Annotated in this window: 55 protein-coding genes (2 of these 55 cut by a window edge); 31 read left to right on the plus strand and 24 right to left on the minus strand. The window is 66.9% G+C overall.

Annotated elements, in window-relative coordinates:
• The 3 genes in view from NV2_RS04175 to NV2_RS04185 are tightly spaced (at most 41 nt apart) and all read left to right on the plus strand, a layout consistent with a single transcriptional unit that may run on beyond the window.
• A protein-coding gene (locus tag NV2_RS04175) for an amidase (protein WP_157102736.1) crosses the window boundary here: on the plus strand, window positions 1–183 show its end. It extends 1,227 nt beyond the left edge of the window; 183 of the gene's 1,410 nt are visible here — the last part of the coding sequence; the start codon falls outside the window, past its left edge; it ends in the stop codon at window positions 181–183.
• A gap of 41 nt (window positions 184–224) precedes the next feature.
• Window positions 225–626 (plus strand): DUF4267 domain-containing protein, encoded by a 402-nt coding sequence (locus NV2_RS04180; RefSeq protein ID WP_084473855.1) that lies wholly within the window; start codon window positions 225–227, stop codon window positions 624–626.
• On the plus strand, window positions 626–1,105 hold the full coding sequence (locus NV2_RS04185; RefSeq protein ID WP_067869619.1) for a DUF2871 domain-containing protein: 480 nt from the start codon (window positions 626–628) through the stop codon (window positions 1,103–1,105). The genes NV2_RS04180 and NV2_RS04185 overlap by 1 nt, the downstream gene beginning before the upstream one ends.
• Window positions 1,106–1,254: 149 nt before the next feature.
• Here NV2_RS04185 and NV2_RS04190 read toward each other — a convergent pair whose 3' ends face one another.
• The 3 genes from NV2_RS04190 to NV2_RS04200 form a co-directional block, all read right to left on the minus strand.
• Complete coding sequence (locus NV2_RS04190) at window positions 1,255–1,575, minus strand: HigA family addiction module antitoxin (protein ID WP_067869622.1); 321 nt, start codon at window positions 1,573–1,575, stop codon at window positions 1,255–1,257.
• Window positions 1,550–1,831: a type II toxin-antitoxin system RelE/ParE family toxin gene (locus NV2_RS04195; RefSeq protein ID WP_067869625.1), complete on the minus strand. Its 282-nt coding sequence runs from the start codon at window positions 1,829–1,831 to the stop codon at window positions 1,550–1,552. The genes NV2_RS04190 and NV2_RS04195 overlap by 26 nt, the downstream gene beginning before the upstream one ends.
• A gap of 151 nt (window positions 1,832–1,982) precedes the next feature.
• A complete protein-coding gene (locus tag NV2_RS04200; protein ID WP_067869628.1) occupies window positions 1,983–2,627 on the minus strand; it encodes a dihydrofolate reductase family protein in 645 nt (214 codons plus the stop codon).
• A gap of 87 nt (window positions 2,628–2,714) precedes the next feature.
• Between NV2_RS04200 and NV2_RS04205 the strand changes: the two genes are divergently transcribed.
• The 4 genes from NV2_RS04205 to NV2_RS04220 all read left to right on the plus strand — a co-directional run bounded on the left by NV2_RS04205 (window position 2,715) and on the right by NV2_RS04220 (window position 4,981).
• Window positions 2,715–3,212 carry a winged helix-turn-helix transcriptional regulator gene (locus NV2_RS04205; protein WP_067869631.1) on the plus strand — a complete coding sequence of 166 codons (498 nt, stop codon included), beginning with the start codon at window positions 2,715–2,717 and terminating at the stop codon, window positions 3,210–3,212.
• 92 nt (window positions 3,213–3,304) lie between these two features.
• The gene (locus NV2_RS04210) at window positions 3,305–3,592 is read left to right on the plus strand and encodes a helix-turn-helix domain-containing protein (RefSeq protein ID WP_067869634.1); all 288 of its coding nucleotides are present in this window, start codon (window positions 3,305–3,307) and stop codon (window positions 3,590–3,592) included.
• Window positions 3,589–4,140, plus strand: a complete 552-nt coding sequence (locus NV2_RS04215) for a HipA domain-containing protein (RefSeq protein ID WP_084473857.1) — start codon at window positions 3,589–3,591, stop codon at window positions 4,138–4,140. Before NV2_RS04210 ends, NV2_RS04215 begins: the two co-directional genes overlap by 4 nt.
• A 145-nt stretch (window positions 4,141–4,285) precedes the next feature.
• The gene (locus NV2_RS04220; protein WP_067869637.1) at window positions 4,286–4,981 is read left to right on the plus strand and encodes a haloacid dehalogenase type II; all 696 of its coding nucleotides are present in this window, start codon (window positions 4,286–4,288) and stop codon (window positions 4,979–4,981) included.
• Window positions 4,982–5,008: 27 nt separating this feature from the next.
• Here the strand turns inward: NV2_RS04220 and ychF are convergent, their stop codons facing one another.
• Window positions 5,009–6,088: a redox-regulated ATPase YchF gene (ychF, locus tag NV2_RS04225; RefSeq protein ID WP_067869640.1), complete on the minus strand. Its 1,080-nt coding sequence runs from the start codon at window positions 6,086–6,088 to the stop codon at window positions 5,009–5,011.
• Window positions 6,089–6,261: 173 nt separating this feature from the next.
• On the opposite strand from ychF, the gene NV2_RS04230 reads away from it, so the two are divergent.
• The 4 genes from NV2_RS04230 to NV2_RS04245 all read left to right on the plus strand — a co-directional run bounded on the left by NV2_RS04230 (window position 6,262) and on the right by NV2_RS04245 (window position 11,033).
• Window positions 6,262–7,098, plus strand: a complete 837-nt coding sequence (locus NV2_RS04230) for an alpha/beta fold hydrolase (RefSeq protein WP_067869643.1) — start codon at window positions 6,262–6,264, stop codon at window positions 7,096–7,098.
• 76 nt (window positions 7,099–7,174) lie between these two features.
• A complete protein-coding gene (locus tag NV2_RS04235; protein WP_067870299.1) occupies window positions 7,175–7,762 on the plus strand; it encodes a TetR/AcrR family transcriptional regulator in 588 nt (195 codons plus the stop codon).
• 86 nt (window positions 7,763–7,848) lie between these two features.
• Entirely contained in the window at window positions 7,849–8,547 is a 699-nt protein-coding gene (locus tag NV2_RS04240) for a type 1 glutamine amidotransferase domain-containing protein (protein ID WP_067869647.1), read from the plus strand.
• A 269-nt stretch (window positions 8,548–8,816) separates the two neighbouring features.
• Window positions 8,817–11,033 (plus strand): ABC transporter permease, encoded by a 2,217-nt coding sequence (locus NV2_RS04245; RefSeq protein WP_245662434.1) that lies wholly within the window; start codon window positions 8,817–8,819, stop codon window positions 11,031–11,033.
• Window positions 11,034–11,067: 34 nt separating this feature from the next.
• Here NV2_RS04245 and NV2_RS04250 read toward each other — a convergent pair whose 3' ends face one another.
• Window positions 11,068–11,934 carry an alpha/beta fold hydrolase gene (locus NV2_RS04250; protein WP_067870301.1) on the minus strand — a complete coding sequence of 289 codons (867 nt, stop codon included), beginning with the start codon at window positions 11,932–11,934 and terminating at the stop codon, window positions 11,068–11,070.
• Between the two features lie 103 nt (window positions 11,935–12,037).
• Between NV2_RS04250 and NV2_RS04255 the strand changes: the two genes are divergently transcribed.
• Window positions 12,038–12,517, plus strand: a complete 480-nt coding sequence (locus NV2_RS04255) for a CGNR zinc finger domain-containing protein (protein WP_067869649.1) — start codon at window positions 12,038–12,040, stop codon at window positions 12,515–12,517.
• Between the two features lie 26 nt (window positions 12,518–12,543).
• Here NV2_RS04255 and NV2_RS04260 read toward each other — a convergent pair whose 3' ends face one another.
• The 3 genes from NV2_RS04260 to NV2_RS04270 form a co-directional block, all read right to left on the minus strand.
• A complete protein-coding gene (locus NV2_RS04260; protein ID WP_067870303.1) occupies window positions 12,544–13,383 on the minus strand; it encodes a carbohydrate ABC transporter permease in 840 nt (279 codons plus the stop codon).
• Between the two features lie 62 nt (window positions 13,384–13,445).
• Entirely contained in the window at window positions 13,446–14,309 is an 864-nt protein-coding gene (locus NV2_RS04265) for a carbohydrate ABC transporter permease (RefSeq protein WP_067870305.1), read from the minus strand.
• Window positions 14,310–14,554: 245 nt separating this feature from the next.
• Window positions 14,555–15,853, minus strand: coding sequence for an ABC transporter substrate-binding protein (locus tag NV2_RS04270; protein WP_067869652.1), 1,299 nt, complete (start codon window positions 15,851–15,853; stop codon window positions 14,555–14,557).
• A gap of 399 nt (window positions 15,854–16,252) precedes the next feature.
• On the opposite strand from NV2_RS04270, the gene NV2_RS04275 reads away from it, so the two are divergent.
• The 4 genes from NV2_RS04275 (at window position 16,253) to NV2_RS04285 (ending at window position 21,136) form a co-directional block, all read left to right on the plus strand.
• On the plus strand, window positions 16,253–18,547 hold the full coding sequence (locus NV2_RS04275; protein WP_067869655.1) for a carbon starvation CstA family protein: 2,295 nt from the start codon (window positions 16,253–16,255) through the stop codon (window positions 18,545–18,547).
• Window positions 18,469–18,756, plus strand: a complete 288-nt coding sequence (locus NV2_RS32115; RefSeq protein ID WP_084473959.1) for a YbdD/YjiX family protein — start codon at window positions 18,469–18,471, stop codon at window positions 18,754–18,756. The genes NV2_RS04275 and NV2_RS32115 overlap by 79 nt, the downstream gene beginning before the upstream one ends.
• Window positions 18,757–19,064: 308 nt before the next feature.
• A complete protein-coding gene (locus NV2_RS04280) occupies window positions 19,065–20,609 on the plus strand; it encodes an AlkA N-terminal domain-containing protein (RefSeq protein WP_373863533.1) in 1,545 nt (514 codons plus the stop codon).
• Window positions 20,606–21,136, plus strand: a complete 531-nt coding sequence (locus tag NV2_RS04285) for a methylated-DNA--[protein]-cysteine S-methyltransferase (protein WP_067869659.1) — start codon at window positions 20,606–20,608, stop codon at window positions 21,134–21,136. Before NV2_RS04280 ends, NV2_RS04285 begins: the two co-directional genes overlap by 4 nt.
• A 71-nt stretch (window positions 21,137–21,207) precedes the next feature.
• On the opposite strand, the gene NV2_RS04290 is transcribed toward NV2_RS04285, so the two are convergent.
• Both NV2_RS04290 and NV2_RS04295 read right to left on the minus strand, forming a co-directional pair.
• A complete protein-coding gene (locus NV2_RS04290) occupies window positions 21,208–25,011 on the minus strand; it encodes an AAA family ATPase (protein ID WP_067869662.1) in 3,804 nt (1,267 codons plus the stop codon).
• Window positions 25,012–25,027: 16 nt separating this feature from the next.
• A complete protein-coding gene (locus NV2_RS04295) occupies window positions 25,028–26,209 on the minus strand; it encodes an exonuclease SbcCD subunit D (protein WP_067869664.1) in 1,182 nt (393 codons plus the stop codon).
• A 348-nt stretch (window positions 26,210–26,557) separates the two neighbouring features.
• Between NV2_RS04295 and NV2_RS04300 the strand changes: the two genes are divergently transcribed.
• Entirely contained in the window at window positions 26,558–27,694 is a 1,137-nt protein-coding gene (locus tag NV2_RS04300; protein ID WP_067869668.1) for a DNA recombination protein RmuC, read from the plus strand.
• 57 nt (window positions 27,695–27,751) lie between these two features.
• Entirely contained in the window at window positions 27,752–28,708 is a 957-nt protein-coding gene (locus NV2_RS04305; protein ID WP_084473861.1) for a DUF6542 domain-containing protein, read from the plus strand.
• A gap of 153 nt (window positions 28,709–28,861) precedes the next feature.
• On the opposite strand, the gene NV2_RS04310 is transcribed toward NV2_RS04305, so the two are convergent.
• Window positions 28,862–29,866: a 4-hydroxy-3-methylbut-2-enyl diphosphate reductase gene (locus NV2_RS04310; protein WP_067870307.1), complete on the minus strand. Its 1,005-nt coding sequence runs from the start codon at window positions 29,864–29,866 to the stop codon at window positions 28,862–28,864.
• Between the two features lie 112 nt (window positions 29,867–29,978).
• Between NV2_RS04310 and NV2_RS04315 the strand changes: the two genes are divergently transcribed.
• The 4 genes from NV2_RS04315 to NV2_RS04330 all read left to right on the plus strand — a co-directional run bounded on the left by NV2_RS04315 (window position 29,979) and on the right by NV2_RS04330 (window position 32,635).
• Complete coding sequence (locus tag NV2_RS04315) at window positions 29,979–30,731, plus strand: lipid droplet-associated protein (RefSeq protein ID WP_067869674.1); 753 nt, start codon at window positions 29,979–29,981, stop codon at window positions 30,729–30,731.
• Window positions 30,732–30,829: 98 nt separating this feature from the next.
• Complete coding sequence (gene xseA, locus NV2_RS04320) at window positions 30,830–32,071, plus strand: exodeoxyribonuclease VII large subunit (protein WP_245662462.1); 1,242 nt, start codon at window positions 30,830–30,832, stop codon at window positions 32,069–32,071.
• Entirely contained in the window at window positions 32,058–32,288 is a 231-nt protein-coding gene (locus tag NV2_RS04325; RefSeq protein ID WP_067869680.1) for an exodeoxyribonuclease VII small subunit, read from the plus strand. Before xseA ends, NV2_RS04325 begins: the two co-directional genes overlap by 14 nt.
• 2 nt (window positions 32,289–32,290) lie before the next feature.
• Window positions 32,291–32,635: a VOC family protein gene (locus NV2_RS04330; protein WP_067869683.1), complete on the plus strand. Its 345-nt coding sequence runs from the start codon at window positions 32,291–32,293 to the stop codon at window positions 32,633–32,635.
• Between the two features lie 13 nt (window positions 32,636–32,648).
• Here NV2_RS04330 and NV2_RS04335 read toward each other — a convergent pair whose 3' ends face one another.
• Window positions 32,649–33,272: a DUF4245 domain-containing protein gene (locus NV2_RS04335; RefSeq protein WP_245662436.1), complete on the minus strand. Its 624-nt coding sequence runs from the start codon at window positions 33,270–33,272 to the stop codon at window positions 32,649–32,651.
• Between the two features lie 108 nt (window positions 33,273–33,380).
• Between NV2_RS04335 and glpX the strand changes: the two genes are divergently transcribed.
• Complete coding sequence (gene glpX, locus NV2_RS04340; RefSeq protein ID WP_067869686.1) at window positions 33,381–34,427, plus strand: class II fructose-bisphosphatase; 1,047 nt, start codon at window positions 33,381–33,383, stop codon at window positions 34,425–34,427.
• An 85-nt stretch (window positions 34,428–34,512) separates the two neighbouring features.
• Here the strand turns inward: glpX and NV2_RS04345 are convergent, their stop codons facing one another.
• Both NV2_RS04345 and NV2_RS04350 read right to left on the minus strand, forming a co-directional pair.
• A complete protein-coding gene (locus tag NV2_RS04345) occupies window positions 34,513–35,640 on the minus strand; it encodes an enolase C-terminal domain-like protein (RefSeq protein WP_067869689.1) in 1,128 nt (375 codons plus the stop codon).
• A gap of 169 nt (window positions 35,641–35,809) precedes the next feature.
• Window positions 35,810–36,421, minus strand: coding sequence for an MspA family porin (locus NV2_RS04350; protein ID WP_168436055.1), 612 nt, complete (start codon window positions 36,419–36,421; stop codon window positions 35,810–35,812).
• Window positions 36,422–36,600: 179 nt separating this feature from the next.
• On the opposite strand from NV2_RS04350, the gene NV2_RS04355 reads away from it, so the two are divergent.
• Window positions 36,601–38,007, plus strand: a complete 1,407-nt coding sequence (locus NV2_RS04355; protein WP_067869694.1) for a class II fumarate hydratase — start codon at window positions 36,601–36,603, stop codon at window positions 38,005–38,007.
• A 313-nt stretch (window positions 38,008–38,320) separates the two neighbouring features.
• Here the strand turns inward: NV2_RS04355 and NV2_RS04360 are convergent, their stop codons facing one another.
• A complete protein-coding gene (locus NV2_RS04360; protein ID WP_067870311.1) occupies window positions 38,321–39,505 on the minus strand; it encodes an FAD-dependent monooxygenase in 1,185 nt (394 codons plus the stop codon).
• 130 nt (window positions 39,506–39,635) lie between these two features.
• On the opposite strand from NV2_RS04360, the gene NV2_RS04365 reads away from it, so the two are divergent.
• A complete protein-coding gene (locus tag NV2_RS04365) occupies window positions 39,636–40,370 on the plus strand; it encodes a TetR/AcrR family transcriptional regulator (RefSeq protein WP_067869697.1) in 735 nt (244 codons plus the stop codon).
• Window positions 40,371–40,410: 40 nt separating this feature from the next.
• Window positions 40,411–40,854 carry a limonene-1,2-epoxide hydrolase family protein gene (locus NV2_RS04370; protein WP_067869700.1) on the plus strand — a complete coding sequence of 148 codons (444 nt, stop codon included), beginning with the start codon at window positions 40,411–40,413 and terminating at the stop codon, window positions 40,852–40,854.
• A gap of 220 nt (window positions 40,855–41,074) precedes the next feature.
• Here NV2_RS04370 and NV2_RS04375 read toward each other — a convergent pair whose 3' ends face one another.
• Together NV2_RS04375 and phoH2 are read right to left on the minus strand one after the other, a co-directional pair.
• On the minus strand, window positions 41,075–41,671 hold the full coding sequence (locus NV2_RS04375) for an LGFP repeat-containing protein (RefSeq protein ID WP_245662437.1): 597 nt from the start codon (window positions 41,669–41,671) through the stop codon (window positions 41,075–41,077).
• A gap of 200 nt (window positions 41,672–41,871) precedes the next feature.
• Complete coding sequence (gene phoH2, locus NV2_RS04380) at window positions 41,872–43,251, minus strand: RNA 5'-3' helicase PhoH2 (RefSeq protein ID WP_174550548.1); 1,380 nt, start codon at window positions 43,249–43,251, stop codon at window positions 41,872–41,874.
• A 297-nt stretch (window positions 43,252–43,548) separates the two neighbouring features.
• Here phoH2 and NV2_RS04385 point away from each other — a divergent pair, with 297 nt between their 5' ends.
• The gene (locus NV2_RS04385) at window positions 43,549–43,821 is read left to right on the plus strand and encodes a hypothetical protein (RefSeq protein ID WP_067869703.1); all 273 of its coding nucleotides are present in this window, start codon (window positions 43,549–43,551) and stop codon (window positions 43,819–43,821) included.
• Window positions 43,822–44,037: 216 nt separating this feature from the next.
• Here the strand turns inward: NV2_RS04385 and glyA are convergent, their stop codons facing one another.
• Together glyA and NV2_RS04395 are read right to left on the minus strand one after the other, a co-directional pair.
• Window positions 44,038–45,336, minus strand: coding sequence for a serine hydroxymethyltransferase (glyA, locus tag NV2_RS04390; RefSeq protein WP_067869706.1), 1,299 nt, complete (start codon window positions 45,334–45,336; stop codon window positions 44,038–44,040).
• 715 nt (window positions 45,337–46,051) lie between these two features.
• Entirely contained in the window at window positions 46,052–47,248 is a 1,197-nt protein-coding gene (locus tag NV2_RS04395) for a hypothetical protein (RefSeq protein WP_067869709.1), read from the minus strand.
• Between the two features lie 209 nt (window positions 47,249–47,457).
• Between NV2_RS04395 and coaA the strand changes: the two genes are divergently transcribed.
• The gene (gene coaA / locus NV2_RS04400) at window positions 47,458–48,390 is read left to right on the plus strand and encodes a type I pantothenate kinase (protein ID WP_067869712.1); all 933 of its coding nucleotides are present in this window, start codon (window positions 47,458–47,460) and stop codon (window positions 48,388–48,390) included.
• A 24-nt stretch (window positions 48,391–48,414) separates the two neighbouring features.
• On the opposite strand, the gene NV2_RS04405 is transcribed toward coaA, so the two are convergent.
• Window positions 48,415–49,212: an isoprenyl transferase gene (locus NV2_RS04405; RefSeq protein WP_067869715.1), complete on the minus strand. Its 798-nt coding sequence runs from the start codon at window positions 49,210–49,212 to the stop codon at window positions 48,415–48,417.
• A 312-nt stretch (window positions 49,213–49,524) separates the two neighbouring features.
• Between NV2_RS04405 and trhA the strand changes: the two genes are divergently transcribed.
• On the plus strand, window positions 49,525–50,148 hold the full coding sequence (gene trhA, locus NV2_RS04410) for a PAQR family membrane homeostasis protein TrhA (RefSeq protein WP_067870317.1): 624 nt from the start codon (window positions 49,525–49,527) through the stop codon (window positions 50,146–50,148).
• Between the two features lie 103 nt (window positions 50,149–50,251).
• Complete coding sequence (locus tag NV2_RS04415) at window positions 50,252–51,775, plus strand: adenylate/guanylate cyclase domain-containing protein (protein WP_067869718.1); 1,524 nt, start codon at window positions 50,252–50,254, stop codon at window positions 51,773–51,775.
• A gap of 19 nt (window positions 51,776–51,794) precedes the next feature.
• Here NV2_RS04415 and NV2_RS04420 read toward each other — a convergent pair whose 3' ends face one another.
• Window positions 51,795–53,870, minus strand: coding sequence for a thioredoxin domain-containing protein (locus tag NV2_RS04420; RefSeq protein ID WP_067869721.1), 2,076 nt, complete (start codon window positions 53,868–53,870; stop codon window positions 51,795–51,797).
• Window positions 53,871–53,958: 88 nt separating this feature from the next.
• On the opposite strand from NV2_RS04420, the gene NV2_RS31305 reads away from it, so the two are divergent.
• Window positions 53,959–54,123: a hypothetical protein gene (locus NV2_RS31305; protein ID WP_157102737.1), complete on the plus strand. Its 165-nt coding sequence runs from the start codon at window positions 53,959–53,961 to the stop codon at window positions 54,121–54,123.
• A 7-nt stretch (window positions 54,124–54,130) separates the two neighbouring features.
• Here the strand turns inward: NV2_RS31305 and NV2_RS04425 are convergent, their stop codons facing one another.
• The 3 genes from NV2_RS04425 to mca form a co-directional block, all read right to left on the minus strand.
• Window positions 54,131–55,078: an alpha/beta hydrolase gene (locus tag NV2_RS04425; protein WP_067869724.1), complete on the minus strand. Its 948-nt coding sequence runs from the start codon at window positions 55,076–55,078 to the stop codon at window positions 54,131–54,133.
• Window positions 55,079–55,179: 101 nt separating this feature from the next.
• Window positions 55,180–55,560, minus strand: coding sequence for a hypothetical protein (locus NV2_RS04430; RefSeq protein ID WP_245662464.1), 381 nt, complete (start codon window positions 55,558–55,560; stop codon window positions 55,180–55,182).
• Window positions 55,560–55,972, minus strand: the 3' end of a protein-coding gene (gene mca, locus NV2_RS04435) for a mycothiol conjugate amidase Mca (RefSeq protein ID WP_067870319.1). Its footprint extends 472 nt past the window's final position; the window shows 413 of its 885 coding nt (coding positions 473–885); the start codon falls outside the window, past its right edge; the stop codon is at window positions 55,560–55,562. Before mca ends, NV2_RS04430 begins: the two co-directional genes overlap by 1 nt.

The following is a 55,972-nucleotide window of genomic DNA, read 5'->3' on the forward strand; positions in this document are numbered from 1 at the left end:
ACCATCGCCGCCAACTACCTCGCCCTGCCCGCGGTGACGGTACCCGCGGGACTGTCCCGGGAAGGCCTTCCGATCGGCGTGCAGCTGGTCACCGCCCCGTTCGCCGAACGCCGCGCACTGGCCGCCGCCGGCGAGATAGAAGACATCCTGCGACCACGGATCCCGATCGACCCACGGCCGTGACCGCCCCTGTTCAGGAGAACTCGATGTTCCGTAGTAAATCAATGAAACCCGCTGCCACCACGCCTCATTCGCGCACCGCCACGGCAATGTCACTGTTCGGCGGTGCCTTCATCATCGGGGTCGGCGGCGGCTACCTGATCGCCCCGGAAAAGATGGGGCCGCAATTCGGGCTGCCGGACTGGCCGCGCGGGGACTCCGCCGGATTCGGCAACGTCAAAGGCGTGCGCGACATCGTCACCGGCCTGATCGTCCTGTCTCTGCTCGCCACCCGGCAACGCCGTGCCCTCGGCGTCGCCACCCTGACGATCGCCCTTGTCCCGACCGGCGACATGCTGACCATCCTGCTCCGCCGCGGCTCCACCTCGACGGCCCTCGGCGTCCACGGCCTCACCGCCGCCACGGTCGCGACGACCGGTGCACTGCTGCTGCGAGAGGGACGCTGATGCGACTGATCCTCAACACCGCGCACGTCTACATGATCGTCGGCGTGATCAGCGGCCTGTACTACCGCGAGCTGACCAAAACGCACGACTTCACCGGCGACACCCAGCTCGGCGTGCTGCACACCCACCTACTCACCCTGGGCATGCTGTTCTTCCTGCTGGTCCTGGCCCTGGAGAAGTCGTTCACCCTCACCGCCCACCCGCTGTTTCGCTGGTTCTACTGCGTCTACAACATCGGCCTGGTGCTGACCACATCCATGATGGGTCTGCACGGCAGCCTCACCGTGCTCGGGCGGGACAGCACGACAGCCATCTCACTACTGGCCGGCCTGGGCCATATCGTGCTCACCGCGGGACTGGTGCTGTTGTTCATCACCATCGGCAAACGCATTGCGCCGGAGCGTGCCTCGGGGTCTGCCACAGTGGCCCGCCATCCCGTTACAGCCACTGTCGTCCCCGCTACGAACAACGTGAGGTAAACCCAACTGTGCACCGCGTCCGCGATCGCGGCAACGGCCATCGCCGGTGCCGCGATCGCGGTGGATCACCCGAAGTCCACAGCGCGCGCGATGTCGTTACGCGAGGACGTCCACTGAGCAGTCCTCCCACGAGGAGGCCCGAAGACAGCTCACGCGACCCGCAACGGTGTGATGGCCGCAACCGTGTCCCGCAGCACGCGACGCTCGAGCCGGAGTTCGTAGTTCGACTGCAGGTTCATCCAGAACTCCTCCGACATCCCGAAATAGCGTGCCAACCGAATCGCCGTATCAGCCGTGATCCCGCGCTTGCCGTGCACAATCTCATTGATCCTGCGCGGCGGCACGCCGATCGCGACCGCAAGCTTGTTCTGCGTGATCCCGAACCCCTCGATGAAGTCCTCCATCAGGATCTCCCCCGGGTGAATCGGCTCGATCAGGTTGTCGTCAGTGGTAGTCGACGAGTTCGACATCGTCTGCGCCTCCTTCTCTCCAAACGAAGCAGATGCGCCACTGGGAGTTCACCCGAATACTGTGCTGCCCACGACGGTCGCCGACCAATCGCTCCAGCCGATTCCCGGGAGGAATCCGAAGATCCTCCACGCCGTTGGCGGCGTGGATCAGTTCAAGCTTCCTCAAGGTCGCGCGCTGCACGATTCGGTCGATACCCTTGGCGTACTGCTCATGCCAGATCCGCTCAGTGTCCTTGTTCCCAAACGACCTGATCACACCTTCACAGTATAACGCGATGCGTCAATAACGCTAGTCGTTAAAGAAGGTTTGTCGTTGCCCCTCCGCGACACAGTCCCCGCTCAGGTCCATCTGATCCACGCTCTTCACCTATGGGTACATCACGGCGGCAATCACGTGCGAGCACCCTTCACCCACGCGGCTTCCTGTTCCACAGTTGGTGCGTCAGACCGCTGGACGTGCCGATGGTTTCGACGGTGAACCGATCTTCCATGCCCACCAAGTGATCCCAGATCCGCACACCGGCACCGAGTACGACCGGAACGATCGCGATGTGCAGGAAATCGACGAGATCCGCTTGGAGGAACTGGTTCACGGTCGAGGGCCCGCCACCGAGCCGGACATCCAGGCCGCCGGCCGCATCTTGCGCCAAGCGCAGCACTTCCTCCGGTGCGGCGTCCACGAAGTGGAAGCTGGTCCCGTTGGCGAACTCGATGGTTTCGCGAGGGTAGTGCGTCAGGATGAAGACCGGGGTAAGGAACGGCGGGGCATCCTCCCACCAGCCCTGCCACCCGTCGTCCGGCCATTCGCCGGTCTGCGGGCCGAATTTGCGGCGGCCCATGATCTCCGCCCCGATACCTTGCCCCCACATGCTGAACAGGGCTCGGTCCACGGTGACAGGTTCGTCGACGCCGTGCACGCCATGGATGACGCGACCATCGAACTTACCGAAGAGCGCCTGAGCACCACCGATCGGCTCGTCGAAGGTGACGTAATCGCCTGCGGCATAACCATCCGACGAAACGAACAGGTTGTGGACTCGGGTGCGAGACATGGCGGCTCCGATTCAAGTGATTGCATAATGAAATCACTCACACCGTAACGTAGAGTGATTTCTGTCTGCAAGCACTATGGAGGTCGGATGGCGAGAACACAGCCGCGATCGGGGTGCGCGATCAACGCAGCAGTAGAAGTACTGGGCGATGGGTGGAGCCTCATCGTGCTCCGAGACATCGTTTTCGGCGGTCGCAGACACTTCCGCGAACTCCTGACCCGCAACGACGAAGGCATCGCGTCCAACATCCTCGCCGGCCGCCTCCGAAACCTGGTCCAGGAGGGCCTGCTCACTCGCGACGAAGTGCTGCGCGGGCAGCGGGCGACGTACTCGCTCACCGAAGCAGGGATTCAGACCGTCCCGGTGATGGTGGCGCTCGGCGCCTGGGGCATGCACCACCGCGACACATCACCGGAACTGACGGTCCGAGCCCAGATCCTGGCAGAGTCCCCGCAGCTCGTCGCTGACCTCATCGACGAACTCCGAGAGATTCACCTCGGCATTGCGCGACCCGACCCCGCACGGCCGCTCGCGTCCGAACAACTCCGGCAAGCATTCGAGTCGATCTCGAAGCGCGGCATATGAGCCACACCGTCAGATACAGTTTGTATGACTACAGCAGTCGCCACAACTGCTCAATATGACTGCTATACTCGTCACAAGCGAGAGGGGCGGCGATGGCTGGGTACCGGATCGACCGACAGATCACGGCCTTCGGCGAGCACGTGCGCGGCTGGCGAATGGTCCTGGGACTCACGGCTGCGCAGGTCGCCGAGCGAGCCAATATCACGCGAGACACATTACGCAAGATCGAGACCGGAGACCCGAGCGTGAGCTTCCGCAACGTCACTCAGGTACTCCGTGCTCTCGGCGTGCTCGACCAAGCCGTCGATGCCATCGACCCCCTACGCAGCGACGTCGGCCGCCTCCGCGCCCACAACCTCACGAAAAAGCGCGCACGATGACTACCGTCGAAGTCTTCATCGACCAGGCAGGACGAACCCGTCTCGTCGGCCAGGCGCATTTCACCCGGACGCGCGGCCATATCTCCACGACGTTCATCTACGCCGATATCGCCGAGGCGAAACGCGACCTGTCACTATCACCGAGGCGGGACCATCACGAACTCTACGACCGCGTCATCGCGAGCGTCGCGCTCGGCAATACCGACGACCATCTGCGCAACCACGGCTTCCTCACCGACCACGGTTCGTGGACGCTGAGCCCCGCCTTCGACGTGAATCCGAACCCGGATCCGTGGCGGCCCCGGTCGACCTCGATCATGGGGGCCGACGCGCCACCCGACGAGGTGGACGGCCTACTCGCCCTGGCCGACGAGTGCAGCCTGACGATCGGACAGGCCCGCCAGAGGATGGTGCGCATCGCCTCGTCGCTGGCCGATTGGCGCGACCGGGCCCGCAAGAACCGGATCAACGAGCAGGAGATCGCTCTGATGGCCGAGTCGATCGAGCCACGGCTGGCGGCAGTACACAAAGGAGCCCGATCCGACTGATGCGCTCCTCACCGGACATGATGGGCAGGCGATGACGACCGGTATCGAACGCGGCTCTGTTTCCCGCGGCCGTCGCGCCAGCGACGACCAGAGCCCGGCGCCGCAATGAGGCCCCCTCGTCCACCTGAAAGGAAGACCGTCGCGCATGAAATCTTCTGAAGTCGATGCTCTCGTCATCGATGTACTCGGAACTCTCGTAGACGAGCCGGCGGGCATCACTGCGGGCATTCGCGCCTTCGCCCCGTCGCTGGACGAACAGACTGTCCTGGGTCTACTCGAGCTGTGGCACAGCAGTATCGATCGTGAACAACGCCGGATCGTCGCAGGAGATCGCCCCTACGCCACCAGTCGCGTTCTGGATCACGAGGCAGCAGCCCTCGTCGCGGAAAGGGTCGGCATCGACGACCCGGCGGCGATCACACGCCTCGCCGAGTCGGCCGAGCACTTGCCGCCCTGGACCGATACGGTCGCCGGTCTGGCCGCCTTGGCCGAACGATTCCCGCTGCTCGGCCTGTCCAACGCAAGTAGGTCACATCTGCTCGAGCTCAACTTTCATGCGGGTCTTCGATGGCATCAGGCACTGTCGGCCGAAGACGCTCGAACCTACAAACCGGCACCAGCCGTATACGAGCTTGCGATCGCAGCGTCCGCAGTTCCGCCACAGCGACTGCTCATGGTCGCCGCCCATGCCTGGGACCTGCGCGGAGCCCAGAACGTGGGGATGCGAACCGCCTATGTCGCGCGCCCGGTCGGCGATCCCCCCAGCGCCACGGATCGATTCGACTTCCACGCCGAGGATCTCACCGACTTGGCCGGCCAGCTCGCGGCGTCTCCGGACTGAGCACGCGTGACGTGCCGCAACCGTTGTCTACACGTTGAAGCGGAACTCGACCACGTCTCCGTCGTGCATGACGTAGTCCTTGCCTTCCATCCGCACCTTGCCCGCCGACTTGGCGGCAGCCATGGACCCCGCCTCGACCAGGTCGTCGAAACCGACGACCTCGGCCTTGATGAAGCCGCGCTCGAAATCGGTGTGGATGACACCGGCTGCCTTGGGCGCGGTGTCGCCCTGGTGGATCGTCCAGGCGCGGGCCTCTTTCGGGCCGGCGGTGAGGTAGGTCTGCAGGCCGAGGGTGTGGAAACCGGCGCGGGCCAGGCCGTGCAGGCCGGGTTCGGTCTGGCCGATGGATTCCAGGAGTTCCAGGGCGGATTCGGCGTCGAGTTCCAGGAGTTCGGCTTCGACTTTGGCGTCGAGGAAGACGGCGTCGGCGGGTGCCACGCCGGCTTGCAATTCGGCGATGCGGGCCTCGTCGGTGAGGACCGATTCGTCGGCGTTGAAGACGTAGAGGAACGGCTTGGTGGTCAGCAGTGACAGTTCCTTCAGCAGGTCGGCGTCGATCTTGTCGCGGACCGCGTACAGGGTCTTGCCCTCGTTCAGGAACTCCTGCGCCTGCTTGGCGGCGTCGGCGACCGGCTTGCGGTCCTTTTTGACCTTGGCTTCCTTGTCGAGGCGGACGACCGCCTTCTCCAGGGTCTGCAGGTCGGCGAGGATCAGCTCGGTTTCGATGACCTCGATGTCGCTGAGCGGGTCGACCTTGCCGTCGACGTGGACCACGTCGTCATCGGCGAAGACGCGGACCACCTGGCAGATGGCGTCGGCCTCGCGGATGTTGGCGAGGAATTTGTTGCCAAGACCGGCGCCTTCGGAGGCGCCCTTCACGATGCCGGCGATGTCGACGAACGACACCGTCGCGGGGACGATGCGTTCGGAACCGAAGATCCCGGCGAGCGTGTCCAGCCTCGGGTCGGGCAGCGGGACCACGCCGACGTTGGGCTCGATGGTCGCGAACGGGTAGTTGGCCGCGAGCACGTCGTTGCGGGTCAAGGCGTTGAACAGCGTCGATTTTCCGACGTTGGGCAGGCCGACGATTCCGAGGGTGAGACTCACGAGTGCAGAAGTCTACTTGCCGGGCACCCAGGGGCCACATCTGCCCAGGTAGTGAGTGCCGACCGAGTGAGGTGCCGTGCACCGAGAATTGCCGGGGTTGCACTTCTAGTAGACCAGTCGTATAGTCCTTCTCAGCACCACGGAAGACACCGAAATCCGAAAGGGTAAACACCATGGGACGCATCGCAGTCGGCACCGAGAACAGCACCGACATCGAATTGCACTACGAGGACAAGGGCACCGGACAGCCGATCGTGCTCATCCACGGCTACCCTCTGGACGGAAATTCCTGGGAAGGCCAGCTTCCCGCCCTGCTGGACGCCGGCTACCGGGTCGTCACCTACGACCGGCGCGGCTTCGGCAAGTCCAGCCAGCCCTCCACCGGTTACGACTACGACACGTTCGCGGCCGACCTGAACACCGTCGTAGAGACCCTGGACCTGCGCGATGCGATCCTGGTCGGCTTCTCGATGGGCACCGGTGAGGTCGCACGCTATTTGTCCACCTACGGCTCCGGCCGGGTCGCCAAGGCCGCATTCCTCGCATCGCTGGAGCCCTACCTGGCCGTCACCGACGACAATCCCGACGGCGCCGCCCCACTCTCCTTCTTCGAGGGAATCTCCGAGACCGTACGGAAGGACCGCTACGCCTTCTTCACCGATTTCTATGCCGACTTCTTCAACCTCGACGAGAACCTGGGCACCCGAGTGAGCGAGGAGGCCGTACGCAACGCCTGGAACGTGGCAGCAGGTGCGGGCTCGATCGCCTCGGCTGCCGCCCCGCTGACCTGGCCCACCGACTTCCGGGCGGACATACCTCGAATCGACGTGCCGACCTTGATCGTGCACGGCACAGCGGATCGCACCCTGCCCATCGACGCCACCGGACGCCGCTTCGCCGAGGCACTGCCCGCCGCGACGTACGTCGAGATCGACGGTGCGCCGCACGGACTGCTCACCACCCACACCACCGAGGTCAACAAGGTCCTGCTGGACTTCCTCGGCCGGTAATCCTGCGCCCGACGAACCGCAGGCACAGTCGAACATCAACCATACGACTGGTCTAATTGGTGATACGATGTCGCACATGAAAGCCACCGGGGGTGACACCCGCAGCAATATCATCGACGCCGCCCGGCAGATCCTCCCCCGCAAGGGGTATGCGGCAGTGGGAATCAACGAGATCCTCACCGCCGCCGGGGTTCCGAAGGGGTCCTTCTACCACTTCTTCGGATCCAAGGACGCTTTCGGCGAGGCAGTGATGCAGGCCTACTACGCCGACTACCTGGCGAGCATGGACCGCATCCTCGCCGAGTCCGGGCTGACCGCGGCCCAGCGACTGATGAACTACTGGCAGGACTGGCGCGAGATGCAAAGCGCCGACGACTGTCAGGGCAGGTGCCTGACAGTCAAGCTCAGCGCGGAGGTATCCGACCTGTCGGAGCCGATGCGGCTCACTCTGAAACAGGGCACCACCGCCATGATCGACCGACTGGAACGAGCGATCACGGCCGGCCTGCAGGACGAGTCGCTCACGATCGACGGTACCGCCCACGACACCGCACGCGCCCTGTACGACATGTGGCTGGGAGCGAGTCTCATGGTCAAAATCCACCGCAACGCCGCCCCGTTCGACACTACGATGACAGTCACGCGTCAGCTTCTCCATCTGTAAGAACAGACCACAGCCCCGAATGGCTCGAGCATCGGTTGTACCTCACTCTGCAGAATCGGAGACGACCGGTCTACTAAAGGAGTATCATGAAGATTCTCATCGTCCTCACCTCCCACGACGAACTCGGCAACACCGGACGTAAGACCGGCTTCTGGCTGGAAGAACTCGCCGCCCCCTATTACCGCTTCACCGACGCCGGTGCCGAGGTCGTGCTCGCCTCACCCAAGGGCGGCAGGCCGCCACTGGATCCCAAGAGCAATGAGCCCAACTTCCAGACCGAAGAAACCCACCGCTTCGAGGCCGACCCGGAAGCGATGGCCGCGCTCGAGCACACCGCCCGTCTCGACTCCGTCTCCGCGGACGACTTCGACACCGTCTTCTACCCCGGTGGTCACGGACCGCTGTGGGACCTGGCCGAAGACCCGGTCTCCGTGCGGCTCATCGAGACCGTCCTGCGGTCCGGCAAACCACTCGCCCTCGTCTGCCATGCCCCGGGCGCCCTACGCCACGCCACCAACCCCGATGGCACACCCCTCGTCCGGGGCCGGCAGGTCACCGGTTTCACCAACGGGGAAGAAGCCGACGCCGGTCTGACCGATGTCGTCCCCTTCCTCGTCGAGGACGAACTGAAGCGACTCGGTGCCGATTACTCCAAGGTCGGCAACTGGCAACCCTACGTCCGCACCGACGGCCTGCTGATCACCGGTCAGAGCCCGGCCTCCTCCGGCCCTGCCGCCGACGCTCTCCTCGCCCTCCTCGCCGAGGTCGGCACGGGCCGCGGATGACGATCGCACCGGGTTGACCGCCCACCCCTCGGCCTCAGCGATTCCGCTGGGGCCGAGGGGCTTTCCGTGATACCCAGAGCAGTCCGTACCAGGCACGTTCCGCGCAACTCACGGCATCCGAACTGCCCGACCACGGCTGCCGGCGAGTGGAATCGCGCACCGCTGACCGGGCGGCGCCCCACCCGAGCATCCCGCGCGGGCGCCCGGTTGTGTCATAGCCTCGGATAGTTCCACTGATCGGTTCACCGCGGCGACAGAAGGAGCGCGCAGTGCCTACGCCGGAGGACGAGGTCGACACGGTCACAGACGTCGGCGACACGGCCGCAGCGGCGGCCGAGGACGAGGCCCAGGCCGCGAAACGAGCGAAGATCGAAGGAATCGTTCGCGTCGTCATCATGTTCCTGATGCCGTTGGCGATGGTCGGCATGATGGTCTGGGGCTATATGGGGGCGATGCATTCCCCGACGCCCCGCGACATGCCGATCGTCGTGTCGGGGCAGGACGCCGGACAGTTCGCGAACGCGCTCGAAGGCGCCGACGGGGATGCCGTGGATGTTCGAGTCGACGCCGATCCGGACAGTGCTCGTCACCAGGTGATCGATCGGAAGGCCGCGGGGGCCGTCGTTGTCGACGGTACGAACGCGACGCTGTTCACCGCGAGTGGCGCCGGATCATCGCAGGCGACGGTCGTCACCACTCTGGTGACCCCGGTGGCCCTCGCGCAGGGAATGACGGTGCAGACCGAAGATCTGGTGCCCTTGCCTGCGAACGATCCGGTCGGGCTCGGCGCGATGTTCATGACGACAGCGATCGTCATGGCCGGCTATCTGCCGCTGTCGTTCATGCTCTCGAATTCACCGCAGCTGCTTCGACTCCGGAGATTCCTCCCGCTCCTGCTCGGCTGGGCCGTCTTGATTTCGGGTGTGATCGCGCTGATCACCTGCCCCATCCTGCATGTCGTTCCGGCCGGTGACCTGCTGCCGGTGATGGGTATCGCGGTGCTCGGCGTGGTGGCGATCGGCCTGGTGCAACTGTTCTTCACCCGAGTATTCGGTGCGATGGCGACACTGCTGGCCATGTTGCTGCTCATGGTGCTCGGTATGCCGAGCTCCAATTTGAGCATTTCGATCTACACGGCACCTCCGCTCTACGACGTCTTTCACGCGTTCCTACCGTTGCCCGCCATCGGTGAGGCGCTGCGCTCGGTGCTGTACTTCGACGGCGACGGTGCCGGCAAACATCTGATGGTGCTGGGGATCGGCGGCGCGGCCGGGCTGATCCTCACGCTGGTGGTCGACCGGCGCAAACGGAGGAAGTCAGCGTCGGCGACGGTGCGCATCAGCATCCCGTCACTGCGCGGAGCAACGCAGCCCGACACCCCGTTCTGGCATTACACCGCCCTGCTGTTCTTTCCGCTGGCCATGGTCACGATGATGATCACGGCGATGCTCGGCGCGATGCACTCACCGACGCCGAAGGACATGCCGGTCGCGGTCGTCGCGGCATCGCAGGAGCAGGGACGGGCCGTGGCCGACGGTCTGTCGCAGCAGATGCCGGGCATGTTCGACATTCACGTCGCCGAGTCCGCGGACGACGCGCGGGCACAGGTCACCGATCGTGACATCGTCGGCGCGCTCGTGCTGCCCGACGCCGAGAACCCGCAGGCCACCGTCATCATCAACCAGGCGGCGAGCAACAGCGCCGCGCAGGTGGTCGACACCATCTTCACGCAGGTCGCACAGGCGCAAGGGATGCCGGTAACGACGGACGACGTCGCGCCGCTCCCCGCTCGCGACAGCATGGGCACCGTCACGATGTACATCGCGATGGGCTGGTTGCTGGCCGGATTCATGGTGATCATCGTCGGAGCCAACGCCGCCCCGGCGAGCCGGCCGCTGCCGAAACTGCTGCCCATCGTCGGTGTGTATGCGGCGTTCATGTCCGGCGCAGTGCTGCTCATCGCCGGGCCGATCACCGGCAGCATCGGCGGAGGCCACGGCTGGCAGTTGTGGGCAACCGGAGCGGTGGCGATCTTCTGTGTGGCGATGTTCGCCACCGTCTTCGAAAGACTCGTCGGGATGCTGGCGATCATTCCGGTGATCGGAGTGCTGATGTTCCTCGGGGTGCCGGCGTCCAGCGGCGCCATGTCGGTGTACATGGAGGTGCCGTTCTTCCGCGCGATCCACGATGTGATCCCGATGGGCGCCGCCGTGGAGGCGGCCCGATCGATCCTGTACTTCGGCGGTGACACGCTCGGCAACAGTCTGCTGACGTTCATCGCCTGGGGAGTGGTCTCGCTGTGCATCGTCGCGGTCATCGACCGGATCAAGCCGCTACGCACGACATCCGAGATGCGCGAGGTTCCACATCCGGCGCTCGGTAGCGCGTACGTCCCGGCGCCGGCCCCGGAGGGCACCCCCGAGGCCGGCACTGCTGTCTCGGCCTCTCCGTCGCCCGGGCACCACGGCACGGGCGACGACGAGTAGGCCGATTCCGCGGATCCGCTCCGGCACCACCGGTTCAGCTCAGCACCCGCCCGAGGAAACCACGCAGATAGCCCGCGACGACGTCGAGGTGGCTCTCCAAGAGGAAATGCCCGCCGTCGATCAAGTGCACCTCCGCGTCCGCGGCGTCACGGGCGAAGGCTTGCGCACCCGCCGGGCCGAAGATTTCGTCGTTGCGCCCCCACACGGCGAGTACCGGAACCCGGTGTGCGCGAAGAAATTCGTGCAGCAGCGGATAGAGCGGGCGATTGTTGTGGTAGTCGCGGAACAGAGCCAACTGCACGTCGTCGTTGCCCTCTCGGGAGATGAGAGCGAAGTCGTGTTCCCAGGTGTCCGGGCTGACCGTGCTCGGGTCGGGCACACCGTGCAGGTACTGCCAGCGGATGGCGTCGAGGCTCAGCGCGGACCGCACAGCGGCTTCGGTGTTGCGGCCCGGATTCGCGCCGTACGCCCAGATGCCTTCCCAGAACGATTCGACGAAACCATCCTCGTAGCCGTTGCCGTTCTGGGTGACAACGGCAGAGATTCGTTCCGGCTGTTCGAGCGCGAGCCGCCACCCGATGGGCGCCCCGTAGTCATGGACGTACAGGGCATAGCGCTGCACACCGAGCTGGTCGAGCAGTCCGGCCGTCAACCGGGCGAGGGCTTCGAAGGTGTAGTCGAATTCCGTGGCGAGTGGGGCATCGGAGTGACCGAATCCGAGGTGGTCCGGCGCGATGACGTGGTAGTCCCGGGCCAGCAGCGGGATGAGTTCACGGAACATGAACGAGCTGGTCGGGTAGCCGTGCAGCAGCACGATTGCGGGGCCGTCCGCCGGACCGGCCTCGCGGTAGAAGATCTCGTGCCCCTCGACAGTGGCGGTCCGGTGATGCACTCCACTCATCATAACCTCTTAAACAAGTTGATGCGGTTAGGTATTTTCATTCAAACACCCCGTGAGCTAACCTGTCAATTGATCCAATACGGTTAGATAGGAGTGGTGCCCGATGGACGTGCTGTTGGATCTGCTCAACAGCAGGCCACTGGTCAAGGGGGTGGAACAGGACGCGCTCGGCGATTCGGACGTGGGCCGTCGGTGGGCACGGGACCACGGCGGCGACGGCAGCCTCGCAGAACTGGCGCTACTACGCGAAACACGCGATCTGTTGCGCGATGTCGTGTGCGGGCAGCGTTCGCGCGAAGCGCTGAACGCACTGTTGGAAGGAGTCGGTCAAACCCCTGAGATCACATCCGACGGTCTGCACTGGATACTCACGACACCACCGCATGCACGATTGGCGGTCGAGGCGGTACTCGCCTGGGCGCACACGGAGCAGCAACTCCCCGGCCGGCTGCGTCCGTGCGCCAATGCCGAGTGCCACCTGTTCCTGCTCGACCGCAGCCGCGCCAACCGCGCCCGCTGGTGCTCGATGGCGGCCTGCGGAAACCGGGAAAAGGCACGCCGCCACTACGAACGCACCCGCTGAACCAGCGGCGCCCGACCGGCGGCCGTTCAGCGGCCGCCCATCCCGGACTGGGCGATGCCACGTACGAAAGCCTTCTGGGCGAACAGATATACCACCAGCAATGGCAGCAGCACGATCAGCGCCGCGGCCATCAACAACGGCCAATCGGTGTGGTACTGCCCCTGCAGCCGTACCAAACCCACAGTGACAGTGGAGATGTCGTTGCGCTGAATCATCACCAGCGGCCACAGGAAGTCGTTCCACACCGTGATCCAGGTGAGGACCGCCAGCACCATGATCGCGGGGCGGGCCTGCGGTACCAGGATCCGCCAATAGGTCTGCCAGATGGTGCAGCCGTCGAGGATCGCGGCCTCCTCCAGTTCCTCGGGGAGGGTACGGAAGAACTGGCGCATGAGGTAGGTGCCGAAGGCGGAGCCGAAGAGGCCGGGAACGATCATCGCCCACGGGGTGTCGACCCAGCCGAAGGCCCGCATCAGCAGGAACTGCGGGATCACCGTGACCGTCAGCGGCACCATCAACGTGGCCAGATAGGCGACGAACAGCACATCACGTCCTGGAAACCGGAGGCGGGCGAAGGCATAACCGGCCAGCGAGCAGAACAAGACCTGACCGGCCGTGACACAGCCGGCGTAGATCGCGGTGTTGGCCAGCATGCGGCCCAGTGGGAGCAGATCGAACACCTCACCGTAGTTCGACCAGCGCGCAGTGGTCGGCAACGGATTCGGATCGCTGATCTCACCTTCGGATTTCAGTGATGCGGCCAGCGCCCACAGAATCGGACCGATCGCACACCAGGAGACGAGGACGAGGGCCAGATACCAGGCCGTCCCGCGCACGGTCCGGCGTACGATGGCGCGTTGCGCAATACCGGGCCCCGATCTGCCGGCGTCCGCGGGCACCACCGCGCCGGCGGCCTGTGTCGAGATTCTCACGACAGCTCCTCCCGGCGCGACAACCACAGCTGGACGACCGTGATCACCAGCAGCAATGCGAACATCACCCACGCCAGTGCGGCGGCATATCCCACCTCGTAGAAGCGGAAAGCATTCTGGAACAGCATGATTCCCAGTACGTAGGTGCCGGTCTCCGGTGCGCCCTCCCCTCCGGTGAGGGCATAGGCCTGGTCGAATGCCTGGACGGTATTGATGATCGTGATGACGAAGACGAACGACAGCGCGCCGCGAATCAACGGCACCGTGATCGAACGAAACCGCCGCCACGGCCCGGCGCCGTCGATCCGCGCCGCCTCGTACAGGTTCTCGGGTACGCCCTGCATGGCGGCGAGCAGGATGACGGTGGCGAACGGAACGCTCTTCCACACCGTCACGATGCTCAAGGCCACCAGCGCCCAATTCGGGTCACTCAGCCACGGCACCTCACCGATTCCGAGCACGCCCAGCGCCCGGTTGATCAGCCCGTCGTCGGCAGCGAACAGGAATCGCCACACCACCGCCATCGCCACCGTCGACGCGGCCAGCGGCAGGAATGCGAAGGTGCGGAACAGGCCGATCCCCCGCAGCTTCCGGTTCAGCGCAGCGGCCACACCCGCGCTGATCACCACCGTGGGAATCAAGGTCAGCACGGTGAACATCGCGGTGTTGCGCAATGCGATATAGAACAGCGGATCGTCGAACAGCCTGCGGAAGTTCCCCAGTCCCACGAAACGCATGGGGCTGAACAGATCCCACGAGTGGACGCTCAGGTAGAGCGAGAAGCCCAGGGGAAATAGGAGAAACAACCCCACTGCGGCGAGATTCGGTGCCACGAAACGCATCCCGGCCCGCGCGCGCATGCGGTCTACCGCCGACCGGGTGGTCCTGCGCACTCTGCGGTGCTTGCCGCGGTCGGCACGACGGAAGGGACGGCCGCCCGAATACCCGCCCGCACCGGCCGTTTCGGACTTCAGTTCCGCAGCGCTGCTACGGAACGAACCGATCCCGCAAGCCTGGTCCGTCTCGTCGTCCGCGCGCGGCCGCCCATTCGAGCGCACCGCCCCGCCCGAAGCCGCATCCGTTCGCCCGACCCCCGCGCCCGTACTCACACCGGCTCCTGGAGCAACCGGTTCACATCCGCGGCGGTATCAGCGAGCGAACCGGCCGACGCCGCTCCGCGCAGCACCCGGTCGCAGCTGCGGGAGAGCAGCGAATCGACCTTTCCCCAGACCGGAGTCACCGCCAGCTGTCGCGAGTGCGCGGGGCCGTCGGTGAAGATCTCCCGGTTGTGCACGTCGCGATGTGCGGCGGCGAAGCCGGGTGCGGCCATGGCCGAGCGCAGCACCGGCACGAACAGGCCGGATTCGGCGATCAGCGCCTGCCCCTCGGGGCCGGTGGCGAACTTGACGAATTCCCAGGCCTGATCGCGTTTGCGACTGCCGGCCGCGATCGCGAGCCCGGTACATCCGACATCGGTCACCGCGTCCGGGCCGCCGTGCGGTCCGACCGGTAGCGCGGTGACATCGAACTCGAGGTCGTCGTGCGTGATCAGCTCCGAGTACAGCCAATGCCCGCCCAGGAGCATCGCCGCCTTACCGCGGGCGAAAACATCGGATGCCGTGAGCGACTGCCGGTCGGCGTTGGTGGGTGCGACACCGTGGCGCACCGCCAGGTCGGCATAGAAACCGAAGCCCTCCGCGAAGCGCGGATCACCCATCAGGGTGTGGGTGGGGTTCTTCGGGCGATCGAACCAGCGGGCCCCGTTGTTCATCGCGAAGCAGGCCGCGGAATAGTAGGGAACCCAGCCGTCGACGAATCCCCACTGTTGCACGCGACCGCCGGAGCGCCGGGTGAGCGTGCGTGCGGCGGTGAGGAACTCGTCGAAGGTCCAGCTACCGGACCACCGTGACGGTGGTTGTATTCCGGCCTCGTCGAACAGTTTCCGGTTGTAGTAGAGGAAAACTCCGGACCACTGCTCCGGCAGTGCGTACTGGCCGCCGCGGTAGGTGAAGGTGTCGTAGAGCGGTGCGTAACCGTCGGCGCGGAGACGCTCGGCGAACGCCGGCTCGCCCGCCAGCGGAACGTGCAGGTCCTGCAATACGCCGCGTTCGGCCAGACCGGCGTACAGCATTTCCCATGCCATCAGTACGTCGGGGCATTTGCCGCCCGCACAATAGGTCAGCATCTGCTGGAGCGGATCCGGACCCGAGAGGACCGTCCGAATCTTGATGTCCGGGCGACGTTTGCCGAATTCGGCGATGATCCGCCGGCGGGCGCGGGCTTCCTCCGGGCGCGCCTGGAAGAAGAAGGTGAGTGCGTCGTCGTCGCCCGCGCATCCCCCGGACACCGCAGTCGCGGCGGCGGCCGCAGCGACCGAGCGCAGGGCTGTACGCCGCGACACCACGGCACGGTGCCGCGAAGTCCGAGTAGTGTGCCGCGAAACCACGAACCTCCTTCGCACAGCGTTGTGAGGCGGCGGCCGGTCGACCCGGGCCCGCTCGGCCCGACTCCCCAGCCCTTTCGGCACCGGGTGCGGCACCGACCGTGAATCAGCGCGGTCAGCTTACGGACGGAAACTCCGACCCGAGGCGCTCGACACGCGACCACCTGCGGGTTCGCTGCCGCACGATCCCTTATCACGGCGATATGCGCGGGTATCAGCCACGGGGTCCGCTGCCTCGTCTGCACCGAAGTGGAATGATCGGCCGGTCGGTTCGACTACGTTGTGTCCGTCCGGGCATCGGTCGAAACCGGCGAGCCGGACACGCAAGTACGTACGCGACAGCACGGGAGAGTAGCTCGCATGGCGACCATCGAATACCTCCGAACCGAGCCGGACCTACCTCCCGTCGGGGTCGTGGATCGCCGGCGCATGACCCCCGCGAAGAAGGGGATCTTCGCCGTCATAGCGATCGTCGGCGCGGTGGCGTGGGCGATCCTCGCCATTGCTCGCGGTGAGAGCGTGAACGCGGTATGGATCGTGATCGCCGCGGTGGCCACCTACATTCTCGCCTACCAGTTCTATTCGCGGCTGATCGAATGGAAGATCACCAAGCCACGGGACGACACCGCCACCCCCGCAGAAGAACTCGAAAACGGCACCGACTACATGCCGATGGACCGCCGCGTCCTGTTCGGCCACCACTTCGCCGCCATCGCGGGCGCGGGACCGTTGGTCGGGCCCATTCTCGCGGCACAGATGGGGTACCTGCCGGGCACGCTGTGGATCGTGATCGGCGTGGTCGTGGCCGGTGCGGTGCAGGACTATCTGGTGCTGTGGGCCTCGGTGAAGCGGCGCGGCCGCAGCCTCGGGCAGATGGCGCGGGACGAACTCGGCCCGGTGGGCGGTGTCGCGGCACTGGTCGCGGTCCTGGTCATCATGGTCATCCTGCTGGCCGTGCTCGGCATCGTGGTGGTCAATGCGCTGGCCGCGAAGGAGGGCGCCGACGGGCAACTGCACGGCGGCAGCCCGTGGGGCGTGTTCTCGATCGCGATGACCATCCCGATCGCACTGCTGATGGGTCTGTATCTGCGCTACCTGCGGCCGGGCAAGGTCGGCGAGATCTCGCTGGTCGGTTTCGCCTTGCTGCTGCTGGCCATCATTTCCGGGCGCTGGGTCTCCGAATCCGGCTGGGGTCGTGACCTGTTCACCCTGTCGGGCACCACCATCGCGTGGATGCTGATCATCTACGGCTTCATCGCCTCGGTGCTGCCGGTGTGGTTGCTGCTGGCCCCGCGCGACTATCTGTCGACCTTCATGAAGGTCGGTACCATCGTGCTGCTCGCGCTCGGTGTCCTGATCACCATGCCGGTACTGCAGGCACCTGCGGTCTCGCAGTTCGCGGGCAATTCCGACGGCCCCGCATTCGCCGGCAGCCTGTTCCCGTTCCTGTTCATCACCATCGCCTGCGGTGCGCTGTCGGGATTCCACGCGCTGGTCTCGTCGGGAACCACACCGAAGCTGCTGGAAAAGCAGTCGCAGGCACGCATGATCGGCTACGGCGGCATGCTGATGGAATCGTTCGTGGCAGTGATGGCGATCATCGCCGCGAGCATCCTCGACCAGCATCTGTATTTCGCGATGAACACCAGCGGGCTCGGCAGCGCGCAGGAGGCCGCGGACAAGGTCAACTCACTCGGCCTGGGTGGCACTCCGATCACCGCGAACGAGTTGGAGCAGGCCGCCTCCGATGTGGGTGAGGAGGCGGTCTACTCGCGTACCGGTGGCGCGCCGACACTCGCGGTCGGCATGGCCGAGGTGATGCACAGCTTCATCGGCGGCACCGCCATGAAGTCGTTCTGGTACCACTTCGCGATCATGTTCGAGGCGCTGTTCATCCTCACCACGATCGACGCCGGCACCCGTGTCGCCCGCTTCATGCTGTCGGACACCCTCGGCAATCTCGGTGGGCCGGCCCGCAAATTCAAGGATCCGTCCTGGCGTCCGGGCGCCTGGCTGTGCACGCTGATCGTGGTGGCGGCCTGGGGTTCGGTGCTGCTGATGGGTGTGACCGATCCACTCGGCGGTATCTACACGTTGTATCCGCTGTTCGGCATCGCCAATCAGCTACTGGCCGCGATAGCACTGACGGTGGTGCTGGTGATCGTGGTGAAGAAGGGGCTGTTGAAGTGGGCCTGGATACCGGCGGTGCCGCTGGCCTTCGACCTCGTGGTCACCATGACGGCCTCCTGGCAGAAGATCTTCTCCGGTGACGAGAACATCGGATACTGGACTCAGCACCACAACTACAGCGCGGCCCGCGACGCCGGGCAGCTGATCGCGCCCGCGAAGACCATGGCCGATATGGACAAGGTGATCCGCAATACCTTCATCCAGGGCACCCTGTCGATCGTCTTCGCGGTGCTGGTTCTGATCGTCGCGGTGGTCGGCGTGCTGGTCTGTGTGCGGGCGGCCCGCCGCGGTGGCGGCGAGACGACCGAGACCCCGGAGCTGCCGTCGAAGATCTTCGGCCCCGCCGGCTTCCTCGCAACCAAGGAGGAGAAGGAGGTACAGCGCGAATGGGCGGAACTGGAGCACGCGGGAGCGGTGAAGGTGCCCGGGGCGGCGCACACGTCGACGCCGGACCCCGCTCCCTGACGCGCGCGGCCGCGATCCTGCGCGCCCCGTGGCGGGCGGTGAGTGCGGTGGCTCGGTATATGAACGCCGTCCTCGGCGGACAGGACTACGACCGGTACGTGGCGCATCTGCGACGCGTCCATCCGGAGCGGCCGATCCCTACCGAGGGCGAGTTCTGGCGGGAGCGGCATGCCGCGGCCGACCGCAATCCCGGCACCAGGTGCTGCTGAGACGGTCACGCTGCCCTCTCGGCAGCAGCGAGCGGCGCCCGAGGTCATGCGTGGTACGCATCTCCTCGGGCGCCGCACCGGGGATCCCCCGGACATCGAACTACGCGAGATCTCGGCACCGGCCGGACACGCCACGCGAAATCCGTTACCCCACTGCATAAAACCCCGTTTTGCGGGTGTTATACCCGATAGCTCTCAGCTGTCTCGCAAGTAATAGCAATTCCACATGTCTATGAAACGTTGGCCAACCTGTGTAGTTGTCTGTTTACCGCTAGCGCGGTCGCGCTCCGGCTGACAAGGTGGACCACGTGAGTGTGAACGGTCTGGACTTCGAGCGCTGTTATCGAGCGGTAGCGACCCGGGACGCCCGGTTCGACGGGCAATTCTTCACCGCGGTGCGCACTACCGGCATCTACTGTCGGCCATCGTGTCCTGCTATCACTCCGAAGCGCACGAATGTCACGTTCCTACCGACGGCGGCCGCCGCACAGCATCACGGGTTCCGCGCCTGCCGCCGCTGCCTGCCCGACGCCGCCCCCGGCTCCCCGCTGTGGAACACCCGTGCCGACCTCGCCGCGCGGGCGATGCGGTTGATCGCCGACGGAGTGATCGAACGCAAGGGCGTGCCCGGCCTGGCCGCCGAACTCGGTTATTCCCAGCGCCAACTGACCCGTGTACTCACCGCCGAGCTGGGCGCCGGCCCGCTGGCACTGGCTCGTGCCCATCGCGCCCACACCGCACGCCTGCTCATCCAGACCACGCGAATGCCCATGTCCGACATCGCCTTCGCGGCCGGCTTCGCCAGCATCCGTCAGTTCAACGACACCGTTCGTGAAGTGTTCGTGGTCAGCCCGACGGTATTGCGTGACGAGGCCCGGCGGCTGCGCGGCGACACCCTGCCCGCGACCGGCGGCATCCTCACACTGCGTCTGCCCTACCGGGAACCGCTGGACGCGCGCTGGCTCGAATGGTTCCTGGGCGCACACGCCGTGCCCGGTCTGGAGAGCTGGGAGGACGGGGTGTACACCCGCAGCATGCGCACCCCGCACGGCCACGCCACCGTGCGCGCGAGTATCCAGCCCGGCCACGTCCGCGCGGGCCTGACCCTGCACGATATGCGCGACCTGGCACCTACCGTCGCCCGCGTGCGCCACCTCCTCGACCTCGACGCCGACCCGGTCGGTATCGACGCGGCACTGCGGGCAGGCTTCGGTCCCGGCGCGACCGCACTCAGTCCCGGCATCCGGGTGCCCGGCTGCGTCGACGCACCGGAGTTGTTGCTGCGCACCATGATCGGGCAGCAGATCTCGGTCTCGGCGGCCACCACGCACACCGCTCGGCTGGTCGACGCGCTCGGCGACAACGTCGGTGGCGCCATTCCGCGCTTGTTCCCCACCGCCGAGGCCATCGCCGAACGTGGAGCCGATGTGCTCACCGGCCCGGCTCGCCGCATCTCCTCGATCGTGGGGGCAGCCCGGGCCTTGGCCTCCGGAGACCTGCACCTGCACGCCGGACGCACCGCGGCCGATGTGCGACGGGAACTGCTCGCACTCGAGGGGGTCGGCCCGTGGACCGCCGACTACGTGACCATGCGACTACTCGCCGATCCGGACACCATGCTGCATACCGACCTCGTGGTCCGCCAGGGTGCGGCTCACCTCGGCGTCGACCTCTCCGACACCTCGCGCTGGGCGCCGTGGCGGTCGTATCTGTCCATGCACCTGTGGAAACGCGCACTGTCCGAACGTGGTCACGCGGGCGGAGTACCGGCCGCCCGGCCACTCGGGTTCGCGCGCGGGGCCGCCCCGGCTGCCAACCGGCAGCTGGCCGCGAACCTGAGCGCACGCCGATGACCGCCGCAGACTACGCGGCCGTCCCGACGCCGATCGGGCCGTTCACCGTGATCCTCGACGCGGACGGTGCGGTTCTGGCCTCCGGCTGGACCTCCGACGCGGAGAAGCTGCGTGCGGTCGTCCATCCCACGCTGCGGCCCGCCGCGCTGCGCCGCTACGACGCACTCGGTGAGGTCACCGAGATCGTGGAGCGGTATCACGAAGGTGAATGGGACGCCATCGACACCGTGGCCGTGCGGCAGCGTTCCGGGCCGTTCCTCGAACACGCCTGGTCGGTACTGCGGAAGGTTCCCGCCGGGGATCCACTCACCTACACCGAGTTCGCCCGCCGATCCGGACGGCCGGACGCCACCCGAGCCGCCGCCAACGCATGCGCACGCAATGCGACGGCGCTGTTCGTCCCGTGTCACCGCATCCTGCGCACCGACGGTTCGCTGGGCGGATTCCGCTGGGGGCTCGCCTGTAAGCGGTGGTTACTCGCGCACGAACGGAAGGCCGGACCGGCGGCAGGAGCTGGCGCCGGCTGAGCCCCGAGAGGCCGCCCGGGGTGCCGGGATGGCCCGAGACGGTGCGGCCGTTGCCGATCCAGGGACACCGATCAGACGACGATGGTCCGGAGCCGCGAACCCGTCGGCTCCCGGATCACGTGCAGCCGGCTGGGGATACGCTGGCGCATCTCGTCGACATGGCTCACCACACCGACAACCCTTCCCCTGGAACGCAGTTCGTCCAGTACACCCATGACGGCGTCGAGAGTGTCGGCGTCGAGGCTGCCGAACCCCTCGTCGATGAACAGGGTGTCGAGCATCAGACCGCCGGACTCGGCCGCAACAACATCGGCCAACCCGAGTGCGAGCGACAGCGACGCCATGAAGGTTTCGCCGCCGGACAGGGTTTTCGCGGGACGAATCGCACCGGTGTAGTCGTCGCGGATATCCAGGCCGAGACCGCCCCGGCGGCCACGCGGGCCGGCAGCATCGGAATGGACGAATTCGTAACGGCCTCCCGACATCCGGCGCAACCGTGCCGACCCGGCGACCGCCACTTCCTCCAGCCGCGCCGCGAGCACATAGGAACGCAACGACATGTGCCGGTTGTTCTCGCCACGGCCCGCCACCACCTGGGCCAGCCCCTCCAGTTCGAGATGGGCGCGCTGCATCGGGGCGATGCGGTCCGCCGCCGACCAGAGCTGGCCGGCCAACTCCTCGAGTTGATCGACGCGACGAGTGCATTCGGCGTGCGCCGCGACCGCGGCGTCCAACGCCCGGCGAGCCTGCACGACCGCATCCTCTAGCGCCGGGAGATCGACCGGAGGTGCCGCCGCAGCGGCACGGACCTCGGGTTCGTCCAGGACTGCCTCGGCATGGGCCCGCCGCCGATCCGCGGCGACCAGTTCTGTTTCGATGTCGGCCTGCCGTTGGGATGACAGGGTTGCTGCGGCAACGGCTTTCGCATAGGCGGCCAGCACAGCGGTATCGGGCGCGGTGCGCTCACGATCCCGGATCCCTGCCACCGAATCCGCCACATTCGCGGCGGAATCCCGCAGCCCGGTCGTGGCGCCGGATGCACCGACAGCCGGTTCGTCCGGACCGGAGTGCGTACCGCGCGCAGCGACCGTGCCATTCGGACCGGAAACAGCGCCGTGCGGGCTCGACGCAGCACCGCCCGGACCGGTCGGTGAGTCTCCTGCCGTCAGTCCCGCGGCACGGGCCGCGTGTTCGACCCGGCGGGCGAAATCGGCGAACTGATCCTCGGCGCCGGCCGCTTCGACGCGGGCGGCGAGCAGCTCCCCCGCATCGGCGATGAGCGCTTCCAGCCGGGTACGGCGGCGTTCGACCGTGAGATCGGCGCCCGCGGCGGCGCGCACCCGCTCGGTGAGTTCGGCGAGGCGCCGGTCGGTGGACACGATCCGCTCCTGCACCGCGGTGCCGCGGCCCTCCAGATCACGCCGGCGGGTATTCAGGTCGGTCTCCCGGGCCCGTAACCGCGTGAGCTCGGCGGCCGACTCGTCCGCCGTTTCGGCCCGGGTACGCGCTGCCCGTACCCGTTCCGCGGCCGCGGTGAGCGAGGCGGCGAGTTCGGCGCGATCACCGTCACCGCCACGTTCGACGAGTAGTTCGATCCGGCGCTCCAGATCCGTGCGGTGGGCCAGGGCCCGGTCACGCCGGGTCTCCGCCGCACGTTCCGCATGCACCGCCCGCTCTTCATCGGCTTTCGCGACCGTCACCTCGGCGGGGTGCGCCGGAGCCGGATGTTCGGCGGAGCCGCACACCCCACACGGCTGCCCCTCGACCAGCCCGCCCGCCAGTTCGGCCGCCATTCCCGCCAGGCGACGCTCCCGGATGTCGAGGGTGCGTTCACGAGCATCGGTATGTGCCGCCCGAGCCTGCTCGAATTCTGCTGTCGCGGTGGTCAATTCCTCCCGCTGACGCACCAGCTCCACCGCAGCCTCGGCGGCGGCGCTCAGATCGGCGCGTTCGCGTTCCCAGCCCGGTAGCGCCGCCTTCGCGTCGGCGGCCTCCCGCAGCGCCGCCTCCGCTGCTTCGATCGCCCCCGGCAGCTGCTCACGCTCGTCCGACAGCTGCGCCAACTCTTCGGTGATCTTCGCGGAATCCGAACGCAGACCGGCTAATTCGCTCGACAGTCGGCCGACGGCCTCAGCGTCGGCACGGACCGCCTCGAGCGAGCCGATCTGCGCGGACCAGCGCTGCACGGCCACATCCATCCCGCGCGGAGCCGACAGGTGCTCCGCACTCGTGGACCGGGACAAATCCGGCGAGTCGCTCCGGTCCGGGTCCGGGCACGAATCGGCCAGGAGCGACGCTCCAACGGTATGCGGGGATTCCGACGACTGCCGCTGCTCCCGGTTCGCCGAACGATTGGAAGCCCACCTCCCCTGCGCGCCCTGCGGAGCACCTGCGCCCGGGGCCGAATCCGGGCCGGTGTCGCGCCGCGCCCCGGCGACCAGGTCCAGCGAGAACAACTCCAGGGCAGCTGATTCGTCCGCGGACGCACCCTCTTCGACGCCTTCGGAGGCGTTCCCGGGCAGCGGCGAGCTCCCCCCGGACACAGCCGCCCGAGTACCCGCCGGAGCGTCGGTCGGAGCCGAGGCCCCGATCGTCGCCCCGTCCACAACCTCGGCATCCCCATCGGGGGTACCGGCTGCACCGGCAGGTCCCGCGCCGCCGCCGTTCCCGGCGTCACCGCCGACACCGTCCCGGCAGCCGTCGTCGCACGCCCCCACCTCGTCGACCCCTGGCAGCGCCGACAACTCTTCGGCCAAGTCGGTGTCCCGCAACTCGCCGGAAGCCAGATCCGCTGCTGCCCAACGGGTTCCGGGAAGCTCCGCACTCTCCGGTTCCAGCACCGCCGCCGCCAGCCGCTCGGCGCAGTCCCGCACCGACTCGGTGCGCCGCCGCAACGTCGCCGCAGCCGCACGCGCCTCGTCCAGCGCCGACGCCACCGGTTCGACCCGGCGCGACCGCTCCAGATCTGCCTGAACACGTTCCCGATCCGTTGCCGTGGCGGTGTACTCGTCGAGCTGCCGGCGCGCGAGGACACCACGCTCACGATGCTCCCGGATGCGCCGCTGTTCCTCGGCGGCGGCGAGCTGCCGCGTCGAATCGCGGCGGCAGCGCGCCAACTCCGCCTCCGCCTGGGACGCGGCGGCACGCGCCTGCGTCAGCAACCGTTCCGACCATTCGACCGCATCCTGCGAATCGACCGTCTCCGCCTGCCCCAGGCCTGCCGTGACCGCCACCTGCCCGATCAGCCGGTCGACACCGCCGAGGTGAGTGTCCAACCGCGCGGCACTGTCCCGGCGGCGCTGCTGCAGCCACGCCTCCGCGGCGCCGAAACGAGCCGTATCGAACAGGCGCTCGAGCAACTTCTCGCGCTCCTCGTTGTCCGAACGCAGGAAACGCGCGAAATCCCCCTGCGGCAACAACACCACCTGAAAGAACTGATCGGCGCTCATCCCCAGCAACCGACCCACCTCGTCGCCGATATCGGGAATCCGGGACAAATTCTGCCCCCGCCCGTCCAGCCACTCCAACGTCGCCGACGCCTGCTGCAACAGCGTCCCCGTGCCACGCTTCTTCGGTCGCTCGAACTCCGGCGACCGGATCAATCGCAACCGCCGACCGCCCAGCGTCGCCTCCAGCACCACCCGTGGTGGCGTCTGCGGGTCGGCGTGATCGGAGTGCAACCGCTTGCTCTCCCCGCGCGCCCCCGGCACCCGGCCGTACAAGGCGAAAGCGATCGCGTCCAGCACCGTCGTCTTGCCCGCACCGGTATGTCCGTGCAGCAGAAACAAGCCGTCACCACCGAGTTCGTCGAAATTCACCCGGGTAGTCGCGGCGAACGGGCCGAACGCCGTCAACTCCAGCCGATGCAACTTCATGCCGCCACCGCACCACTCATGCCGAAACCTCCCCGGCACGGGCCGATCCGGCTGTGGCTTCCGCCTCCGGCTCGCGCCGCGCCACCGACAACGCCTGCTCCATCAAAGCCATCTCACTCGGTGTGGGCTCACCACGCACATCCGAGAGAAAACTACGCGCGATCTCGCCATCACCGCGCCCACGCACCCGCTCCCGATACCGCAGCGGCGTATCCGCATCCGGGCGGGACCATTCCACATGCACCGCATGCGGAAACCGCTCCCGCAACTTACGGAGCGCATCCACCGGACGCGCGTGATCGGTCAGTACCGCGGACACGTAATCGTCGCATGCCTCGGCATACTCGGCGCCCGACAACAATTCCGCCAGCTCACCGTGCAACTGCGTCAAACCACGCACCTGCGGCAATTCGTGGCGCTGCACCGATACCAGACCGTCCGCGTCCAGATCCACCATCCACACCGCCTTGCGATGCGAGCGCTCCCCGAACGAATACGGCAACGGCGAACCCGAATACCGCACCGACTCCGACAAGGTCTGCGGTGAATGCAAATGCCCCAGCGCAACATAATCCACACCGTCGAACACGCTCAACGACACCGTCTCCACCCCGCCCACCGCGATCGAACGCTCCGACCCCGTCGTCTCCCCACCGACCACGAACGCATGCGCCAACACCACCGACCGAGCCCCCGCACGCATGTCCTGATCAGCACGAATACGCGCCAACGCCGCATCCAGAATCTCCGCATGCGAACGCGCCTGCGGCACATCCAGATCCACTCGGGTGATCTCCGGCTCCAGATACGGGATCCCGTAGAACGCCACCGGACCGTACTCGTCCGACAACACCACCGGACGATCCAGATCCGCCACCGACGTACGCAGATGCAACCCCCCAGCGGCGGCGAAACTGCCCAGCGCCCCCAACCGCGTCGGCGAATCATGATTGCCCGAAGTGGCGACGATCACCGCACCCGCCGCACGAATCGCCTCGAACCCGCTGTTGCACACCGCTATCGCATCCGCACTCGGAATCGAGCGGTCGTACACGTCACCGGGAACGACAACCACGTCCACCTGGTGTTCCGCCACCAGATCCGCAATGGACTGCAGGACACGCGCCTGGTCGGAGAGCAGGTCCACGCCATGGAAGGTACGACCGATGTGCCAATCCGAGGTGTGCAGCATCCGCATGGGGTAGAACGCTAAGCGATCCCACCGACAGTGTTTGATTTGCCTCCGCTTCGCTGCTGTATTTTTGGCCTCCGCTTCGCTGCGGCGGGGTTTCGGCCCCCTGGGCCTCGATTTTTCACTCCTCCGGTCGGTCGCTTCGCTCCCTCCCTCCGTCGCTCCAAAATCGAGGCGGGCCGAAACCCTTGGATAGGAGCATTCTCGGGGAGCTGTGCCTCGAATGGTTCGGGCGTGGCAGGTGTGTTTCTGGCTGTAGGGGCGGTGGCTTGTGGGGAGCTCGCTGTGCACCGCACGCTGGGGAGTTGCCGGGGTCGGTGAACTTGTCGGTGGTGTAGGGCACTATCTGGGGCTATGACCGCTTCGATGCTGTTTGCGTTGTTGTTGGCGTTCTGCGCGGGAGGGGCGCTCGGGTGGCTGGCGCATGCCTCCCGGGCGGGGCAGCGTACTGCTGCTGCCGAGGCCGAGCTCGCGGCGTTACGGGGGAACGAGGAGCTGGTCCGGCAGTCGCTGGGGGCGGTGAGCGCGGATGCGGCGCGGCACAATTCGCAGGCCATCGGGACTCTGGTCGCGCCACTGCACGACGCGCTGGGCACCCTGAACCAGCACATTCAGCAGGTCGAGCACAATCGCATCAACGCGTACTCGGGTCTTCGTGAGCAGGTCGCGGGCATGCAGCAGCTCTCCCAGCAGTTGTCCGCGCAGACCGGTCAGCTCGTCTCCGCACTGCGCGCACCGCAGGTGCGCGGGCGGTGGGGTGAAATCCAGCTGGAACGAGTCGTCGAGCTGGCCGGCATGACCCGGCACTGCGACTTCGACACCCAGGTCACCGCGAACGGCCGCAACGGCACCATTCGCCCGGACCTGGTGGTGCGGCTGGCCGGTGGTCGGCAACTGGTGGTCGACGCCAAGGTTCCGTTGACCGCATATCTCGACGCCACCTCCGAGACCGATCCGCGCCGGCGCACCGAACAGCTGGCCCGGCATGCCAAACACCTGCGCGGCCATATCGATCAGCTCTCCGGCAAGGCCTATTGGGAAGCGTTCGATCCCGGTCCCGAGTTCGTGGTGCTGTTCATCCCCGGCGATCCGTTCCTGGACGCCGCACTGACAGCCGATTCCGGGCTTCTCGAATACGCTTTCGGCCGCAATGTGATCCTCGCAACTCCCACCACACTCATCGCATTACTGCGAACCGTCGCGTTCGGCTGGCGACAGGAAGCACTGTCACATGACATGGCAACGATTCAGCAATTGGGGCGGGAGCTGTACAACCGGTTGTCGACGGCGGGTAACCATCTCGACAAGCTCGGCACTCAACTCGGCAAGGCCGTCGACTCTTTCAACCACTCGGTGGCGTCGATCGAGTCCCGGGTGATGGTCACCGCGCGGCGTCTGCACGATCTGGATATCGGCGACCGCGCGGTCCCGGCAATTGCTCCCGTGCAATCGTGGCCACGGGCAGTAGGCTTCTCGGACACCAACGAGTAAACCTTCCCGCGCCCGGCCTCGACGCATGTTCCGGCCGCGGCAGATAGTGTGCTTTACGTGGCAGCTACCCAACGCGAGCGATCCGATGTACCCGCATCGCACCTCTCGATCATCCCTACGGTGCCCGGCGTGCCCGCCGGCGCCGCGGTATTGATCGCGGTCGCGTGCACTTTCATCGGATTCTTCTTCGACTCCGGGAACAGCGGCAAGGAGCTGACCCATGTGTTCGCCGCGTTCTACATCATCGGATGTCTGATCGCAGCGTGCGTGGTGCGCTACCGCGGCCTGTTCACGACCATGGTGGCACCGCCCATCCTGCTGTTCGTCGGCGTCCCGATGGCCTACTGGCAGCTCACCGGACACAGCTCGACCTCGGTGAAGGACATCCTGCTGAACCTGGCCATCCCGCTGGTCAACCGCTTCCCGACCATGGCGCTGGCCACCGTGCTGGTCCTACTCGTCGGCGCGCTGCGGGTATGGCTGTACCGCAACGGGGATTCCGCGCCGCGCCCGGCGCGCGAACGCCGCAGAGCGAGCGACAGCTGGAATCCGCGCGCCGCGATGGCCGCCCGCACCCGCCGCGGCGCCGGCGACACCGCAGCCGCCGACACGCTGCGCCGTAATTCCCGCGACCGCAAGCGGCGCCCGGAAACCGCCGCCCGCGCCGAGACGGCGAAACGGGCCGCCACCACCAAACGGGCCGAGGGTGCCAAACGAGCCCAGGCCGCCAAACGCGGCGGCGCCCGCAAGCCCCAGCGGGCCGCACCTCCCGAAGCCGAACCCGGCCGCCCGGCACGGCGGAGCGGAAAGCCTGCCGCCGAACGGCCGCAGAAGGTTCCTGCCGGGGCCCCCCATCCACGAACCACGGACCGCGCCACGCCCGAACGCAGGCGCGCGGCCGCCGCGGAGCCGAAGCCGCGCCGGGGCCGTCCCCAGCCCCAGGGCGACGTTCCACCGCACCCGCGGCCGAATGTGCGCTACCGGGACCGCGATTCCGGACGCGTCGAACGCTGATCCCGGCGCCGGCTCGCGCACTGCTCGCAGCGCGTGAGCCGACCCGGGCAGTGCACGCAGCGGCCCGCTCCCGAAAATCCCCACGCCAACAAGATCGTTTCGGCGCGCGGTGATGTTACGTTGCGGCGTAATACTTTTCGCGCGACCCGGAGGTCAGCGGCGCGCAGACGCGGTGCGCAGCTCGCGGGGCAGCGCGAACACCAGGGTCTCGTTGGCGGTGGTCACCGGCTGCACCTCGCCGTAACCGTGCTCGGCGAGCAGATCCAGCACACCACGCACCAGGATCTCCGGCACCGATGCGCCCGAGGTGATGCCGACCGTGGTGACACCGGACAGCCAGTCCGGGTCCACCTCGCGGGCGTAATCGACCAGATGCGCCGCGCGGGCGCCCGCGTTCAGCGCGACTTCCACCAGGCGTACCGAGTTGGACGAGTTCCGCGAGCCCACCACGATCACCAGATCGCATTCCGGGGCCATCGCCTTCACCGCGACCTGACGGTTCTGGGTGGCGTAGCAGATGTCGTCACTGGGCGGATCCTGCAGTTTCGGGAAGCGCTCCCGCAGCCGCTGCACCGTCTCCATCGTCTCGTCCACCGACAGGGTGGTCTGCGACAACCAGATGACCTTGTTCTCGTCGCGTACGTGCACATCGTCGACGGCGGCGGGGCCGTCCACCAGCTGCACATGTTCGGGTGCCTCACCGGAGGTTCCCTCGACCTCCTCGTGGCCCTCGTGGCCGATGAGCAGGATGTCGAAGTCGTCGCGGGCGAAGCGCTTGGCTTCCTGATGCACCTTCGTCACGAGCGGACAGGTGGCGTCGATGGTGTGCAGGCTGCGCGCGGCAGCGGCTTCGTGCACCGCCGGCGAGACACCGTGCGCGGAGAACACGAGTACGGCGCCCTCGGGCACCTCGTCGGTTTCGTCGACGAAGACCACGCCGCGGTCGCGCAGCGTCTCCACCACGTGCCGGTTGTGCACGATCTCCTTGCGCACGTAGATCGGCGCACCGTGCTTCTCCAGCGTGCGTTCCACTGTCTCCACCGCGCGGTCCACGCCCGCGCAGTAGCCACGGGGTTCGGCGAGCAGCACCCGCTTGCCCGCACCGGCCGAATCGGCGGACCGGGCGATTCCGACATTCAGGGGGATAGCCGAAGACATGTCCACAGCTTACGTGCGCGAGCCGCGAACGACAGCCGCGCCCGCGCGCGGAAGAATGACAGATGTGAACTCTGTTCTTTGCATCACCGGCCGTTTCGGGCAGGCTAGGGACATGTTTCGACCTCCCTACCTGGCCCGGGTCGCCGCTGGGGCCGCCGTTTACGCGCTCGAGGAAACCCGCCGGTTACCCGGTGCGGCACTCCATCTGCCGATCACCGCGATCAGCCAGCTGTTGCAGACCTCCATGCATCTGCAGCAGTTCGTGACCAGCCTCGCTCTCAAGGGTGACGAGGTCTTCGAGCGGCTGGGCAGCCGTCCCGAGGAGCAACCGGCCTGGGCGACCTTCGACGAGGATCTCGACGACGAGCAACCGTTCGGCAGTTCCGGTTTCGGTGCCGGCTTCACCGCCCGGGGCGCGGAGTTCGACGGTCGGCTCAGCCCGTTCGATCTGTACGGCGCCACCACCGAAGCCCCGGTCGCACCGGATTCGGTCGCGCCCGGCACCGACAACGGGTATGTCACATCTCACGGCGCGACCTCGGTCACCGGGGAGTCCGGTACGGCCGGTTTCCCGACGCCGAAAGCGCCCGATATGCCCGCGCCGGCTACGTCCACGGCCGACATCCCCGCGCCCGTGGACGCAGCCGATCCGGAGGCCGGCCGGCCCGAGCAGGGAGTTGTCGAACCCGAGGTTGCCGGTCGCTACGACTACGCGAACATGACGCTGGCCCAGTTGCGCGCACGGCTGCGGATGCTGAGCGTCGAAGAGCTGGCCGCGCTGCTGGACTACGAGCAGCGGACCTTGGACCGCGCACCGTTCGTGACGATGCTGACGAACCGGATCGCCACCGTGCAGGCCAAGTGAGCGAATCACGCGCCGATGCGCCGGTAGCCGGGGGCCGAGCCGCCGGGGATTCGGCGCGGTCCGCCAACTCCGCGGAACAGCCGTGGCCGGTACGCAGTATCGCGATGAAGGTCGCGCAGTGGATCGACCGGCTCGGCAGCGTGTGGGTGGAAGGGCAGATCACCCAGATCAATGCCCGCCCCGGCACCCGGACCGCATTTCTGGTGCTGCGTGATACCGCGGCCGACATGTCGCTGACGGTCACCTGCGATCCGCAACTGCTGCGCGCGGCCGCGGTACCGCTGCAGGAGGGCAGCCGTGTCGTCGTCTACGGCAAGCTGACCTACTTCACCGGCCGCGGCACACTGTCGCTGCGCGTCACCGAGATTCGCCCGGTCGGTATCGGCGAGCTGCTGGCCCGAATCGAACGCCTGAAGGCGCTGCTCTCGGCGGAGGGCCTGTTCGATCCGCGACTCAAGCGCCCGATTCCCTTTCTCCCCAAGGTGATCGGCCTGATCACCGGCCGGGCGAGCGCCGCCGAACACGATGTCGTGACGGTCGCTCAACAGCGTTGGCCTGCCGTGCGTTTCGAGATCCGCAATACCGCGGTCCAGGGCGCGAATGCGGTGCCGCAGATGCTGGACGCCCTCGCCGAGCTCGACGAGCACCCCGAGGTCGAGGTGATCGTGCTGGCGCGCGGCGGTGGCAGTGTCGAGGATCTGCTGCCGTTCTCCGACGAAACCCTGTGCCGGGCCATCGTTTCCGCCACTACTCCGATCGTGAGCGCGGTCGGTCACGAGCCGGACAATCCGCTCTCGGACTATGTCGCGGATCTGCGCGCGGCAACACCTACCGACGCCGCCAAGCGTCTGGTGCCCGATGCCGCCGCCGAATTGGCGGGAGTGCGCGAGCTGCGCGCCCGGTCGGCCGCGGCCCTGCGTGGCTGGGTCGATCGCGAGGCCCACGCGCTGCGGCAGTTGCGTTCACGGCCGGTGCTGGCCGAACCACTGCGGCTGCTCGAGCAACGGCACGACGAGATCGAACGGCAACGTAACTCCGCGCGCCGCGCCATCGAGCACACCCTGACGGCCGAGGCCACCACGACGCGCCACCTGCGCGAGAAATTGACCGCCGTCGGCCCGGCCGCCACCCTGGCCCGCGGTTACGCCGTCGTACAGCGGGTGACGGGCACCGAGCGCCATGTGGTGCGCACGGTCGCCGATTCACCACCGGGCACCCAGTTGCGCATCCGGGTCGCCGACGGCGCGGTGACGGCCGCGGCCCTGGGCAGCCAGGCATTGGCCAACCCGATTCCCGATACCGACGACCAGGAGAACAGGAGCAGCCATGACGGAGAGTGAAGTCGCCGAAATCGCGACCTTCGGCTACGAACGCGCCCGCGACGAACTGGTCAACGTCGTCAAGATGCTGGAACAGGGCGGGATGGATCTCGACGATTCGCTGGCGCTGTGGGAACGCGGCGAGGCGCTGGCCGCGCGCTGCGAGGACCACCTCGCGGGTGCCCGCCGACGTGTCGAGGACGCGCTGGCCCGGCACGGGGACGGTGACCGGGAGTGACCATGGAGATCAATCGCATCGTCCCCGATCTGCGTGTCGCCGATATGGAACGCGCTCGCGCCTTCTACCGGGCTCTGGGGCTGGAGGAGGTGATGGATCTGGGCTGGGCGGTGACCCTCGCCTCGCCGAGCAACCCGAGCGCGCAGGTCATGCTGTTCGGTGCGAATGCCGAGGATCCACAGCCCGATATGAGCGTCGAGGTCGCCGATGTGGATGCCGCGCACGAGACGATGGTCGCCGCCGGGGCGGAGATCGTCTACGCCCTGCGCGACGAGCCCTGGGGTGTCCGGCGCTTCTTCGTCCGCGACCCGGACGGCACGGTGGTCAACGTGGTGATGCACCGCTGACCACGGCGGTGACTCAGGGCTGCAGCGGCTGGGCGGCATCGACCGCCGCGGCGAGCGTTTGGTACGAGCCGTCGCCGGCTGCGCCCTTGAGCAGCACGCGGCTGCTGCCGAAGTCCGCGATCCAGGCCGGCTCACTGTCGGCGACGTGGTAGACGGTCCATTTCTGGGTACCGACCATGCGTTCCCCGGAGGGACTGCGGGTGTCGACTACATGCTTGGCCAGTGCGCTCTCGCTGGCGTCGGTCTGGCTGAGCTGCAGGTAGGTGCCGTTGGAGGTGATGTAGCCGACCGTGCTGATCTTGCCGCCGCTCTGGCCCACGATGGTGTCGCGGCTCCCGGAGTTGGGCTGCCAGTCGGCCGGTACGGCGGGATCGCGGATCGGGAACCGCATCACATCGGCGTCGTCGTGCAGTGCGGACTGCACATCGAAGGTGGGGACCTTGCCCGGTGTGGGGCCGTCCGCGGAGAAGGTGCATTGGCTGGCCACCGCGGCCAGCACCACACAGATCAGCAACAGCGGGATCAACGACCAGATCAGATCCCGGTAGTCGTTCATGATGCGTGGTTTCTGCGACACGTCCCAAGTATCCATGCGGCCCCCGCGCCGCCGGTCCCCGGGCTGCGAGGCGGTCGTCACACCCGCTCCTACCGGCGCGGACAGGTGTGGAACAGCAGTACCTGATCTACCGATCCGGGCGTTCTGCGACAATTCACGCAGCAAAGTACAACTCGAGGAGGCACCGTCATGACGGCATCCACACCCGCTACCAGCCGCCGCCGCGAGGCCCCGGACCGCAACCTCGCATTGGAGTTGGTCCGGGTGACCGAGGCCGGCGCGATGGCCGCGGGCCGCTGGGTCGGCCGTGGTGACAAGGAAGGCGGTGACGGCGCGGCCGTCGACGCGATGCGTCAACTGGTGGCGACGGTCTCGATGTCGGGCATCGTCGTGATCGGCGAGGGCGAGAAGGACGAAGCCCCGATGCTCTACAACGGCGAGGCCGTGGGCGACGGGACCGGCCCCGAGGTCGATTTCGCGGTCGATCCGATCGACGGCACCACCCTGATGTCGAAGGGTTCCTCCGGCGCTATCTCGGTGCTGGCGGTGGCCGAGCGCGGCGCCATGTTCGACCCGTCCGCGGTGTTCTACATGGAGAAGATCGCGGTCGGCCCGGACGCTGCCGATGTGATCGACCTGTCGGCGCCGATCGCCGAGAATCTGCGCCGGGTGGCCAAGGTCAAGAACTCGCTGGTCTCGGACCTGACGGTATGTGTGCTCGACCGTTCCCGCCACGCCCGCCACATCCAGGAGGTGCGTGACGCCGGCGCCCGCATCCGCCTGATCTCCGACGGCGATGTGGCCGGTGCGATCGCCTGCGCCCGCCCCGATTCGGGTACCGACATGCTGGTCGGTATCGGTGGCACCCCCGAGGGCATCATCGCGGCGGCCGCGCTGCGTTGTATGGGCGGTGCGCTGCAGGGCAAGCTGGCGCCGAAGGACGACGAGGAGAAGCAGAAGGCGATCGACGCCGGCCACGACCTCGATCGCATCCTCGGCACCGAGGATCTGGTCTCCGGTGAGAACGTCTTCTTCTCCGCGACCGGCGTCACCGACGGCGACCTGCTCAAGGGCGTGCGCTACTACAGCGGTGGCGCGTCCACCCAGTCGATCGTGATGCGGTCCAAGTCCGGCACCGTGCGGATCGTCGACGCCTACCATCGGCTCACCAAGCTGCACGAGTACGCCTCGGTCGACTTCGTCGGCGACGAGGACGCGGTGCCGCCGCTGCCCTGAGCGGACACCTCATCGAACACGCGGCCGTCGCGCCCGCACCACTCGCGGGGGCGACGGCCGGCTCTCGTCTTGCGGCCGCCGCCGCTCAGGAAGGATGCGAGCTCGCCGCCACCCGGTACCGGTCGAGGGCGCGCGGATCGAATTCCAGCCCGTGACCCGGCCGGTCCCGATCCGGCCGCAGAGCCCCGGCGTGCGGGCGCAGCACTCCGTCGAAGGCCATGTTCTCGATCCGGACGTGGTCGTGGAAGTACTCGAGATGGCGCAGATGCCAGATCGCGGTGCCGACGTGTGCGCTGACCTGCGGCGCGCAGTGCAGGGACAGATCGAGCCCGCGCGCATCGCACAGCGCGGCCACCCGCAGCACTCCGCTGATACCGAGGCAGCGGGTCACATCGGCCTGCAGGCAGTCGACCGCCTCCGCATCGAGCATGGCTTGGAAGTAGGGCAGGTGGTAGCCGTATTCACCGGCGGCGATGTCGAGTCCACCTGGTCCGTGCTCACGCAGGTGCCGTAGACCGGCGAGATCGTCGGAGCTGACCGGTTCCTCGAGCCAGCGCACCCCCTGGTCGCCGAAGTACTGCGCCCACCACAGCGCCTGTTTGCGGGTGTAGGCGCCGTTGGCGTCGACGAACAGTTCCACCTGGTCGCCGATGGCGGAGCGGGCGGCGGCGAGGCGGCCGATATCGGCGTCGGGATCGCGGCCCACCTTCATCTTGACCCGCGGAACCCCGGCCGCGGCCCAGCCGCTCAGTTGGTCGGCGAGTTGCGTGTTGTCGTAGGAGGTGAATCCGCCGCTGCCGTAGATCGGGGTGGCGTCGTGAATCGCGCCGACGGTCCGGCTGAGGGGTTCGTCGAGCAGGCGGGCGCGCAGATCCCACAGGGCGATGTCGACCGCCGAGATCGCCTCGGCAACCAAGCCCGGTTTGCCGAGATTCCGGACGGCGTGCTGCATCGCGGACCAGGACGCCGCGGGGGTCGAGGCTTCGCGACCGATCACCGCGTCCGCGAGTTTTCCTCCGACGATCGTCACCGCGGCGGGGCCCGCGTAGGTATAGCCGATTCCGGTGCGACCACCCGCCGCGGCCGTGACGATGACGAGGGTGGTCGACTCCCATGCCAAAGTGCCGTCGGATTCGGGCGCGTCGGTGGGGATCGTGTACGCCACCGACTGCAGTGAGTCGATCGGGATGCTGGTCCCACTGGAGAGGGTCACGGGGTCGTGCTACCCGGCTCTGCTGTGCTCATGCGGACCTTTTCCCGCTCCGGTGCGACGGGCAGCCGCCCGGCACACTGACATTCACCCGCACGAGAGAGCGGCGCCGCAGCAAATTCTTCGCATTCGGCGCCGCCCTGAAATTCGGACGATTGTCAGATCTCGGTCGTCAAATCCACAACGGATCGCCGTAGACGACTCCGATGTCGTCGAGGCTGTCGGTGTGCAACTGCATGAGCGTGTACTGACGCACCACCGCCGGGCCGATGCACCCGTTGACGACCAGATGAATGTCACGCATCATGATCCGCGCCGGCACTCCCGACACGACTTCCTTCGTCAAGAGCGGCACGTCGCTCACACTGCCCGGCCCGACGTTGATCGATACCACCGGGCCGATATCTTCCTGGTCCAGCAGTCCCGGGTTGAGATACGCGTTGGGCCCCACCCCGACGTTGCCTCCCTGCAGTTCAACCGCACAGCCGACGTGATAGCCGACCGCCAGCGTGCCGCCGCTCGGCGCGTCCGAACGGGTATAGGAGCTACCCGAGATGAACACTTCACGCACGGTGCCCGAGGCGTTCAACGGCGGCACCTTGTTGATCGACTCACCCTCGCTCCCGACGACGAATGTCGGACCGTCCGGTGAAGCGAAAGTCTTTTCGTGCGGAGGCATCGGAACGACCTCGGCGGCCGCGGACTGCGCGGACATCACCGGTATCGCGAGGGCCGCGGCTGACAACGCGCACGACAGAACACATCTGGCGAGGCTGGATGGCATGGAGGGATCGTAGCCCGATATTCCTGACATTCAGCAATTTCGGGGCTATTTGTGCCGTCACGGCGGCGCCGGAACGAATCGACCGGCGCGGCGAGCGCCGATATTCCCGTCCACTCCTGTGCGAAAAGCCTCAGGCATGGTCGCGCACCCGACCCGCACACAGGCTTAGTGTCGATGGTATGAGCGACGACCAGACGCAGTACCGCATCGAACACGACACCATGGGCGAGGTCCGCGTTCCGGTGAACGCGCTGTGGCGGGCACAGACACAACGTGCCGTCGAGAACTTTCCGATCAGCGGTCGCGGGCTGGAGCGGGCCCAGATCCGGGCGCTGGGCCTGCTCAAGGCCGCCTGTGCCGCGGTGAACCGGGATCTCGGCCTGCTGGACGAAGTGAAGGCCGACGCGATCATCGCCGCCGCGAACGAGATCGCCGAAGGGCGCCACGACGACCAGTTCCCGATCGACGTCTTCCAGACCGGCTCGGGCACCAGCTCCAATATGAACGCCAACGAGGTGATCGCCAGTCTGGCCGCCGCGCGAGGCGTCACCGTGCACCCCAACGACGACGTCAATATGTCGCAGTCCTCGAACGACACCTTCCCCACCGCTACTCATCTGGCCGCCACCGAGGCCGTGGTGCGAGAACTACTGCCGGCGCTGGACCATCTGCGCCTGCGCCTGCTGGACAAGGCCGACGAGTGGCGCACCGTGGTGAAGTCGGGACGCACCCATCTCATGGATGCCGTCCCGGTGACGCTCGGCCAGGAGTTCAGCGGCTACACCCGCCAGGCGGAGGCGGCCTCCGAACGCCTGGTCGCCGCGCTGCCCCGGCTGGGCGAGCTGCCGATCGGCGGCACCGCGGTCGGCACCGGACTCAACGCACCCGCCGGATTCGGGGCGAAAGTCGTTGCGGAACTGCGTAAAACGACGGGCCTGGACGAGCTGTCCGAGGCCCGCAATCACTTCGAGGCACAGGCCGCACGCGACGGATTGGTGGAGATCTCGGGATCGCTGCGCACCATCGCGGTCAGCCTCACCAAGATCGCCAACGATATCCGCTGGATGGGCTCGGGCCCGTTGACCGGACTGGCCGAAATTCAGCTACCGGATCTGCAGCCGGGCTCCTCGATCATGCCCGGCAAGGTCAATCCGGTACTGCCCGAGGCCGTCACTCAGGTCGCAGCCCAGGTGATCGGCAACGACGCCGCCGTCGCCTGGGGTGGCGGCGGCGGGGCATTCGAATTGAATGTCTACATTCCGGTAATGGCCCGGAATGTACTGGAATCTATTCGACTGCTGGCCAATGTCTCCCGGCTTTTCGCCGACAAATGCATATCAGGACTCACTGCCGATACCGAGCATTTGCGGCTGCTCGCGGAATCCTCCCCGTCCATCGTCACGCCGTTGAATTCGGCCATCGGATACGAGGAAGCCGCCGCCGTGGCGAAACAGGCGTTGCGGGAGAAGAAGACCATTCGCGAAACCGTGGTGGATCGCGGGTTGATCGGGGACAAGTTGTCGGAGGAAGAATTGGATCGCCGGCTGGATGTGTTGTCGATGACCAAGGTCGACGATCAGGACTGACAGCTGAAGTATGCCGAATCCGGCAGCTGCCCAGGTCTAGGTACACGCCGGGCTTCAGCTGCCGGATTCCTGCAGGTACGCGCCGAGTTCACGGGGCACGACCGATTACTGTGCGATGGATCTGCAATCACCCTCAGAAGAGGAACCTGAAGATGTCGCGAACCCAGCTTATAACCATGTCAAAGCCGTCGGTGATCATTTGCTCGTCCTTTCTTCGGGGCTCCGCATCGTTGCGGGCTCTACTTGTCAATCGTACGTATGCCGTGGGATGTTTCACAGTCGATCGACCACAGCAATAACTCGTATGACCAGTTTATGAATTGACCAGCATCGGATAATCCCGCAGCTCGATATCGTTGGCCGCATTGTCGCCGTACTTCAGCATGAGCCCCCACATCCACGACCCCACGAACCAATTGCGCATGCGAATACCGCGCGCCTTCCGCGGAGCGAGGAAACGGCCGGCATTGGTATTCCCGGCGATCGTGGCGTACCGCTTCATCAACGCGTCGTAACGGGCATAGGCGGCCGCGTAGTCGCCCCCGGCCAGGGCCAGCTCGCCCGCGAGCACGTAGGCGCCCACGATCGCGAGGCCGGTCCCGAAGCCGCCCATCGTGTTTCCGTACGCGGAGTCACCGACCAGCGCGATCCGGCCCCTGGTGTACCCACCCTTCATCCGGACCTGACCGAGCGAGTCCAGATAGAACGAGTCGAGGTCGGCCAGCTCGCGCACCATCTCGGGCACCGGCCCACCCACGCCGGCGAAGGCGTCGGTGAGGATGCGCCGCTGCGCGGCTTCGTCACGCCGGTCGTAGCGGAGCTCGTCGGAGGCGAACATGTACAGGTGCGCGGCCTTGTTGCCGCCCCGGACCGCCAGCCGACCGGGCTCGTTGTAAGCCAGCGACCGCCCGCGCTGCACCGGTGCGGCCGGGTCGTGGCCCCATCCGGCCGCACCCGCGGTGCAGTAGTAGTAGCCCAGATGCTCGACGAAGTCGCCCTCGGGCCCGAAGGCCAGTCCGCGCACCCGGGAATGGATACCGTCGCAGCCGATGACCAGGTCGAAGGTTTGCGCCGGCGCGTGTTCGAATTCGACATCGACGCCGGTCGCGGTGTCGGTCAGCGCGGTGATCGAGTCGCCGAACAGGTAAGTGCAGGTCGACGCGGTGCGTTCGTACAGGATCTCGGCCAGGTCGCCACGCAGGATCTCGACATCACCACCGGTGAAATCGCCTGAGATGAAGCAGGTTTCACGACCTTCGGCATCGGTGATGACCATATCGGTCTTACCGGTCTGCCGACGCCGAACCTCGTCGAGGATCCCCATCCGCTCGAGCACCGTACGGTGCGTCTCCCCTTTGAAGTCGACCGCCTGGCCACCGGCTCGCAGTGCCGGCGCCCGCTCGACGACCGTGACATCGAAGCCGTAGTGCCGCAGCCAGTAGGCCAGCGCCGGACCGGCGACGCTCGCACCCGAGATGAGAACCGATGTGTTGCGCATGGCGCACTCCATTTCTTAACTGTGTCCATAGGACGCTATTTCTTTTAGCGTATGCTGGACGCAGTTTCAGGTCAAGCCCATGAGCAGAGTGGGCAGGCGTCGACGGGAGGTGACAGGAGAGGATGGCCATATGACCGCACCGACCGCCCTCGAACTGCTGTGGGGCACCCAGCAGCGCCCCAAACGCGGCCCCAAACCGTCGCTGTCACTGGAGCGAATCGTCACCGAGGCGATCGCACTGGCCGACACGGAAGGTTTGGGCAATGTGTCGATGCAACGCCTGGCCGAGCGGCTCGGCTGCGCGAAGATGGCGATCTACCGCTACGTTCCGGGAAAAACCGAGCTGACCGCACTGATGCTGGATACCGGAGTGGGACGGCCACCGGAGTTCACCGCCGCGGCCGGGTGGCGGCCCGCACTGCGCGAATGGGCCGAGACCATCTACGAGCGCTATCACGCCCATCCCTGGAGCATCGAACTACTGGCCGGCGCCCGCCCGTTGGGGCCCAACGAGCTGGGCTGGATGGAAGCGGCGCTCACCCCGCTGGCCGGGACCGGGCTGACCGGGGCCGAGCGGCTCGACACCGTGGTGCTGCTGAACGGGCACGTCCGCAGTCTGGTCCAGCAGACCATCGGGGTCGCCGGCTCCGATACCGAATCGGAGCTGGCCCGGCAGGTGGGCCTCGTCCTGGCCGACCGAGCCGAGCAGTTCCCACAGGTCATTGCCGCTTTTTCCGATTCCGACCCGACCGGCGGCCGCGGCGACGCGCTGCGCTACGGCATCGACCGCATCCTGGACGGTGTCGCCGCCTTGATGACCGCACGCCGCGACGGCGATACCGCCACATCGGAAACGACGGCCTGATCATCCCCCGTTGACGCCGCCACACGCCTACAGTCGGAATATGGCCGAATTACCGGAATTACAGCAGAACGCAGTGACCACGGTCCGCGAATTCTTCGCGGCGATGGAAGCAGGCGCGGTCAACGAGGCATTGGATCTGGTGGATCCGGATATCGTCTGGAAGAACACGTCGTTGCCGGATGTCCGGGGTTCACGCCGGGTCGGTGGAATCCTGCGCGGTCTGACGCGTGATTCATTCGGGTTCCGCGCCGAAATGCATCATATTGCCGCCGAAACCGATGGCGCCCCGGCGGTCGAGGGCGAGACGGTGCTCACCGAACGTACCGACTATCTGCGCATGGGTCCGCTGGAGATCGGTTTCTGGGTGTGCGGCACCTTCGAACTGGTCGACGGCCGCATCACGCTGTGGCACGACCACTTCAGCTGGGAGAACTTCCTGCGCGGCACGGCGTCGGGGCTGTGGAACATGGTCCGGCGGCGCTAGTACCGCGCCAACCGGAGTCTCGAACGCCGCGCACCGACGGCCCATATCCCACCCCACGGAGACTCCCGGAGGCCAGGTCGGCAAATCTTCGGCGATTCTCCGGTTCAGCACGAGCGCAACGGCGGCAATCGGCCACTGCTGCAGGTGTTCGCACCACATCAGCCACACAGCAGCGGCGGCGGGATCCGGATCGGATCCCGCCGCCGCGCTCGTCGTGGGTCTACTTCTTGGTCACCTCGGTCTGCCGATCGGCGGAATTCCAGGTGATCGTGCCGCCGGTGAAGTCGCTTTCCTTACCGTTCGGATTGTCCTTCTCGTCACTGGTCGGATAGCCGAGTTCACCGTTCACGCCGCCGTTCTCTTCCCAGGCCTGGCGGATATCGCCCCACACCACATGGGCCTCGGTCTGCTCACTCCAGCAGATCGCACCGCCGGTGAATTCCTGACAGGACCCGCCGTTGGGGCCCTCGACCGCAGCCGCGGTCGGCTCACCGAGCGGGCTCTGCACCCCACCCATCTCGTTGTACTTGGCGAGGATGTTGCCCGAGACGGCGATCTCCTCACCGCTCTGGGTCATGATCTTGGTTTCGGACGCCGCGGCGCTCCCCGAGGGCATCTCGCCGGAGGGCGACTCGCTGGGCTTCTCGGCGCCCGAGGTCATGGCACCGGTCATCTGGCCGGCGCTGGTGGCCATCCCGCCGGCGCCGTTGTTGTCATTGTTGTCGTCGCTGCTGCACGCGGCCGTGAACAGCAGCGCCGCACCGGCGAAAGCCATCGCGGTAGCGGCGGAGCGTCGAGCGAAGTGGTGCATGTCCATCCTCTCGAAGGTGAGACCGGTGGCGCCACAACTGCGACGCCACCGAGCCTCAGACCGGCGCACGGCTATGGTCTGGCGAACCCTAGCGCAACACCCGAAACCATGCCGAGCAGTGTTCTAGCGGAAATATACCCGCCACCCTGTGAGATGAACCATATTCCGAGAGTTTGCCAGGCCGCACGCCGCTCCACCTTCACCGATTAGGAGTTGGGTCCGTACTCCTCCAGCATCTCGGTGACCAGCGCGGCGATCGGTGAGCGCTCACTCCGGGTCAGCGTGACATGCGCGAAAAGCGGATGCCCCTTGAGCTTTTCGATCACCGCGGCGACCCCGTCGTGCCGGCCCACGCGCAGGTTGTCGCGCTGGGCGACGTCGTGGGTCAAGACCACCCGCGACCCGCTACCCAGCCGACTCAGCACGGTGAGCAACACATTGCGTTCCAGTGACTGAGCCTCGTCCACGATCACGAACGAATCGTGCAGTGACCGGCCACGAATGTGGGTGAGCGGCAATACCTCCAGCATGCCGCGCGCGTGCACCTCATCCATCACCTCGGCACTGGCCAGCCCCTCGAGCGTGTCGAACACCGCCTGCCCCCAGGGGCCCATCTTCTCGCTCTCGCTGCCCGGCAGATAGCCGAGATCCTGACCACCCACCGCGTACAACGGCCGGAACACCACGACCTTGCGATGAGACCGGCGCTCCAGCACCGCCTCCAGGCCCGCCGTGAGCGCCAGGGCGGACTTTCCGGTGCCGGCCTTACCACCGAGCGATACGATGCCGATGCTCTCGTCGAGCAGCAGATCCAGCGCGATGCGCTGCTCGGCCGAGCGGCCGTGCAAGCCGAAGGCCTCACGATCGCCGCGGACCAGCTGGACCTGCTTGTCGGCGGTGACCCGCGCCAGCGCGCTGCCGTTGGCGCTCAGCAGCCGGATACCGGTGTGGCAGGGCAGGTCCCGGGCCTCGTCGAGATCGATCACCGACTCGGCGTAGAGCCGGTCCACGCGCTCGGGAGCGACCTCGAGTTCGGCCATGCCGGTCCAGCCCGAGGTGACCACGTCCTGGGCGTGGTACTCCTCGGCCGGCAGGCCCACCGCGCCTGCCTTCACTCGTAGCGGAATATCCTTGGACACCAGCACCACTCGATGCCCCTCGGCGGCCAGATTGAGGGCACATGCCAGGATGCGGGAATCGTTGGTGTCGGTGCGGAACCCGACGGGAAGCACCTCGGGATCGGTGTGGTTCAGCTCCACCTGCAGAGTGCCACCGTCGGTGCCGATCGGAATCTGCTGATCGAGCCTGCCGTGCTGCAAGCGCAGGTCGTCGAGGTTGCGCAGGGCTTCGCGGGCAAACCAGCCGAGTTCGTGATGGTGCCGTTTGGCCTCCAGTTCGCTGATGACCACCAGCGGTAGGACCACGTGATTCGCACCGAACCGCGTCGTCGCCCAGGGGTCGGACAACAACACGGAGGTGTCGATCACGAAGGATTTGCGGGGCGAGGTGTCGGCTCCCTTTCCGGAGCCTCCGCTCTTGCCGGAGCGGGCTTTCGAGGGAGCGATGACGGAGCGTGCATCAGTCACGGTGGGCTCCTTTGTGTCCGTGCCGTATCCGCACGGACGTTCTCGCTGGGCCGGTTCGTCCCGGGGTCAAACGACCCGAGGGCCGGGAACCGGCCCCCTCGTACTGAATTTCTCAGCCACGATCAGGACCTCCCGTACGAACCACAACGACGCGGCTCGCACCTCGACGGTACTTCGATTTCGCGATTCCGGCTCCCGAGATCACCTGCGTGTCGATGAACAAGCCGTAAACGCCGACCGGTAGCTACCATTCAGCAACAGCCGACGGCAGGGGCACCGACGTCGTAGAGTCGGTGCATGAGCGATACCACGGAACTGGAGAAGTTGTCGTCGAAGGAGCTGCACGACCGCGCCGTCGGATACGCGGTGCGCCACGGCGATGTGAAATTCCTGTGGCGTCTGCTCGAGCAGATCCCCGCGGCCCAGGCCGCCGCCGGTGAGGTCGGTGAGAGCGAAGCCGAGATCAAGTACGTGGTGCCGCTACTCGACGATTATGTACACGCGGGTGAGGGCAAGATCGCCGACGTGCTGCGGCCGATGTATATCGACTACCTGCGCGGCCGGGACTGATTTCTGCCGCCGCGCGAATACGCCACGAGCGCACCCGAATTCGATACCCGGACCGAGTTCGGAAACTGTTCGACGGTGGATATCGGTCACGGCACCGAATTCGATCCAACGCGGAGAAACAACTCGGCCGATCGACGCCGGGAGGGCGTCGATCGGCCGGTGCCGAAAAACTCGAGTATCCGCGGGCGCCACTTGTCCGGGCGCCCGAAAAACCTGTCAGCCGAGGAGTTTCCAGTCTTCGAGGCCCTCGTAGAGCGGGAAGTCCTGGGCCAGCTTGGACACCCGGGCCCGCAGCGCGTCGAGGTCGGCGTTTCCGGCCAGTGCGGTGCCGATGATGTCGGCGACCTCGGTGAACTCGGTGTCACCGAACCCACGAGTGGCCAGCGCCGCGGTACCGATCCGCAGTCCCGAGGTGGTCATCGGCGGGCGAGGATCGAACGGGACCGCATTGCGGTTGACCGTGATCCCGACCTCGTGCAGCAGGTCCTCGCCCTGCTGGCCGTCCATCTGCGAATTCCGCAGGTCCACCAGCACCAGATGTACATCGGTGCCGCCGGTCAGCACGGTGACACCGTTACCGGCCACATCCGCACCGCCGAGCCGCTCGGCGAGAATCTTCGCACCGGAGATGGTGCGGGCCTGACGGTCCCGGAACTCGTCGGTCCCGGCGATCTTGAACGCGGCGGCCTTCGCGGCGATCACATGCATCAGCGGGCCACCCTGCTGACCGGGGAACACCGAGCTGTTGAGCTTCTTCGCGAACTCCTGGCGTGCCAGGATCACACCCGAGCGGGGGCCGCCCAGGGTCTTGTGCACCGTGGAGGACACCACATCGGCGTGCGGGACCGGCGACGGGTGTAGGCCCGCGGCGACCAGACCGGCGAAATGCGCCATATCGACCCACAGGTAAGCACCGACCTCGTCGGCGATCTGCCGGAACGCCGCGAAATCCAGATGCCGCGGATATGCCGACCAGCCGGCCACGATCACCTTCGGCCGCACTTCCCGTGCCTGCTCGGCGACCGCGTCCATATCGATGCGGTGGTCGTCCTTGCTGACCCCGTAGGCGTGGACCTCGTACAACTTGCCGGAGAAGTTCAGCCGCATGCCGTGGGTGAGGTGACCGCCGTGGGCCAGATCCAGGCCCAGCAGCTTCTCCCCCGGGCTCATCAGCGACATCAGGACCGCGGCGTTGGCCTGGGCGCCCGAATGCGGCTGCACGTTCGCGAACTCCGCCCCGAACAGCTCCCGCACCCGGTCCTTGGCCAGGTTCTCCACCACATCCACATGCTCACAACCGCCGTAGTAGCGGCGGCCCGGATACCCCTCGGCGTACTTGTTGGTCAGCACGCTGCCCTGGGCCTGCAGTACCGCGCGGGGCACGAAGTTCTCCGAAGCGATCATCTCGAGGGTGTCGCGCTCACGGGCGAGCTCGCCCGCCATCGCGGCAGCCAGCTCGGGATCGAGCTCCACAAGCGACTGGGTATTGACAGAAGCGGCGGTCGTCTGGGTCACGCGGACAGTCTATGTTGTGGCCCGAGACGCCCTGGAGGTGGCGGTACGCATATCCCGGCGGGGCCCCCGAAAATATCGGCCTGACACCGTCGCGGCACAGCCGTAACATACGCCCGACTATTCACGATGACGAGCACGTCATCATCTCATTACGAGAATTCAGGGGTTCATCACATGCTGTACTTCACTGCGGGCACGGGCAACTCGATCCAGGACATGCTCAGCACCATCCTGAAATCGCTGTGCACCATTTCCGGCGGCGGGGCGGGTTGCGGAGGCTGGGGAGCGTAGTACCGAACGGAAATTCCGGGCCGGATTCGCGATCAGAGCGCGAATCCGGCCCGTTTTCGATATGCCGTTCCTGCCGACCGAGCACGGGTACCGGTAACTCTGCGCCGATCGGGGCCGATTACCAGTACGAGCCGCACCTGCTGCGGCCCGATCCACCCCCGACCCCGAGGAATGCGCATGTTCGCACCACCCGGCAGCCCGATCGAAGCGTTGATGTTGTGGCTGCGCAACAGCCTGTGCACCCTGTCGGCCGACGTCCCCTGTCTCTACACCTGACGCGTCGGGTCATCCACCCACGAGGAGCGCCCCATGCAATTCACCTATCTCCCGGCCGACCCGGTCGAGGCCCTGCTGATGCGATTGCACAACATCGTGTGCAGCCTGTCCTCCGGCGGGCCCTGCATGATGCCGATGTGACCGGCGTTCACATCCGTCGCACCGCGGCCGGTGTCAGCGGTTCGTCGAGCAGCCGGCCGAAGCGGGCCACCCGTTCGCCGGCGTCCGCCGCTCGATCGAGCCAGCCGCCGAGCAACCGGTATCCCTCCACATAGGTGCTGATGTAGGCCCGCCACAGCGGCGAGGACAGAAATCGCAACGACTGCCGGGCACGCTCGGGTGTGGTCAGGCTCCAACGCTGCAGAAAGGCGGCGACCTCGTCGGCATCACGCCGACGGTCGTGCAGCAGCAGCGCCGCATCCTGGCGCACCCCCAGCAGTTTGCCGGACGCGGACGAAAGCTGTTGAGCACGTTGTCCGTCGAAGCGCAGCCCCAGATCGGCGTAGATTTCCTGCGCCCAGACTCCCCAATCGGGGCCCACGATCGACTTCAGGGCCAGATCGGCCAGGCCCTCCGCCATCAGGCATTGCGGAGTGTTCACGACGAACAGGGTCTGTTCGTCCTGGCCTGCGGCGACCAGCCCGGCCTCCTTCCGGCAGTGCTCGGTGTGGTGTCCCGGATACGCCTCGTGTGCGATCAAGGCGGGCAATTGCGCCATATGTTGTTTCAGGTCGGAGTTGATCGCCACCCGGGACCGGTAATTGCCCAGGTAGTAGTTGAAACCCGACCACGGCTTGTCACCGACGATCTCGTATTCGACGCGCTCGTGATCCGGTAGCGGATACCGTTCGCGCACCAGTTCACGCAATGCTCCGGAAAAGGCGTTCACACAGTCGGTCAATCGTTCCGGTGCGATCTCGTCTGCGCGGCGATGAGCGGTCATCCGGTCGAGCAGCGTCCCCTCCCCCGCGAGCACCTCGTCCAGCTGCCGGTGCGCGTCGTGATAGTCCTCGACGTCGCCGAGTTCGATATCGACGTCGAAGTATGCCCGGACCTCGTCGACGAACGAGATGTCGTCGCCGGCGAATTTCCGTCCCGAACATTCGAGTGCGCGCAGATGCGCGGCGATGAATTCGGTGCGCTGTGCACCGAGCCCGGCCTCCGGCAGTTCCCCCAGCAGTGCGGCCGCCCGGGTGGCGAGCTCGCGCGGCTGCGGCGCCGGCGCGGACTCGACCGCCTGCCGGAGCGTCGGGTCGCCGGTGTAGGCGTCGACGAAACCGGGCTCGAGGCGATCGAACGCCAGTCCCAGGCGCAGATATTCGGTGACGAGCGGATGCGCTTGCATGACATCCGACGATAGCTGCTGCCGCGCACGCGGAGAGAAATGTCACGCAGGGTTACCGGCGAGTAATAACACCCCGTGTTCGGCGCGCCGACCCGTCCGAGGAGAATTCGCCTATGCGAGGACTGTCGAGCGGATCTCACCGCGCCGGGCACGGCATCCGTGAGAATTCATCGGGCATATCGGGCCGACCGGACCGGGAGCGTGAGTAGGTGGGCCGGATGAGCGAACCGAGTCCTTATGTCGAATTCGATCGCAACCAGTGGCGCACCCTGCGGAAGTCGACACCGCTGGCCCTCACCGAGGAAGAGCTGGTCGGCCTGCGTGGTCTCGGCGAGCAGATCGACCTCGACGAGGTCGCCGAGGTGTATCTCCCACTGGCCCGGCTGATCCACCTGCAGGTCGCGGCGCGGCAGCGCCTGTTCGCCGCGACCGCGACCTTCCTCGGGGAGACCCACCCCGACAACCAGGTGCCGTTCGTCATCGGTATCGCCGGCAGTGTGGCCGTCGGGAAATCGACCACGGCCCGAGTACTGCAGGCGCTGCTCGCGCGCTGGGATCACCACCCACGGGTCGATCTGGTCACGACCGACGGATTCCTCTATCCCACCGCGGAACTGACCCGGCGCGGGATCATGCATCGCAAAGGGTTCCCGGAGAGCTACAACCGGCGCAAGCTGTTGCGCTTCGTCACCGAGGTCAAATCCGGTGCCGCGGAGGCCTGTGCGCCGATGTACTCCCACATCGCCTACGACATCCTGCCCGATCAGTTCCACTGTGTGCGCCAGCCCGACATCCTCATCATGGAGGGCCTCAATGTGCTGCAGACCGGGCCGCGGCTGATGGTGTCGGACCTGTTCGACTTCTCGATCTACGTCGACGCCCGGATCGAGAACATCGAGCGCTGGTACGTCGATCGTTTTCTCTCCCTGCGCAAGACGGCCTTCGCCGATCCGCGATCGCATTTCCACCACTACGCCGAGTTCTCCGATACCGAGGCCACCACCGCCGCTCAGGACATCTGGAACGCCACCAACCGCCCGAACCTGGTGGAGAACATCCTGCCCACGCGGCCGCGCGCGACACTGGTGCTGCGCAAGGACTCCGACCACAGCATCAACCGGATCCGGCTGCGCAAGCTGTGATCCGGGCCGCAACGGCGGTGCCGGTCAGACTCCGTAGCGGCGGTGCCGTGCGGCGTAGTCACGCAGGGCGCGTAGGAAGTCCACCCGGCGGAACTCCGGCCAGTACGCCTCGGTGAACCAGATCTCCGAATAGGCGCTCTGCCACAGCAGGAAACCCGACAACCGCTGCTCGCCGGAGGTGCGGATCACCAGATCGGGATCGGGCTGCCCGGAGGTGTACAGATGCTGCCCTATCGCGTTCACGGTGAGTGACTGCACCAGATCCTCACCGGTCTCACCGGCCGCGATCTCCTGGCGCACCAGCGACTGCACCGCGTCGGCGATCTCCTGGCGGCCGCCGTAACCGACCGCGACGTTCACATGAATGCCGCCCGCTCGCCCCTGCGTCCCGTCGGCCGCGGACTGCATGCGGGCCGCGACGTCCTCGGGCAGGCTCTGCAACGACCCCACGATGCGCACCCCCCAGTTGTTCTCCGGGGCAGCCAACTCCTCGACCACATCGGTGATCACCTCGAACAGGGTTTCCAGTTCGTCGGCGGTGCGGTTGAGATTCTCGTTCGACAGCAGGTACACCGTCACCATCTCGATGCCCTCGGCCTGGCACCAGCCGACCAGTTCGGCGATCTTGAGCGCGCCGACCCGATGCCCGTGCGTGACATCGGTGAAGCCGTTCTCCCGCGCCCACCGGCGATTCCCGTCGCAGACGACCGCGACATGACGCGGATGCCGTTTGCCTGCCAGCTGTTTCGACAGCTGCGCCTCGTAGATGCGATACGGCAGGCCGCGTACCTTCCTGCCGAGCACCCGACCAGCAAGCTTCACGGCTGCCAACCTTATCCACCTCTCGCGCGCTGCTCGAGCCATGGCAGCGCCCACCACGAATCAGTACCTCGACTGCGATCGACCATATCTCTCCGGCCCGCGACGCGCGGAGCCTACTGCCGGTACAGTGGCTGACAACCTAACCTACGGAACCGTAGGTTACTCAGGAGGTAACTAGTGCCGGATTCGATGAGCTCGGCAAATGCCGAGGCGGGCGCCGGTGGCCCGGCCGGATCCCACGCCGCCCCGCGCGGGTCGGCCCTCGAGGATCTGGCCCGGGAGGGCTTGCGCACGCTGGCCGTCAAACCGCGGATGCGGGGCTGGATCCACACCTATGCCGTGGGGATCGCCGCCGTCGCCGTCGCGGCACTCGTCGCATTCGCGGCCACGGTCTCCGCCACGGCCGCCTGGTCCACCCTCGTCTACGGGCTCACGGTGTGCGGCCTGTTCGGCGTGAGCGCGGTCTACCACCGGGTGACCTGGAGCACCGACCGTGCCCGCACCCATATGAAGCGCGCCGACCATTCGATGATCTTCCTGTTCATCGCCGGTAGTTACACGCCGTTCGCCCTGCTCGGCCTCGGCGGACGCACCGGACTCGTGCTGCTCGTCGTGGTCTGGTGTGGCGCGATCGCCGGCGTGGCCTTGAAACTGCTGTGGCCGACCGCACCGCGCTGGGTCGGGGTACCGCTGTATCTGCTGCTGGGCTGGGCCATCGTCCCGGTCGCGGCGCCGCTGACCCACAATGTCGGAATCGCCCCCATGGTGCTGCTGCTGATCGGTGGTATCGCCTACAGCGTGGGCGCTGTGCTGTACGCCACCAAATGGCCGAATCCGTGGCCGGAGGTCTTCGGTCACCACGAATTCTTCCATGCGGCAACCGTTCTCGCGGCGATGTGCCATTACGCCGCGATCTGGCTCGTCGTATCGTCGTAAGACAAGATCACCGGTAACTCGCCGCGGCACCACCCGGGGGATCTATGCTCGTTCGTGCTGAACGTCCGAAACCGGTAATTCCGACAGACCACTTCCAGGGGCTATGACCAGTCGACTCGTGCTCTGGGCCCTCCGTGCACGCTGGGGCCTCTCGACAGTGGTGATGGTGTGCAACCTCGGTGGCCTCGGCGTCATCGTCGTCGAACTGTGGTTGAGCGGATTCCTCGGCCGGCTCGGGGACGAATGGGTGCGTGCCGTCGCGCAGACCGCCATCTACCCGATCATCGGCGCCTTCGTCGGCATCCTGCTCGCGGTACGGGACCGGACCTTCTACTTCAACTGGATCGACCAGACGCGCCAGCCCACCCGGCCCGAGGCCGAGCGAATACTGAAACTGCCGGTCGCGATCACCGCCCGCGCGCTGGCGATCTGGATACCCGGTGTGTTCATCGCCACGGCACTGTTCGCACAGGTGGTGCCCACCCGGGCACTGTGGGCCATCGGGGCGATGTTCTTCCTGGGCGGGCTCGAATCGGCAGGATTCACCTTCCTAGTCGTGGACCGCCTCATCCGGCCGACGATCCCCGTGGTCGCGCGGATACTCGGCGGCACCTCGCACTGGAGCTCGACCGTGCTGAACCGGCTGGTGATCTCCTGGGCCGTCGCGGGTGCGATGCCGCTGCTCATGTTGATCACCGTGCTCGGTGATCCGGTGGCCGACGCCTCCGACCGCGTCCGCACCGCGCTATACATGTCGCTGGTCGGACTTCTGGTCGGGGCGCTCACCACCGCCACCCTGGCGCGCTCGGTCGCCGCCCCGCTGCACGCGCTGCGCCGGGCGCTGGACCGGATCGCGCGCGGTGAACTGTCGGCCCGGGTGCCGATCACCAGTGCCAGCGAGATCGGCCGGCTGGAGCTGTCGGTGAACGAACTCGCGGAGAACCTGTCCGAGCGTGAGCGTATGCGCGACGTGTTCGGCCGCCACGTCGGCAACGAGGTCGCCGAACGCGCGCTCGCCCGCGGGGTCGACCTGACCGGCGATGTTCGGGTGGTGACCGCGCTGTTCGTGGATGTGACCGGCTCGGTGGAGATGGCGACCGAACTCGCGCCACGCGAATTCGTCGACCAGCTGAACCGGCTGCTGGCGGTCGTCGTCTCGGCGACCGAGGACAACGGTGGGCTGGTCAACAAATTCGAGGGCGATGCCGCGCTGTGTATTTTCGGCGCGCCGATAGCGCTGGGTGACAATGCGACCCCCGCCCTGCGCGCGGCCCGGCGCATCCGCGACGAGGTAGCGCTCGGCGGCGAGTTCGACATCGGTATCGGGGTGGCGCGCGGCTCGGTGTTCGCCGGCGATGTGGGCAGCGATACCCGCCTGGAATTCACCGTGATCGGCGACGCGGTCAACGAGGCGTCCCGGCTCACCACCGAGGCCAAGGAGGTACCGCGGCGCATCCTGGCCAGCCAGGCGGTGATCGACGCCGCGACCGACTCCGAACGATCCCGCTGGACGCTCTACGAGACGATCCAGCTCCGCGGCCGCAAGGAGGCGACCGCGTGCTGGACCGACCGCAAACCCACCGGCGCGGTGGAGCCCCGGAAAGCGGAACCCGCGGCCGAAGTCTGAGCGTGCCGCGCACGCGGCGTCAGCCGGCAGCCAACCCGGCGCGTACCTGTTCGGGGTCCGAGACCGGAAGGTCGCAGACCGCGCCGCGGCAGATGTAGGCGGCGGGTCCCGCGGCGGACGCGGGCCGGTCGGCGAGTAACGGCGCCGAATCACGCTGTCCCGCAACGATCACGGCTCCACCCGGCGCGTAGGTACGAGCCGTGCCCAGCAACTCGGCGACCGCCCCGGAATCGGTGTCCGTGGCACGGGAGATCGCTACTTGGATCGGCCCGGCCAGCGCCGCCTCGGCCACACTCAACCAGTGACCGCCGGAGCGAGCTGCCCGCGCCAGCACCACCGTGCCCGCGTCGAGGGTCGCGTCGGCCAGGGCGCGGTAGCGCACGGCACGGTCGGGATCGCTCAGCGCGGAGGCCGTGAGCAGGGATTCCGCGAAGGCCGACGCACCGGCCGGGGTCGCACCGTCGAGCGGGTCGCGTGGCCGGGCCACCAATGTCTCGGCATCGGCCGCGGTGTCGAACCAGCTGCCCGGATGCGCGGGATCGTCGAAATGCGTGATCGCGATATCGATCAGCGCCTGTGCCTGTTCCAGCCACGACAGTTCGCCGGTGGCCTGATGCAGGGCGAGCAGGCCCGTGGACAACCACGCGTAATCCTCGAGCACTGCGGGGGCCGTTCCGGCGACCCCACCGAGCGAGGCGCGCACCAGGCGGCCGGCTACCAGGTGCCGATCCAGCAGATAGCGCGCACAGCGGGCAGCGCCCTCCACCCACTCCGAGCGGCCACCCGCCGCACCCGCCTCCGCCAGCGCAGTGATCGCCATCCCGTTCCAGGCCGTCACGACCTTGTCGTCGCGCTCGGGCTGGGGTCGGCGATCGCGCACCTCGCGCAGTCGCCGCCGGATGTCGTCGAATCGTGCCGCATCGCCGGGGTCGTCGCCGGATGCGGCACCGGGGTCGGTGTAGCGGGTCAGGACCGAGGTGCCGTGCTCGAAGGTACCCATGGTGGTGACACCGAAAACCGAAGCGGCCCATTCCCCGTCCGCCGCCCCGAGAGCCTCGACGAGCTGCTGCGGAGTCCACACGTACGTGGCACCTTCCACACCCGGTACGCCGGGTTCGAGGTGGGTGTCGGCGTCGAATGCCGAGGCGAAAGCGCCCTCCGCGGTCAGCAGATCGGTCAGCAGAAAGCTCGCGGTTTCCGTGGTGACGCGCTGCGACAGCCCATCACCGCCGTCGCGGCCGTCCAGCCGGGCCAGATGCGCGTACACGCGCAGCAACTGGGCATTGTCGTAGAGCATCTTCTCGAAGTGCGGCACCACCCAGGCGGCATCGACCGAGTAGCGAGCGAAGCCGCCGCGCAGTTGATCGTAGATACCGCCGCGCGCCATCGCCGCACAGGTCAGCGAAACCACCTGCCGCGCAGCCGGTTCACCGGTGCGCTCGTGATGCCGCAACAGCCCTTCCAGCAGGGCCGACGGCGGAAACTTCGGTGCCCCACCGAATCCCGCATGCTGCGAGTCCACATCGCGCAGCACCGTGGCCACCGCGTGGGCGAGCAGTTCCGGGCTCACGCCGATCTCACTGTCGGGCAGGCTCGCACCTTGTTCGCGCATTGCCTGCGCCACCTGCCCGGCCGCCTGGTCCACCTCGGTCCGCCGATTCACCCAGGTATCGGTGACCGCGGTCAGCAACTGGGTGAACGAGGGCATCCCGCCCCGCGGCGTCTTCGGGTAGTAGGTGCCGCAGTAGAACGGTTCCCCGGCGGGGGTCAGGAAGCAGGTCATCGGCCATCCGCCCTGGCCGGTCATGGCGAGGGTGGCGGACATGTACACGGCGTCGATATCGGGCCGTTCCTCCCGATCCACCTTCACGCAGACGAAGTTCGCGTTCATCACCTCGGCGGTGGCCTGATCCTCGAACGATTCGTGTGCCATCACATGACACCAATGGCACGAGGCGTACCCCACCGACAGCAGAATCGGAACGTCCCGCTCGGCAGCCTCGGCCACCGCCGCCTCGCCCCACTGCTGCCAGTGCACCGGATTGTCCGCATGCTGGCGCAGATAAGGCGAGGTGGCCTCACCCAGTCGATTCATACGTCCCAGCCTGACACACCTGGCCGAGACAGCACATCGCGGCGAAAACGTGATAGTAGGAACCGGGCGAAACGGGTACCTGGAACAGATGAGCGAGACTGCGCGAAGGCGTCCGGCATCGGTTCGGCGGCGGCCCTGGTATCTGGACCTCGAAGAGGCCGCGCGGCGCGGTGCGCACGGTAATGCGGGGATGGGCTACTTCGATTGTGACTGCGATATCTGCCACCGCCGGTTCCGGCCGATGGCGGTCTGAGAATCCGCTAGGCGCCGATTCCGCGGGCCAGGGTCGGCCAAGAATCGTGCAGGTCCTGTTCGAACAGCCCCCAGGTGTGTGATCCCTCCGGCCGGCTCACATACTGCGCCGGAATTCCGAGTTGTCCCAGCCTGCCCGCAAAGGCACTCGTGCACACGTCGGCCAGCGCCTCGACCGGCGGGAACGGCAGGCCGCGGTCGATCTTCCCCGGGATCCCCGAGGCGGCCGACAGGTAGATCGCCTTACCGGCGAGCGCACCCGCCCGCGCGAAGGCGTCGTGCGCGGGCCAGGAGCCGAAGCCCGGCGGGCCCCACATATTGCCCGGATTGCCGCCTCCGCGAATCACCTGAGCACTGATCATGGCGATCCCGGTCGGATCCGACGCCCACGGGCATCCGCTGTAGGAAGCGACCGCGCCGTAGCGCTGCGGAGCCTGGATCGCGAGGTCGACGGCCGATGCACCGCTCATCGACACTCCGGCGATGGCATTGCGTCCGGTGGTGCCCAGTTCCGCGTCGACGACCCCGGGCAGTTCCTGGGTGAGGTAGGTCTGCCAGCGGTTACGTCCCATGGCGGGGTCGTCGGACTGCCAATCGGTGTACATGCTGTAGGCGCCACCGACCGGCATCACCACGTTGACGTTCTTGTCGGCGAAGAACGCTCGCACATCCGTGTCGTCCCACCAGGAGATGTTGTCCACCCCGCCACCGATGCCGGTGAGCAGATAGAGCGTGGGGGCCGGACCGCCGCCGGGCGCGCGAATCACACGGTTGGTGATCACCCGATCCATCGACGGCGAGTACACGTCCATCCGGAGCGCCGCCGGGCCCAGCGGCTGGTTCTGCACCACATGCGCCGCCGGCGCGGCCACTGCCGAGGCCGACGTCACTATCGAGGCGACGCATCCGACAACGACCGCGCAGAGCACCGCGAAGAGATCTTTCGAAGTGGTCACTCTCGACAAGGTACCCAGTCCGGCCCGCAAAATTCGGGAACCGCGTGCACCCGCACTCCTGGTGGCGTGGCGGTTCCGGCGCGGCAAATCTCAGGCCGGTGTCAGGACTTTCCGCCCGCCGGCGGGTGCGCCGCACCGTTCCCGATCCGACCGGTGCCGGTGTCGCCGGTGGACTTCTCGTCGCCGTGAGCTGTGGATTCCGTTCCGGTCTGGGCGTCCTGGTCCGGCGTGCCCTCGCCGGACGCCACTCCGTGTTCGGTGCCGTCGTCGGCTTCCTGATCCGGCTCCGGGTGCTCGCGCGAGAAATCCGCGGGCAATTTCTTGATGTGCTTGTTCATCGACCGGACCAGCAGCACGGTGCCGGCCAGCAGCACCAGCACGATGACCAAGCCGATCGGCGAGGCCTTGCCGAATTCCGGTCCGGTCGGATTGGTGGTGGTGTTCTGGGCCAGTAGCGCGGTGTGCGCGAGCAGAGCAGACATCATCGGGTCACGTCCTGAACTTCGGCGGCCTCGAGTACTCCGGCGAACAGGTCGGTCTCCGGAATCGCGGTGCGTACCCGCGTTTTGGCCAGTTCGAACTCCTCGGTCGGCCACAACCGCTGCTGCATCTCCAGCGGGATGGCGAAGAACATGCCGTTGGGGTCGATCTGGGTGGCGTGTGCGCGCAACGCCTCGTCGCGCTGGGGGAAGTATTTGCCGCAGTCGATCTGGGTGGTCACCCGTGACATCACATCGCCGTGTTCGGCGACGCGGCGGCGGATGTTCTCCATCCAGTCCTGCATCGGGAAGGGTTCACCGGTCCGGCTGTACTCCTCGGCGAAGGTCTCCACCCGCTGCAGGCTGAAGCCGTGGTTGTAGTACAGCTTCAGCGGGGTCCACGGTTCGCCCGCGT

The sequence above is a fragment of the Nocardia vermiculata NBRC 100427 genome (assembly GCF_001613265.1).
Lineage (GTDB): Bacteria > Actinomycetota > Actinomycetes > Mycobacteriales > Mycobacteriaceae > Nocardia > Nocardia vermiculata.

What these genes read in the sequence shown, in the direction of transcription:
- NV2_RS04180 (WP_084473855.1), top strand. Translation starts at nt 225, where the DNA reads ATGAAACCCGCTGCCACCACGCCTCATTCGCGCACCGCCACGGCAATG.
- NV2_RS04185 (WP_067869619.1), top strand. Translation starts at nt 626, where the DNA reads ATGCGACTGATCCTCAACACCGCGCACGTCTACATGATCGTCGGCGTG.
- NV2_RS04190 (WP_067869622.1), bottom strand. Translation starts at nt 1,575, where the DNA reads ATGTCGAACTCGTCGACTACCACTGACGACAACCTGATCGAGCCGATT.
- NV2_RS04200 (WP_067869628.1), bottom strand. Translation starts at nt 2,627, where the DNA reads ATGTCTCGCACCCGAGTCCACAACCTGTTCGTTTCGTCGGATGGTTAT.
- NV2_RS04205 (WP_067869631.1), top strand. Translation starts at nt 2,715, where the DNA reads ATGGCGAGAACACAGCCGCGATCGGGGTGCGCGATCAACGCAGCAGTA.
- NV2_RS04210 (WP_067869634.1), top strand. Translation starts at nt 3,305, where the DNA reads ATGGCTGGGTACCGGATCGACCGACAGATCACGGCCTTCGGCGAGCAC.
- NV2_RS04215 (WP_084473857.1), top strand. Translation starts at nt 3,589, where the DNA reads ATGACTACCGTCGAAGTCTTCATCGACCAGGCAGGACGAACCCGTCTC.
- NV2_RS04220 (WP_067869637.1), top strand. Translation starts at nt 4,286, where the DNA reads ATGAAATCTTCTGAAGTCGATGCTCTCGTCATCGATGTACTCGGAACT.
- NV2_RS04230 (WP_067869643.1), top strand. Translation starts at nt 6,262, where the DNA reads ATGGGACGCATCGCAGTCGGCACCGAGAACAGCACCGACATCGAATTG.
- NV2_RS04235 (WP_067870299.1), top strand. Translation starts at nt 7,175, where the DNA reads ATGAAAGCCACCGGGGGTGACACCCGCAGCAATATCATCGACGCCGCC.
- NV2_RS04240 (WP_067869647.1), top strand. Translation starts at nt 7,849, where the DNA reads ATGAAGATTCTCATCGTCCTCACCTCCCACGACGAACTCGGCAACACC.
- NV2_RS04250 (WP_067870301.1), bottom strand. Translation starts at nt 11,934, where the DNA reads ATGAGTGGAGTGCATCACCGGACCGCCACTGTCGAGGGGCACGAGATC.
- NV2_RS04255 (WP_067869649.1), top strand. Translation starts at nt 12,038, where the DNA reads ATGGACGTGCTGTTGGATCTGCTCAACAGCAGGCCACTGGTCAAGGGG.
- NV2_RS04265 (WP_067870305.1), bottom strand. Translation starts at nt 14,309, where the DNA reads ATGCGCGCGCGGGCCGGGATGCGTTTCGTGGCACCGAATCTCGCCGCA.
- NV2_RS04275 (WP_067869655.1), top strand. Translation starts at nt 16,253, where the DNA reads ATGGCGACCATCGAATACCTCCGAACCGAGCCGGACCTACCTCCCGTC.
- NV2_RS32115 (WP_084473959.1), top strand. Translation starts at nt 18,469, where the DNA reads ATGGGCGGAACTGGAGCACGCGGGAGCGGTGAAGGTGCCCGGGGCGGC.
- NV2_RS04285 (WP_067869659.1), top strand. Translation starts at nt 20,606, where the DNA reads ATGACCGCCGCAGACTACGCGGCCGTCCCGACGCCGATCGGGCCGTTC.
- NV2_RS04290 (WP_067869662.1), bottom strand. Translation starts at nt 25,011, where the DNA reads ATGAAGTTGCATCGGCTGGAGTTGACGGCGTTCGGCCCGTTCGCCGCG.
- NV2_RS04295 (WP_067869664.1), bottom strand. Translation starts at nt 26,209, where the DNA reads ATGCGGATGCTGCACACCTCGGATTGGCACATCGGTCGTACCTTCCAT.
- NV2_RS04300 (WP_067869668.1), top strand. Translation starts at nt 26,558, where the DNA reads ATGACCGCTTCGATGCTGTTTGCGTTGTTGTTGGCGTTCTGCGCGGGA.
- NV2_RS04310 (WP_067870307.1), bottom strand. Translation starts at nt 29,866, where the DNA reads ATGTCTTCGGCTATCCCCCTGAATGTCGGAATCGCCCGGTCCGCCGAT.
- NV2_RS04315 (WP_067869674.1), top strand. Translation starts at nt 29,979, where the DNA reads ATGTTTCGACCTCCCTACCTGGCCCGGGTCGCCGCTGGGGCCGCCGTT.
- NV2_RS04325 (WP_067869680.1), top strand. Translation starts at nt 32,058, where the DNA reads ATGACGGAGAGTGAAGTCGCCGAAATCGCGACCTTCGGCTACGAACGC.
- NV2_RS04330 (WP_067869683.1), top strand. Translation starts at nt 32,291, where the DNA reads ATGGAGATCAATCGCATCGTCCCCGATCTGCGTGTCGCCGATATGGAA.
- glpX (WP_067869686.1), top strand. Translation starts at nt 33,381, where the DNA reads ATGACGGCATCCACACCCGCTACCAGCCGCCGCCGCGAGGCCCCGGAC.
- NV2_RS04350 (WP_168436055.1), bottom strand. Translation starts at nt 36,421, where the DNA reads ATGCCATCCAGCCTCGCCAGATGTGTTCTGTCGTGCGCGTTGTCAGCC.
- NV2_RS04355 (WP_067869694.1), top strand. Translation starts at nt 36,601, where the DNA reads ATGAGCGACGACCAGACGCAGTACCGCATCGAACACGACACCATGGGC.
- NV2_RS04360 (WP_067870311.1), bottom strand. Translation starts at nt 39,505, where the DNA reads ATGCGCAACACATCGGTTCTCATCTCGGGTGCGAGCGTCGCCGGTCCG.
- NV2_RS04365 (WP_067869697.1), top strand. Translation starts at nt 39,636, where the DNA reads ATGACCGCACCGACCGCCCTCGAACTGCTGTGGGGCACCCAGCAGCGC.
- NV2_RS04370 (WP_067869700.1), top strand. Translation starts at nt 40,411, where the DNA reads ATGGCCGAATTACCGGAATTACAGCAGAACGCAGTGACCACGGTCCGC.
- NV2_RS04375 (WP_245662437.1), bottom strand. Translation starts at nt 41,671, where the DNA reads ATGGACATGCACCACTTCGCTCGACGCTCCGCCGCTACCGCGATGGCT.
- NV2_RS04385 (WP_067869703.1), top strand. Translation starts at nt 43,549, where the DNA reads ATGAGCGATACCACGGAACTGGAGAAGTTGTCGTCGAAGGAGCTGCAC.
- NV2_RS04395 (WP_067869709.1), bottom strand. Translation starts at nt 47,248, where the DNA reads ATGCAAGCGCATCCGCTCGTCACCGAATATCTGCGCCTGGGACTGGCG.
- trhA (WP_067870317.1), top strand. Translation starts at nt 49,525, where the DNA reads ATGCGGGGCTGGATCCACACCTATGCCGTGGGGATCGCCGCCGTCGCC.
- NV2_RS04415 (WP_067869718.1), top strand. Translation starts at nt 50,252, where the DNA reads ATGACCAGTCGACTCGTGCTCTGGGCCCTCCGTGCACGCTGGGGCCTC.
- NV2_RS04420 (WP_067869721.1), bottom strand. Translation starts at nt 53,870, where the DNA reads ATGAATCGACTGGGTGAGGCCACCTCGCCTTATCTGCGCCAGCATGCG.
- NV2_RS31305 (WP_157102737.1), top strand. Translation starts at nt 53,959, where the DNA reads ATGAGCGAGACTGCGCGAAGGCGTCCGGCATCGGTTCGGCGGCGGCCC.
- NV2_RS04430 (WP_245662464.1), bottom strand. Translation starts at nt 55,560, where the DNA reads ATGTCTGCTCTGCTCGCGCACACCGCGCTACTGGCCCAGAACACCACC.